The 57,671-nt window shown below is 70.7% G+C and carries 47 protein-coding genes, 3 tRNA genes and 1 pseudogene (2 of these 51 cut by a window edge); 22 read left to right on the top strand and 29 right to left on the bottom strand.

Annotation, left to right across the window (positions count from 1 at the left end):
- The 3 genes from BCF44_RS27225 to BCF44_RS27235 all read left to right on the top strand — a co-directional run.
- A protein-coding gene (locus tag BCF44_RS27225) for an IclR family transcriptional regulator (RefSeq protein WP_170217774.1) crosses the window boundary here: on the top strand, positions 1-339 show its 3' portion. Its footprint begins 279 nt before the window's first position; only the last 339 of its 618 coding nucleotides appear in the window; its start codon lies off the left edge, out of view; it ends in the stop codon at positions 337-339.
- 55 nt (positions 340-394) lie between these two features.
- Entirely contained in the window at positions 395-1,960 is a 1,566-nt protein-coding gene (locus tag BCF44_RS27230; RefSeq protein ID WP_116177223.1) for a phytoene desaturase family protein, read from the top strand.
- An 87-nt stretch (positions 1,961-2,047) separates the two neighbouring features.
- Positions 2,048-3,370: a ferredoxin reductase family protein gene (locus tag BCF44_RS27235; RefSeq protein ID WP_246015590.1), complete on the top strand. Its 1,323-nt coding sequence runs from the start codon at positions 2,048-2,050 to the stop codon at positions 3,368-3,370.
- Here BCF44_RS27235 and BCF44_RS27240 read toward each other — a convergent pair.
- Both BCF44_RS27240 and BCF44_RS27245 read right to left on the bottom strand, forming a co-directional pair.
- Positions 3,354-3,968: a DJ-1/PfpI family protein gene (locus BCF44_RS27240; protein ID WP_116177224.1), complete on the bottom strand. Its 615-nt coding sequence runs from the start codon at positions 3,966-3,968 to the stop codon at positions 3,354-3,356. The genes BCF44_RS27235 and BCF44_RS27240 overlap by 17 nt on opposite strands.
- A gap of 100 nt (positions 3,969-4,068) precedes the next feature.
- Positions 4,069-5,709 carry a glutamate--tRNA ligase gene (locus BCF44_RS27245; protein ID WP_116177225.1) on the bottom strand — a complete coding sequence of 547 codons (1,641 nt, stop codon included), beginning with the start codon at positions 5,707-5,709 and terminating at the stop codon, positions 4,069-4,071.
- Positions 5,710-5,798: 89 nt separating this feature from the next.
- Between BCF44_RS27245 and BCF44_RS27250 the strand changes: the two genes are divergently transcribed.
- Positions 5,799-6,230 carry a protein-tyrosine phosphatase family protein gene (locus BCF44_RS27250; RefSeq protein ID WP_116177226.1) on the top strand — a complete coding sequence of 144 codons (432 nt, stop codon included), beginning with the start codon at positions 5,799-5,801 and terminating at the stop codon, positions 6,228-6,230.
- On the opposite strand, the gene BCF44_RS27255 is transcribed toward BCF44_RS27250, so the two are convergent.
- The 4 genes from BCF44_RS27255 to BCF44_RS27270 all read right to left on the bottom strand — a co-directional run bounded on the left by BCF44_RS27255 (position 6,227) and on the right by BCF44_RS27270 (position 9,493).
- Complete coding sequence (locus tag BCF44_RS27255; protein WP_116177227.1) at positions 6,227-6,781, bottom strand: hypothetical protein; 555 nt, start codon at positions 6,779-6,781, stop codon at positions 6,227-6,229. The two genes, BCF44_RS27250 and BCF44_RS27255, sit on opposite strands and share 4 nt — an antisense overlap.
- Positions 6,782-6,814: 33 nt before the next feature.
- Positions 6,815-7,678, bottom strand: coding sequence for an oxidoreductase (locus BCF44_RS27260; protein ID WP_116177228.1), 864 nt, complete (start codon positions 7,676-7,678; stop codon positions 6,815-6,817).
- A 112-nt stretch (positions 7,679-7,790) separates the two neighbouring features.
- On the bottom strand, positions 7,791-8,441 hold the full coding sequence (locus tag BCF44_RS27265) for an ABC transporter ATP-binding protein (protein WP_116177229.1): 651 nt from the start codon (positions 8,439-8,441) through the stop codon (positions 7,791-7,793).
- Positions 8,442-8,443: 2 nt separating this feature from the next.
- Positions 8,444-9,493, bottom strand: a complete 1,050-nt coding sequence (locus tag BCF44_RS27270; protein WP_116177230.1) for an ABC transporter permease — start codon at positions 9,491-9,493, stop codon at positions 8,444-8,446.
- Positions 9,494-9,600: 107 nt separating this feature from the next.
- On the opposite strand from BCF44_RS27270, the gene BCF44_RS27275 reads away from it, so the two are divergent.
- The 4 genes from BCF44_RS27275 to BCF44_RS27290 all read left to right on the top strand — a co-directional run bounded on the left by BCF44_RS27275 (position 9,601) and on the right by BCF44_RS27290 (position 17,086).
- Complete coding sequence (locus tag BCF44_RS27275) at positions 9,601-10,176, top strand: TetR/AcrR family transcriptional regulator (RefSeq protein ID WP_211353249.1); 576 nt, start codon at positions 9,601-9,603, stop codon at positions 10,174-10,176.
- A gap of 78 nt (positions 10,177-10,254) precedes the next feature.
- Entirely contained in the window at positions 10,255-15,432 is a 5,178-nt protein-coding gene (locus BCF44_RS27280) for an NACHT domain-containing protein (protein WP_116177231.1), read from the top strand.
- Positions 15,433-15,509: 77 nt separating this feature from the next.
- The gene (locus tag BCF44_RS56825) at positions 15,510-16,043 is read left to right on the top strand and encodes a hypothetical protein (RefSeq protein ID WP_116177232.1); all 534 of its coding nucleotides are present in this window, start codon (positions 15,510-15,512) and stop codon (positions 16,041-16,043) included.
- Between the two features lie 113 nt (positions 16,044-16,156).
- A complete protein-coding gene (locus BCF44_RS27290) occupies positions 16,157-17,086 on the top strand; it encodes a phosphotriesterase family protein (protein ID WP_116177337.1) in 930 nt (309 codons plus the stop codon).
- On the opposite strand, the gene BCF44_RS27295 is transcribed toward BCF44_RS27290, so the two are convergent.
- From BCF44_RS27295 to BCF44_RS27310, 4 genes are all read right to left on the bottom strand, one after another.
- A complete protein-coding gene (locus tag BCF44_RS27295) occupies positions 17,083-17,652 on the bottom strand; it encodes a TetR/AcrR family transcriptional regulator (RefSeq protein ID WP_211353250.1) in 570 nt (189 codons plus the stop codon). The genes BCF44_RS27290 and BCF44_RS27295 overlap by 4 nt on opposite strands.
- A 33-nt stretch (positions 17,653-17,685) precedes the next feature.
- Complete coding sequence (locus tag BCF44_RS27300; protein ID WP_116177233.1) at positions 17,686-18,933, bottom strand: MFS transporter; 1,248 nt, start codon at positions 18,931-18,933, stop codon at positions 17,686-17,688.
- Between the two features lie 89 nt (positions 18,934-19,022).
- Positions 19,023-19,961, bottom strand: coding sequence for a helix-turn-helix transcriptional regulator (locus BCF44_RS27305; protein WP_116177234.1), 939 nt, complete (start codon positions 19,959-19,961; stop codon positions 19,023-19,025).
- Positions 19,958-20,848 (bottom strand): DMT family transporter, encoded by an 891-nt coding sequence (locus BCF44_RS27310; protein ID WP_116177235.1) that lies wholly within the window; start codon positions 20,846-20,848, stop codon positions 19,958-19,960. Before BCF44_RS27310 ends, BCF44_RS27305 begins: the two co-directional genes overlap by 4 nt.
- 40 nt (positions 20,849-20,888) lie before the next feature.
- On the opposite strand from BCF44_RS27310, the gene BCF44_RS27315 reads away from it, so the two are divergent.
- Positions 20,889-21,374, top strand: coding sequence for a MarR family winged helix-turn-helix transcriptional regulator (locus BCF44_RS27315; RefSeq protein WP_116177236.1), 486 nt, complete (start codon positions 20,889-20,891; stop codon positions 21,372-21,374).
- Here the strand turns inward: BCF44_RS27315 and BCF44_RS27320 are convergent.
- The 5 genes from BCF44_RS27320 to BCF44_RS27340 all read right to left on the bottom strand — a co-directional run bounded on the left by BCF44_RS27320 (position 21,371) and on the right by BCF44_RS27340 (position 26,875).
- Positions 21,371-22,063 (bottom strand): GNAT family N-acetyltransferase, encoded by a 693-nt coding sequence (locus BCF44_RS27320; protein ID WP_116177237.1) that lies wholly within the window; start codon positions 22,061-22,063, stop codon positions 21,371-21,373. The two genes, BCF44_RS27315 and BCF44_RS27320, sit on opposite strands and share 4 nt — an antisense overlap.
- A gap of 80 nt (positions 22,064-22,143) precedes the next feature.
- Complete coding sequence (locus BCF44_RS27325) at positions 22,144-23,103, bottom strand: ABC transporter permease (RefSeq protein WP_246015593.1); 960 nt, start codon at positions 23,101-23,103, stop codon at positions 22,144-22,146.
- 217 nt (positions 23,104-23,320) lie between these two features.
- A complete protein-coding gene (locus BCF44_RS27330; protein WP_170217776.1) occupies positions 23,321-24,283 on the bottom strand; it encodes an ABC transporter permease in 963 nt (320 codons plus the stop codon).
- Positions 24,283-25,806 carry a sugar ABC transporter ATP-binding protein gene (locus tag BCF44_RS27335; protein ID WP_116177239.1) on the bottom strand — a complete coding sequence of 508 codons (1,524 nt, stop codon included), beginning with the start codon at positions 25,804-25,806 and terminating at the stop codon, positions 24,283-24,285. The genes BCF44_RS27330 and BCF44_RS27335 overlap by 1 nt, the downstream gene beginning before the upstream one ends.
- Entirely contained in the window at positions 25,796-26,875 is a 1,080-nt protein-coding gene (locus BCF44_RS27340) for an ABC transporter substrate-binding protein (RefSeq protein ID WP_116177240.1), read from the bottom strand. Before BCF44_RS27340 ends, BCF44_RS27335 begins: the two co-directional genes overlap by 11 nt.
- Before the next feature lie 198 nt (positions 26,876-27,073).
- On the opposite strand from BCF44_RS27340, the gene BCF44_RS27345 reads away from it, so the two are divergent.
- From BCF44_RS27345 to BCF44_RS27360, 4 genes are all read left to right on the top strand, one after another.
- Positions 27,074-28,084 (top strand): LacI family DNA-binding transcriptional regulator, encoded by a 1,011-nt coding sequence (locus tag BCF44_RS27345; RefSeq protein ID WP_116177241.1) that lies wholly within the window; start codon positions 27,074-27,076, stop codon positions 28,082-28,084.
- A 124-nt stretch (positions 28,085-28,208) separates the two neighbouring features.
- Entirely contained in the window at positions 28,209-30,320 is a 2,112-nt protein-coding gene (locus BCF44_RS27350; RefSeq protein ID WP_116177242.1) for a glutaminase family protein, read from the top strand.
- A 1-nt stretch (position 30,321) separates the two neighbouring features.
- Entirely contained in the window at positions 30,322-32,787 is a 2,466-nt protein-coding gene (locus tag BCF44_RS57775) for an MGH1-like glycoside hydrolase domain-containing protein (protein WP_116177243.1), read from the top strand.
- Between the two features lie 18 nt (positions 32,788-32,805).
- Entirely contained in the window at positions 32,806-34,323 is a 1,518-nt protein-coding gene (locus BCF44_RS27360) for an alpha-L-arabinofuranosidase B (protein WP_116177244.1), read from the top strand.
- Positions 34,324-34,373: 50 nt separating this feature from the next.
- On the opposite strand, the gene BCF44_RS27365 is transcribed toward BCF44_RS27360, so the two are convergent.
- The 4 genes from BCF44_RS27365 to BCF44_RS27380 all read right to left on the bottom strand — a co-directional run bounded on the left by BCF44_RS27365 (position 34,374) and on the right by BCF44_RS27380 (position 35,931).
- Positions 34,374-34,460: transfer RNA gene (locus tag BCF44_RS27365), tRNA-Ser, on the bottom strand.
- Between the two features lie 18 nt (positions 34,461-34,478).
- Positions 34,479-34,567: transfer RNA gene (locus BCF44_RS27370), tRNA-Ser, on the bottom strand.
- 11 nt (positions 34,568-34,578) lie between these two features.
- Positions 34,579-34,650: transfer RNA gene (locus tag BCF44_RS27375), tRNA-Gln, on the bottom strand.
- Positions 34,651-34,941: 291 nt separating this feature from the next.
- The gene (locus BCF44_RS27380) at positions 34,942-35,931 is read right to left on the bottom strand and encodes a quinone oxidoreductase family protein (protein ID WP_116177245.1); all 990 of its coding nucleotides are present in this window, start codon (positions 35,929-35,931) and stop codon (positions 34,942-34,944) included.
- 113 nt (positions 35,932-36,044) lie between these two features.
- Between BCF44_RS27380 and BCF44_RS27385 the strand changes: the two genes are divergently transcribed.
- From BCF44_RS27385 to BCF44_RS27395, 3 genes are read left to right on the top strand one after another with little or no spacing between them, the layout of a single operon-like run.
- A complete protein-coding gene (locus BCF44_RS27385) occupies positions 36,045-37,391 on the top strand; it encodes an FAD-dependent monooxygenase (RefSeq protein WP_116177340.1) in 1,347 nt (448 codons plus the stop codon).
- Between the two features lie 39 nt (positions 37,392-37,430).
- Entirely contained in the window at positions 37,431-38,054 is a 624-nt protein-coding gene (locus tag BCF44_RS27390) for a TetR/AcrR family transcriptional regulator (protein WP_211353251.1), read from the top strand.
- A gap of 3 nt (positions 38,055-38,057) precedes the next feature.
- On the top strand, positions 38,058-39,308 hold the full coding sequence (locus tag BCF44_RS27395; protein WP_116177247.1) for a glycosyltransferase: 1,251 nt from the start codon (positions 38,058-38,060) through the stop codon (positions 39,306-39,308).
- Here the strand turns inward: BCF44_RS27395 and BCF44_RS27400 are convergent.
- The 4 genes from BCF44_RS27400 to BCF44_RS27415 are packed head-to-tail and all read right to left on the bottom strand — an operon-like array spanning position 39,292 to position 48,125.
- Entirely contained in the window at positions 39,292-39,753 is a 462-nt protein-coding gene (locus BCF44_RS27400; protein WP_116177248.1) for a DUF7691 family protein, read from the bottom strand. The genes BCF44_RS27395 and BCF44_RS27400 overlap by 17 nt on opposite strands.
- A 23-nt stretch (positions 39,754-39,776) precedes the next feature.
- Complete coding sequence (locus BCF44_RS27405) at positions 39,777-43,916, bottom strand: RHS repeat-associated core domain-containing protein (RefSeq protein WP_116177249.1); 4,140 nt, start codon at positions 43,914-43,916, stop codon at positions 39,777-39,779.
- Between the two features lie 56 nt (positions 43,917-43,972).
- Positions 43,973-45,151, bottom strand: coding sequence for an NAD(P)/FAD-dependent oxidoreductase (locus tag BCF44_RS27410; RefSeq protein WP_116177250.1), 1,179 nt, complete (start codon positions 45,149-45,151; stop codon positions 43,973-43,975).
- Entirely contained in the window at positions 45,144-48,125 is a 2,982-nt protein-coding gene (locus BCF44_RS27415; RefSeq protein ID WP_116177251.1) for an AMP-binding protein, read from the bottom strand. Before BCF44_RS27415 ends, BCF44_RS27410 begins: the two co-directional genes overlap by 8 nt.
- Before the next feature lie 157 nt (positions 48,126-48,282).
- On the opposite strand from BCF44_RS27415, the gene BCF44_RS27420 reads away from it, so the two are divergent.
- Genes BCF44_RS27420 through BCF44_RS27435 form a run of 4 tightly spaced genes read left to right on the top strand, consistent with a single transcriptional unit; the run spans position 48,283 to position 51,672 of the window.
- Positions 48,283-49,179, top strand: a complete 897-nt coding sequence (locus BCF44_RS27420) for an ABC transporter ATP-binding protein (RefSeq protein ID WP_211353252.1) — start codon at positions 48,283-48,285, stop codon at positions 49,177-49,179.
- Positions 49,176-49,916, top strand: a complete 741-nt coding sequence (locus tag BCF44_RS27425; protein ID WP_116177253.1) for an ABC transporter permease — start codon at positions 49,176-49,178, stop codon at positions 49,914-49,916. Before BCF44_RS27420 ends, BCF44_RS27425 begins: the two co-directional genes overlap by 4 nt.
- A gap of 20 nt (positions 49,917-49,936) precedes the next feature.
- Positions 49,937-51,061, top strand: coding sequence for a sensor histidine kinase (locus BCF44_RS27430; protein WP_116177254.1), 1,125 nt, complete (start codon positions 49,937-49,939; stop codon positions 51,059-51,061).
- Positions 51,061-51,672 (top strand): response regulator transcription factor, encoded by a 612-nt coding sequence (locus BCF44_RS27435; RefSeq protein WP_116177255.1) that lies wholly within the window; start codon positions 51,061-51,063, stop codon positions 51,670-51,672. The genes BCF44_RS27430 and BCF44_RS27435 overlap by 1 nt, the downstream gene beginning before the upstream one ends.
- 90 nt (positions 51,673-51,762) lie before the next feature.
- On the opposite strand, the gene BCF44_RS57780 is transcribed toward BCF44_RS27435, so the two are convergent.
- The 5 genes and pseudogenes from BCF44_RS57780 to BCF44_RS27455 all read right to left on the bottom strand — a co-directional run bounded on the left by BCF44_RS57780 (position 51,763) and on the right by BCF44_RS27455 (position 56,393).
- Positions 51,763-52,221: a hypothetical protein gene (locus tag BCF44_RS57780; protein WP_246015595.1), complete on the bottom strand. Its 459-nt coding sequence runs from the start codon at positions 52,219-52,221 to the stop codon at positions 51,763-51,765.
- A gap of 427 nt (positions 52,222-52,648) precedes the next feature.
- Positions 52,649-53,506 (bottom strand): annotated as a pseudogene (locus BCF44_RS59295) (hypothetical protein); the annotation flags it as partial.
- Between the two features lie 183 nt (positions 53,507-53,689).
- Positions 53,690-54,598 (bottom strand): DUF3048 domain-containing protein, encoded by a 909-nt coding sequence (locus tag BCF44_RS27445; RefSeq protein ID WP_116177257.1) that lies wholly within the window; start codon positions 54,596-54,598, stop codon positions 53,690-53,692.
- 55 nt (positions 54,599-54,653) lie between these two features.
- Positions 54,654-54,914, bottom strand: coding sequence for a hypothetical protein (locus BCF44_RS27450; protein ID WP_116177258.1), 261 nt, complete (start codon positions 54,912-54,914; stop codon positions 54,654-54,656).
- 162 nt (positions 54,915-55,076) lie between these two features.
- Entirely contained in the window at positions 55,077-56,393 is a 1,317-nt protein-coding gene (locus BCF44_RS27455) for an MFS transporter (RefSeq protein ID WP_116177259.1), read from the bottom strand.
- A gap of 128 nt (positions 56,394-56,521) precedes the next feature.
- On the opposite strand from BCF44_RS27455, the gene BCF44_RS27460 reads away from it, so the two are divergent.
- Entirely contained in the window at positions 56,522-56,839 is a 318-nt protein-coding gene (locus tag BCF44_RS27460) for a hypothetical protein (RefSeq protein WP_147328653.1), read from the top strand.
- A 193-nt stretch (positions 56,840-57,032) separates the two neighbouring features.
- On the opposite strand, the gene BCF44_RS27470 is transcribed toward BCF44_RS27460, so the two are convergent.
- Positions 57,033-57,308 carry a GntR family transcriptional regulator gene (locus BCF44_RS27470; RefSeq protein WP_147328654.1) on the bottom strand — a complete coding sequence of 92 codons (276 nt, stop codon included), beginning with the start codon at positions 57,306-57,308 and terminating at the stop codon, positions 57,033-57,035.
- Positions 57,309-57,496: 188 nt separating this feature from the next.
- On the opposite strand from BCF44_RS27470, the gene BCF44_RS27475 reads away from it, so the two are divergent.
- On the top strand, positions 57,497-57,671 hold the 5' end (the start) of the coding sequence (locus tag BCF44_RS27475) for a phosphate signaling complex PhoU family protein (RefSeq protein ID WP_116177263.1). It continues 410 nt past the right edge of the window; only the first 175 of its 585 coding nucleotides appear in the window; the start codon lies at positions 57,497-57,499; its stop codon lies beyond the right edge, outside the window.

Below are 57,671 nucleotides of genomic sequence, written 5' to 3' on the forward strand. Positions count from 1 at the left end.
ACGGGCGCAGGGGTCACGTTGACGATCAGGATCGGCGGCGACGCCGTGTGCCTGGACATGATCGACGCCCAGCGGCCGCTCGGCGTCAGCGCGGAGCCCGGCGAGTCCCTTCCCGACGGCACCGCGCAGGCCCGGGCGCTGATGCACGGCCGGCCATGTATCGACGCGGGCGGCGTGCTGCGGGGTTTGTCGTGCGTGGCGGTGCCGATCCGACTGAGCGGCGGTGCGACCGCAGCGATCACGACCCTGGTTCACGGCTCCCAGCCGTCGCCCGCACTGGTTGACGCCACCCGGGCCACCGCGGCTCGGATCACCGGGCGGATGGCCGCAGGGCAATAGTCCACTGACCGGAATTCGCCTGGCCGCCCGCCGAACCCGGTCCTAGCCTCCGGTCATGGCGTCATTCGATGTGATTTTCGTGGGGGCCGGGCACAATGCGCTGGTCGCGGCCGCCTACCTGGCCAGGGCCGGGCGCAGCGTGTGCCTGCTGGAGCAGGGCGACCGGCCCGGTGGCGCGGTGCGCAGCGAGGAGCTCACGCTGCCCGGGTTCGTGCACGACACGTACTCCGCGCTGCACCCCATCTTCGCCGGCGGCCCCGCGTTCGCCGAGCTGCGCGACGACCTCGGCCGACACGGTCTTCAGTACGTCCAAAGTGGAGTAAGCAGCGGATCGTCCCTTCCGGACGGTCGAAGCGCGGTCATCGCCACCGATCCGTCGGAGCTTCAGGCCGAGTTGGACCGGCTGGGCGAGGGCCTGGGCTGGTCGGGGCTGCTCGGCGACCTGACGCCGCACCTTGAGTCGCTGATGCCGCTGCTGGGCATGGACCTGACGTCGCCGGCGGCCGCGCCGCTGCTCCAGGGCCTGGACCGCGACCGGACGTCCGCGCTGCCCTTCGCCTCGCTGCTGACCGGCAGCGGCCATGAGCTCGTGCTGGAACGCTTTCGTACGGAGGAAATGCGGACGGCGCTGCTTCCGTGGCTGCTGCACGTCGGCATCGGGCCGCAGGACGCGATCGGCGCGCTGTGGGTGGCGCTGTTCGGGCTCATCCTGCCCGGCGGCAACCCGCAACCCGTCGGCGGCAGCGGCAAACTCGCCGAGACCCTGGCCGCCTTGGTCGCCGAGCACGGCGGCGAGATCCGCACGGGCGTCCGTGTCGACGCCGTTCTCACCGCTGACGGCCGGGCCGTCGGCGTACGGACCGCTGACGGCGAGGTTGTCACCGCCACGACGGCCGTGATCGCCAGTACCACCCCCGGCGACCTCTACGGCAACCTCCTCCGCGACGCGCCCGAGGTCAGCGGCGCCGTCCGCGCGCAGGCCGCCCGCTACCAGTTCCGGCGCGGCTGCTTCCAGCTCAACCTCGCGCTGTCGGCCCGCCCGCGGTTCGCCGATTCGCGCCTTGACCAGGGCGGTTGCCACAACCTCGGCCGCGGTGTCGACGCGCTGCTCCGGTCCGTGCACCAGGCCGAGGCCGGCTACTTGCCCGAGCATCCGACGCTCTCCTGGCATGAGCCCACCGCCGTCGACCCGGGCCGCGCCCCCGCCGGCCATGCCGTCGTACGCATCCAGGTCCTGGATGTCCCCCTGGCACCTCTGGGCGATGCCGCCGACGCCATCACCGCCGACGGCACCTGGACCTCGTCGGTCGCCGAGGCCTTCGCCGACCGTGTCGTCGCCGAGGCCGCCGGGCACCTCAAGGGCCTGGACGACCTCGTGCTGGCGCGGCACATCCTCACCCCCGCCGACCTCGCCCGGCGCAACCCCAACCTCGGCCCCGGCGATCACGCCTCCGGGCACAACGCGCTGTCGCAGGGCTTCACACAGCGACCGATTCCCGCCCACGGCGGCGGCTACGCCACCACCGTGCCGGGCCTCTACCTGATCGGCGCCGCCACCTGGCCCGGCCCCGGCGTCAGCGGCTCCTCCGGCCGCGCGGTCGCGCAGGCCCTGCTGTCCTGACGGCCGTGTCCGAAAAAATCTTGGCGGGGTGGTGAACCACGGGACCGGTGACGCTCGTGTGTGGGGGCGTACCGATTGGAGGATCCCGTGACCACCATCCAGAACCGTACGGTCCAGGCACCGCGGACGACGGACCGGCGCCACATCGCGCGGCTCGCGCTGTTGCTGGGGCTCGGCGTGAACGTGCTCATCGTCGCCGCGCTGGTGGTGGTCACGGGCACGTCGCCAAACCCGCTGATCACGCTGGGAAGGGTCGCGGGTTTGGTGGCGGGCCTGCTGATGGCCTGCCAGTTCCTGCTCATCGCGCGCCTGCCGTGGCTGGACGAGCGGTTGGGCATGGACCGGCTGACCGCCTACCACCGGTGGACCGGCATGAGTCTGATGTGGGCACTGCTGGCGCACGTGGTGCTGATCGTGGCCGGTTACGCCGAACACGACGCCCATGACGTGATCTCCGAGGTTTTCGTGCTCTCGGACAACTTCACCGGCGTGTTCCTGGCGATCATCGCCTTCCTGCTGGTGGTCGTGGTCGGCGCGACGTCGGCGAAGGTGGCGCGCAAGCGGTTGCCGTACGAGACGTGGCACGCGATCCACCTGCTGACGTACGCGATCGTCGGCCTGGCGTTCACGCACCAGTTCATCTCCGGCACGACACTCGCGTCCACCGGCGGCCGCATCTACTGGATCCTGTTGTGGGGCACGGCGATCGGCGTGCTGATCACCGGCCGGCTGATCCGCCCGCTGCTGCGCAACCGCCGCTACCAGCTGCGCGTCGCCGGCGTGGTGGCGGAGTCGCCGAACGTCGCATCCGTCTACATCTCCGGCCGCAACCTGCACGAACTTCCGGCTCGAGCGGGCCAGTTCTTCGTGTGGCGCTTCCTCGCCAAGGGAATGTGGCACCGTGCCAACCCGTTCTCGCTGTCGGCCGCGCCGGACGGCCGGTACCTGCGGCTGACCGCCAAGGCCGTCGGCACCGCCAGCGCCGCGCTGCGCGACCTCAAGCCCGGCACCCGCGTCTACGCCGAGGGCCCGTACGGCGCTTTTACCACCGCCAACCAGGTCCACCCGCACGCCCTGCTCATCGCCGGCGGCGTCGGCGTCACCCCGATCCGCGCCCTGCTGGAGGAGATCCGCGGCCACGTCGTGGTGCTGTACCGGGTCCGTGACGAGCGGGATGCCGTGCTGCTCAACGAGATCCGCAACCTTGCCCCGGTCGTTCGGGTCCTCAGTGGACCTTCCAATGGCCAGTTCAGCCCGGAGGCCCTGCGCTACATGGTGCCCGACGTCTGGGCCCGGGACGTGTTCGTCTGCGGCCCCGCCGCCATGACCAACGCGGTGCTGTCCAGCATGCGGGCCCTGAAGGTGCCGGACCGCCAGGTCCACGCCGAGAAGTTCAGCCTCGGCGGCTGAGTTCCCAGGCGGCGCGCCACACGGTCCCCCGGCGCTCGTGCGCGATCATCCGCTCGGTCTCGAGGGCGACCTCGGGGCCGAGTTCGCGTTCCAGCAGGTACAGCGCGAGGTCGATGCCGCACGTCACGGACGACGAGCTGACGAGATCGCCGTCATCGACGACGCGGGTACCGACCACCTGAACCCCGTTGGCCGCCAACGCATCCAGCCCGAGCCGGTGCGTGGTCGCGTGACGGCCCTCGATCAGGCCGGCCATGCCGAGGATCATCGAACCGCCGCAGACGGTGGCGACAGTGCATTCCGGCCGGGACATGGCCTCGGCCAGCAGCGCGGGCAACGGAGTGCTCAGCGTGGCGGCGAGAATCGTCGGGATGCCGTCGGGCAGCGGCCCCAAAGCCCCTGGCACCACAACGATGTCGGCACTAGTCGGGTCCAACCGGGACACTGCCCGCAGCGACAGCAGACCGTTGCCGCTGGGCACGTCACGAGGCCCTTCGGCGGACACGAGCTCGGCTGTCATGGCAGTGCCGAGAATCTCGTACGGGGCGACGACATCGAGCGGGTCGAAGCCGTCGAACAGCACAACCTGCACCAGCATCGGCGGAGGTCCCTTCAGGCGACGAAAAAGTAGGTGCGGCGAACGCTATTCGCGTCCGCCGCACCCCAGAAGGATCCGCCTCGCCAATACCCGACGGGTTTCAGCCAGCGACGGCGCCCACCCGGCGCAGCACCTCGTCGGCGCCCAGGGTCCGCGCCACCGCGAACAGATCGGGGCTGCGGGTGGAGCCGGTCAGCGCCACCCGGATGATCTGCGACGCCTCGCGGATCGAGCCGGGGTAGGCGTCCGGGTTCTTCTTGTACTCCTTGGCGTTCGGCGCGAAGCCGTGCTTGGTGGCCAGGTCGCGGATCTGCCCGAACCACTCCTGCCCGTCGTCCAGGTGCTGGTAGCCGGCCACGAAGTCGGCGGCGAAGGCGCGGATCAGGGCCGGGTCGACGCCCTGGATGCGCTCGTCGTCGGCGGTGACGAGGGTGAACAGCTCCGGGAAGAAGAAGCCGTAGGCGGTGCGGAAATCCGACCACTTGCGCAGGTCCTTGCGCGGGTTCTCGACGCCCTCGCGCTCCACCGCCAGCGCCGCCAGCGCCAGCTCCGGGTTGGCGTCGATGACCGGCACCAGGTCGGCGTCGTGGTCGGCGGCCCACACCCGCACCGCGGCGAGGATCTCGGGGCCGCTCAGCGTGGCGATGTGGTCGGCGCTGATGTCGTCCAGCTTGACCAGGTCGACCAGCGGGCCGGCGACGCCGAACTCGGCCAGCTCGATCGGCGCCTCCAGCGCCTCGGCCAGCGGCAGCTCGGCCAGCCGCCCGTTGGCCAGGCCGCGCAGGTAGTACAGCATCGCGGCGGCCGGATAGCCCTCGGCGACGTAGAAGTCGACGGAGGCCTCCGGGTCCTTGCGCTTGGACAGCTTGCGCTTGCCGCCGGAGATCTGCTTCATCAGCGGCGCGATGTGCGCGTAGGTCGGCTGCTCGAAGCCGAGCGCCGCGAACAGCTGGAGGTGGGTGGGCACCGAGGAGATCCACTCCTCGGCCCGGATCACCAGGTTGACCCGCATCAGGTGGTCGTCGACCGCGTGCGCGAAGTGGTAGGTGGGCAGCCGCACGGCATTGGCCGACGACTTGACGATGACCACGTCGTTGCGGTTGTCCTCGTGCTCCAGCCGGCCGCGGATGGCGTCGGTGAACACGGCCCGGCCGTTGACCTCGCCCGGCGAGCGGAACCGGATCACGTAGGGCGCGCCCTCGTCCAGCTTGGCCTGCACGTCCGCGTCGTCCCGGTCGCGCCAGATCGCCCAGCCGCCGTAGTAGCCGGGCGGGATCTTGCTGGCGTCCTGCCGGCGGCGGATGTCGGCCAGCTCGTCCTCGGTGGCGAAGCACAGGTACGCCTTGCCCTCGCGCAGCAGCTCCCGCGCGTAGGTCAGGTAGATCGCCTCGCGCTCCGACTGCTTGTACGGCCCGTAGTCGCCGACGCCGTCGAACTCGTCGGCCGGCAGCCCGAAGTAGTCGAAGGCCCGCTGGAACTGGTCGACCGCGCCCGCCAGCTCGCGGGCCTGGTCCGTGTCCTCGATGCGCAGCAGGTAGCGGCCGCCGGTGCGGTGCGCGATGTCCCGGTTGATCATCGCCACGTACAGCGCGCCGATGTGCAGCCAACCCGTCGGCGAGGGCCCGATCCGCGTGACCAGGGCGCCCGCGGGCAGCTGCCGCTCGGGGTAGCGTTGCTCCAGTTCCGCCGGTTCGGGCAGGTCGGCGGGGAACAACGCGTCGATGACGGCACGGTCAAGCATCGGGTCTCGGTCTCCAGCGCACGGGTCGGCAGTTTCCGCCCAGGCTAGCAGCGCCGGTCGCCCGCTTTTCCGCAGATGGGGGGACGGCTGTGACGTGGGAGGAGGGGGTCGGCGGGGTGCTTCGACTGCCGTCCGGACGGCTCGTCCGCGGCCGTGGCCTGCGCAATCCGCTGCCGCCGGGACCGGAGCCCCGGTTCGGCCTCTACCTGCGGGGTTCCGACCCCGGCACGATGCCGTGGGACAGCCGATGGATCCGCTGGCCCGACTTCTGGCTGCCGACCGACCGTTCCGGCTTCCGGCAGGCCGCTGCCGAGGCGTTGGAGCGGGCGTCGCGTGAGCGGGTGGAGATCGCCTGCGGCGGCGGCTTCGGCCGTACCGGCACGGCCCTGGCGTGCCTCGCCGTGCTGGACGGCGTGCCCGGCGACCAGGCCGTCTCGTACGTCCGCGAGGGGTATCACCGTCGGGCGGTGGAGACGCCGTGGCAACGGCGCTTCGTGGTTCGGTTCGCGGCGTCCACTTAGGACGGTTTGGCCTCCTCCTCGTCCGGCAGGCCGCGGGCGAGCATCGTCAGCGAGGAGAGCAGACCGGTGTCGTGCATGTTCACCAGCTGCCAGGACCGGGCGATGCCGATCGCGAACTCGCCGATGATCACGTAGTCCAGGATCGGGAGGGCGTCGGTGTCGCCGGCCAGGAGGCGAACGCCCGCCCAGAACTGGAAGCCGGCCACCCCGAGCAGCACCGCGACCAGGCTCAACGCCGACCAGTGGCCGTTGCCGCGCAGCGCCGCGGTCACCACGACGCGGGCGATCGCCAGCGTGAATATCGCCAGGATGGTGCTCGCGCCGACCGCCCAGCCGCCGACGGACGTGCCCGGCACCAGGAAGGCGAGGGACATCACCAGGGCGTTGGTGAACACGACCAGGGCCGTCGAGGCGCGGGTCTGGTACTCGATGCGCGTCTCCGTCCGCTGGCCGCGCTCGGGGAACACCGACACGGCGACGAACAGCAGGCCGATCAGCGCACCACTGGCGCCGGCCGCGGCGATGGCGAAGTCGTGGAAGTCCTCGGGCACGGTGCGGAAGGATACGGGGAGCGGGTCGGGAGCCTAGCCACCGATCGCGTCGAGCTCGGCGACGACCTCGGCGGGCAGCGACAGCTCGGCCACCGCGAGGTTCTCGTTCAGGTGAGCCACCGACGACGTGCCGGGGATCAAGGCGATCGACGGCGAGCGCTGGAGCAGCCAGGCCAGGGCGACCTGCTGCCGGGAAGCGCCGGCGCGGGTGGCGACGGCAGTCAGGGCGTCCGACTGGATCGGGCTGAACCCGCCCAGCGGGAAGAACGGCACGAAGGCGATGTTCTCGCGCTCGCACTGCGCCAGCACCGCCTCGTGACGACGGTCGGCGATGTTGTACAGGTTCTGCACGGTCACCACCGGGGCGATCGACTGGGCCTCGGCCAGCTGCTTGAGCGACACGCCGCTCAGCCCGAGGTGCCGGATCAGGCCCTGGTCGCGGAGCTCGGCCAGCGCGGCGAACTGGTCCGACAGCGGCTCGTCGTCGGACTCGTCGTGGCCGGCGACCCGCAGGTTCACCACATCCAGCACGTCCAGGCCCAGATTGCGCAGGTTGTCGTACACCTGCGCCTTCACGTCGGCCGGATGCAGCGACGGTACCCACGCGCCGTCGGCCGAACGGCGAGCGCCGACCTTCGTGACGATGTGCAGCTTCTCCGGGTACGGGTGCAGCGCCTCCCGGATCAGCTCGTTCGTGACGGCGGGACCGTAGAAGTCGGCGGTGTCGATGTGCGTGACGCCGGCGGCCACGGCCGCCTGCAACACCGCGACGGCCGCGTCATGGTCCTTCGGCGGCCCGAACACGTGCGGCCCCGCCAGTTGCATCGCGCCGTAGCCGATCCGGGTGAGGGTCGGCCCCTCGACCGGGGTGATGGTTCCGCCGAGATTCGCGGGCATCTCGTACCTCTCGTTCGTGTCGGCCGCACCCTGCGGCCTCCACGTGACAGCCTGCGGCCGCGGCCCGCACGATGGATTCGCCCCGCCTTTCCTGGGAGTGGCAGGGCTAGCCTCAGCCCAACCGGCCGTCCTCGATGCGTAGGACGCGGTCGGCCAGGTCGAGGGCACGTTCGTCATGGGTGCACACCAGAACGGCGGCGTTGCGCTCGTGGGCGTGCCGGGCGAGCAGTTCCATCACCGCGCGGCCTCGATGGCGGTCGAGTGCGGCCGTCGGCTCGTCGGCGAGAATCACCGGCGCCTGCGTGTAGAGCGCCGCCGCGACGGCCGCGCGTTGACGTTCGCCGCCGGAGAGTTGGGACGGATAGCGATCGGCCTTGCTGCGCAGGTCAACGGCGTCGAGAAGGTCGGCGGCTCGTTCTCGGTCGGCATCGGTGGTGCGCCGGCCGGCGGTGATGTCCCGCACCAGCAGGTTGTCGCGCACGGTGAGGAACCCGATCAGGGACGACGCCTGGAGGACGTAGGCGGTGTCGCCGGCGGCCTTTCTGTCGACCTTTCCGTCCACGTAGAGCGGCGCCTCGTTGATGTGCACGGTCCCGCCGGTCGGGGTGAGCAGGCCGCCGGCGATGGCCAGCAGCGTGGTCTTTCCCGAGCCGCTCGGGCCCAGCAGCGCGACGAGTTCGCCGGCCGGCAGGTCGAGGTCGACGCCGTGCAGGACTTCGACGTCGCCGTAGCCGTGGCGGATGTCGTTCAGGGTGGCGGTCATGATCAGGCGGTCCTTCCCAGGCTCAGCAACGGATCCACGGTGAACAGGCGGCGGATCGACGCCGCCGCGCCGACCAGCGCGACCGCCAGCAGCAACGCGCCGGCGGCGGCGACCTCGCCGGGCGGCAGCACGAACACCGTCGGCGGCATCACCACGCCCATCGCCACGCCGGCCACCGCGCCGACGAGCACGCCCGCGAGGGCCGTCGCCAGCACCTGCGCCACGTACGCACCGATCAGCAGCCGCCTTGACGCACCCGTCGCCCGCAACACGGCGAGCGGGCCTTCCTTCTGCAGCGTGAGGATCCAGAACACGACACCGATCAGGAGCGCGGCGCCGGCGTAGAGGAAGGCTCGGATCATGCCGATGGTGCCGGTTTCCGCCTGGTAGCCCGGAACCGCGTTGATCGCGGCCGCCTTGGTGACCGGCTCCGTGTCCGGCACGGCCTGCTCGATCGCCGCCAACGCCGCGTCGCTCCGCGTCGTCACGGCGAAGGCGCTCACGCCCTCGGCGTTGCGCAGCCGCTGCCAGTCCGCCAGCGGCAGGTAGGCCACCGCCGCGTGCTGGATGCTGCCCAGATCCGCGAAGCCGGCGATCTTCAGCGCCACGTTTCCCGGCTGCGCTCGCACCGTGTCGCCGGGGTTCAGGCCCTTGCCACGGGCCTGGTTGTCCAGCACTACGCCGTCGCGCTTCGGCCCGAACGGCGCCGTCGGGTCCATCGCCAGCAGCGCCGCCGACACGCTGTTCTGGCCCTCCGTCAGGTCGGCCATGGTGAATCCGATCGGCTGCACGTCCTCGACGCCGTCGACCTTGGCGATCAGCGCTCGGTCACCGGCCGGCAGGCCGCTCCGGGACAGGTCGCTGGCCGCGCCTTTCGCGTACACGATCCCGTCGACCGGCAGCTTCTCCAGGCCGGAGACGTCCGCCGCGCCGAGGCCGACCGTCAGGCCGGTCAGCACGAACACCAGGAAGGCCGTCAGCGCGACCAGGCCCGCGATCAGGCCGAACCTGACCGGCGAGTGCCGCACCTCCCGCCAGGCGAGAAACCGCATCCCACACCTCTTTCCGACACCTTGTCGGCAACTATTCCAACACACCGTCGGGAACCTTCGGGACGCTTCCCGACGTGACGTTGGCAACAACCGCTAGACTGGGTCCCGTGCCGAAGATCAGCGCGCCCACCGTGGCCGAACACCGCGCCCAGCGCCTGCGCGCGCTGCTGGAGGCCGCGCGGGTGCTCGTCGCCGAGGCGGGGCCCGACGCGCTGACCCTCACCGCGCTCGCCGCCCAGGTCGGCCTGTCCCGGCCCAGCCTCTACGAGTACTTCCGGTCCCGCGACGACCTCGTAGCGGCGATGGTCGAGGACGAGCTCCCGCGCTGGATCGCCGAGCTCGAGGCCGAGGTCGCCCGGCACGCCGACCCCGCCGACCGGATCGCCGCCTTCGTCCGGACCCAGCTGCGCATGCTCACCGACGGCCGCCACTCCGCCGCCGTCGTGCTCGCCGGCCACGCCCTCGGGCCCGCCGCCCAGGAGCGGATCATGGCCGAGCACGCCCGCCTGTTCGCCCCGCTCGTCGACGCCCTCGCCGACCTCGACGTCGACCACCCCGAGCTCCGCGCCCGCCTCATCCAGGGCGTCGTCACCGCCGCCAGCCCCATGCTCGGCGCCGACGAGCTCGCCAACCGCCGCATCCTCGACGCCGCCGTCCACCAGGTCCTGCACGGCCTGCGCTAGTCCCGGATCTGCGGGACACCTTCGTCCATTCGGGTCGAGACGGCCCAGGGTTTCCTTGCCCTGCGGCAGTATCTCCGGGTGGCGCACGACGACGATCAGCCAACCCCGGTCGACTTCACCAACGCCGCCGAGAACCACGGCGTGCAGGCCAACATCATCCACGGCGACGTGCACATCGGAGTCCCCGAACCGAAAAAGCCGATGGACGGCGTGTGGTCGCTGCTCCGCGCCCAGGTGCAGGCCGCTCAGGAGCTGCCCCGGATGCTGCCCGGCGCCCGCCGCCCCGCGCTCGCCGACGTGTACGTGCGCCAGGACCTGGGCAGCGGCGTCGACACGTCACAGGCCGAGCCGACGCGACCGACGCCGATCCTGGACGGCCACGGCCAACTCGTCGAAGTGCTCGGACCGCCCAAGGTGCGGATCGCCGTGCGGCCGCCGGCCCGCACCGTCCGGGAAGCGTTGGACCTCGCCGACCACCTCGTCGTCACCGGCGGAGCCGGTCAGGGCAAGTCCACGCTGTCGCTGCGACTCGCGGCCGAAGCCGCGGCCCGCTGGCTCGACGGCGCCGCCGATCCCCTGTCGGAACCGGTCTTCCCGCTGCGCCTGACGGCACGGGCCCTCGCCGCCCGGCTGCACATGCCGTTCGCCGACGCGCTCGCCGACAGCGTCCGCGCCGACTACGGGGCCCTCCTGCACAAGCCCGTCTCCGCCGGCGTGCTGTCCGACCGTGTCAACGGCTGTCGGTGGCTGCTGCTGGTCGACGGCCTCGACGAGGTCGCGGACGGCGATGACCGCGACCGGCTCGTGCAGGTTCTCGCCGCCGCGCAGTCCCCGTACCGGGTCGTGCTGACGACCCGTCCGATCGAGGGCGCGGTGCTCGCGCCGTTGCACCGGATCGGCGCGGTCCGGTACGAGCTCCAGTCCTTCGACGACGAGGCGCTGCGCCGCTTCGCGACCAACTGGTTCGCCGCCGAAGGCCCCGAGCTGGCCGACCGCCTCCTGCGCCAGATCCGCGCCGCGCACCTGGAGGACATGGTCCGGGTGCCGCTGCTGGCCACCATCGCCGCGATCGTGTTCCAGCAGCGCATCGACCTTCCCCTGCCGGACAACCAGTACGAGCTCTACGAGGCCTACTTCTCCTTCCTCCGCGCCAGCCGGCCCGCCGACAGTCCCTTCGAGCCGCACCGGGTGCGCCTACTCGAGCGTCTCGGCGTCGAGAGGGCCGAGACCGACTCGTCCCTGGTCACCGCCGCCCGACAGTGGATCCGCGACCACGTCGAACCGTCTGACCTGCCGATCGGCTGGCCCGACCGGCTCACCGAGTTCCTCGTCGCCGCCGGCCCGCTGGTGATCCGCGGCGACGACATGGTGTTCCTGCACCACAGCTTCGCCGAGCACCTCGCCGCCACCGCCGCCGCCCGCGAGCTGCCGGCGGTGTTCGACGCCGATCACGAGAAGTTCGCGCGTCTCCTGCACACCGCCCAGGCCGGCGACCGCGGCCGCCACGCCCGGGCCGTCGCCCTGCACTACACCCGCCTGCACCCCGACCAGGCTGACGCACCGCTGCGATCCCTGCACGTCGGCGGCGCCGACCAGCACCTGCTGATGGCCCGCCTGCTGGCCGGGCGAATGCCGGCCAGCACCGATGTCGTCGACGCTTTCCTTGTCACCGTCCGGGATTGGGCCGCCACTGACAACTACCGCGCCAGTGACATCCTCTACTACGCCTGCCGAGCCACCCAGCATCCCGGCTTGGCCGGCTGGCTCACCGGCGTCCTGCGTGACGAGAGCCTGCCGACATCGGCACGGACCACGTCCGCATCGGCGCTGGCTGAGCGGGTACGCGGCGAGCACGAGGCCGAGGCGCTCCAGTTCCTGCTCAAGCTCGTCGAAAACGAGGACGCCGACATCGACGAGCGCCTCACCGCCGCCGAGGCGCTATCGGAAAGCGGAACCGCCGAACGCGGGGCGGCTGAGCGAGGACTCCGTACCATCCTCGACGACCCGAACGGCACCGGTGACAACTACCGCACCGCCGCCGTGCTGCTGGCCACCTTCGACGGCGATGCCCGCGATTTCGCGGTCGCGGCCCTGACGTGCCGGCTCGACGACCCGGCCGCGGCGCCGACGATCACGGTCGAGGCGGCGAACGGCCTGATCGAGATCGGCGCCGAGTTCCACACCCGGGCGATCGAGGCGTTCCGAGTCGTGCTGCACGACCCGGTGCACAACGAGAACTTTCGCGGGGACGCCGCTCTGGGCATCGCTTCCCTGGGCCCCACCTACGTCGAAGAGGCCGCTAGCGCACTCGCCGCGGTGACCGGTGATCTCCGGCGGACCCGGGTCGACCGGATCTCGGCGGCCAAGGTGCTCGGTCGGTTGGGGCCTCAGTATCGACAGGCCGCCGGCGACATCGTGCTGGCGATGTTCGACGAACCCGACTTCGACGTCAGCGACGAAGGCGACACGGCCGCTGCACTCGCCGACTTCGGGCCGACGTTCCGCGACGAGTCGAAGCGACTGTTGCGGGCGCTGATCGCGAACCCCTCGGCATCCGCGGCGCAGGTGATCACGGCGCTGGGCGCGTTGGGCAAGCACGGGCCCGAGCATCTGTCCGAGGTCGCCCAGGGGTTGTGGGCGATCGTCGACGAAACGTCGCCGAACGCGCCCGAGCACATCACCGCACTCGGGCAGCTCGCCGCCTTGCCGGAACCAGACCGCTCGGCGGCAATCCGGCGGTTGCGCGCACTGCTCGTCGATCCCGCCGCGCCGCCGGAGCGGCGCTGCCAGGCGGCGACCCCGCTGATCGACGCCGGGCCCGAGTTCCACGCCGAGGTCGCCGCCCACATGAGAACCATCGCCGACACCGCCACCGAGCCCAACGCGGCCGCCGAGGCCTGGGACCGGCGGTTGGACGTGGAGCCACACTGCCGCGCGGAAGGATGGGCGACCTTCCTGAGGCTGTTCGGCGAACCAGGCGTCCAAGTGCACGTCTGGTTGGTCCACGCACGGTCGTTCGCGGAATCCGATCGCGATCGCGACGTGCTCGCAGGTGCTCTCATCGGGGTGGCCCAGGCGGAGGATCGGTCCCTCCAGGAGCGACAGATGGCGCTGTTCGCGCTGTTCTTGCTGGGAACCCGGTTCTACCGGCGCGCAATGGCAGAGCTGGGCCCCTTGTTCCGGTCTGTCACGGTCATGGATTTCAATTTCGTCTACCTGGCGCTTCAGGCAAGCCTCACCAGCCTCGCGCTCCGTCGGGATCTCGCCGGCGTCTTGTACGAGCTGCTCGGTGATCCACGCGCCGACATCAGTCGACTGTGTTCGATAGTGCAGGGGCTCGAGCAGATCGGCTTCGCCGACGGACCCGAGGTCATCCAGGCGCTGCACACGATCGTCGACCACGCCGACGACATCGCCGACCGCTTGTTCGCCCAACGCATGCTGCTCGCTATCGACCCGGCGGCCGCGCCGGCGGTCGCGAACGACGTGCTCGCCCAGCATGGTTACGTGCCTGAATACAGCTGGACCGCTACTGTGGACCAGTTGGCCCAGTGTGGCGTCGACCTGGTACCGAGGCTGCGGATCGTGCTCACTAGTCCCGACGTTGACGGCCGTGTCCGCCGCTGGAGCGCGCGTTATCTGCACAAGCGCCACCCGGAGCACCGGGCCGAGGCTCTCGCCGAAGTCCACCGGCAGCTCACGGACAGCCACAGCCGACCCACCGCCTACACGTTGTCCCTCCGGAATCTCACTGCCATCGAGCCGGCCGCGGCCGGGCGTGCCCTCGATGAAATGACCGCCTTGCTGACCGACGAGCGCCTGAAGATCGTCGAACGGTGCAACGTCGCCAAAGACCAGACGCAATTGGACCGCTCGTCGATCCCGTCCGTGCTCGCTCTGCTCCAACGCCTGATCGATAACAGTCTGCTCACGCCGGGCGAGCGCCGGCTGATTGTCGACACCTGCCGTCGAATTGACCCGGAACGTTCCGGCCTGCGCTTCTACTTCCTGGCCGCAGCGGCCGAGGAGTCCACCAACCACGCCCACTATCGGTCGCTGCGCGATGCCCTGCCCCGAGGACTGCGCACGCACGTGGAACGCAATCGCCTCGCCGACCGTACGCAGCGGATCACGCGTCGACTACCCCAATCGGATCGGTGGGGCGCGGTGCCGCTGGTCGACGAGGCAACCGCCGAGATCCGCGAGGTCATGACCGCGCCGGAGTTCAGCCCGACCGCGCGCATCGACGCCGCGCTGGCCTTGGCGCGACTGGACATCCGCACGGTGCCGGAGATGACCGCCTACCTGGAAGACATGCGCCGATCCTCCCTCCCGAACCGTGCGACGACGACGCTGATAAAGCTCCGCACCGCACGAGGTCGAGAGGTGCTGGCCGAGACCGAGCGGGTCGCGCTGGACACGTCGCTGCCGCTGCGTACGCGACGAATCGCCGCCGATACGGTGTTGTCGGCACTCCCCAGGACGCCGCCGTCGTTGGTGACGCTTTTGCGCGAGGTAGCCGACGACGCCACTTCGTCATGGCGGGTACGGAGTGAGGCCCTCTCCAAACTCCCGCCGACCGACGGCGTGACGGCACTGCGCGCCTTGCGTGACAACGAAGCCATGACCTCCGTCGTGCGCCGCCGCGCGTCTGGCTACCTACTCGAGTACCGTCATGACGATCGGGCGGCGAACTTCCGGCTACTTCGCGCGATTGCCGCCGACCCTCGGGAACGGCCCGCGTTGCGCTGGCGCGCGGCGGAGGACCTTGCCGCTCGCGGCCGCGAAGGCCGGGAGGCAGCGGTCGACTCGCTGCGGGAAATGGCCCACGACGAGCAACTGCCGGTCAGCGCTCGGGCGCGAGCGGCGGAAGTGCTGGGGGACGTCTCGCCGAACACGCGACGGGAGGTGCTCGCGGTGCTGCGCTCACTGCTGTCGACGGACAAGCCCTTGCTGAGGTTGAGAGTTCTACTATCCCTTGGCGATATCCGCCCCCAGGAAGCCGCCCTCGAGTTGATGGTCATGGCGAAGGACGGGCGCCACGGGCCGGTGGTGCGGGTGCGGTGCGCGGATGCGGCGGTACGGCTGCGGCCGGAGTCGACGGACGGGGCGGCCGCGGTCGTGCGGACGGTGGCGAACGACGACGGGGTGCCGTGGCACGTGCGGCGGAAGGCGGCGTGCTACCTCGCCCGCTGGAGCGAGGTGTGCCGGGAGGAAGCGCGGCAGCTGATCCGACGATTGGATGACCGACACTGACGGGCCGGCAAGCTGGGCAAAGGGCCCGGCGAGTCCGGTGTGGCGGCGGGAAACTCGGGGCGTAAGCTGCCGCGGCGATGGAACCGTTCGAACCATTCGACTCCGTGCCGCCCGGCGGCGACGGGCATCGTGGGGACCGGCTGCTGGTGTGGGCGTCCACGGCCGGCGCCCTGGCGTGCTCGCTGCTGATCTTCCTGGTGACCAACGTGTCCGAGCCGGACCCGGTGGCGGAACCGGTGCCGTCGCCGACCACGGCCCAGCCGCTGGCGCAGTCGACGACGATCACGACGACGATTGCGACGACGACAACGACCACCACCACGACGGTCCAGACGACGACGCAGGCTCCGCCGCCGGTGACTACTACGACCACGACGCGGCGGACGACCACGACCCTTCGGACGACGCCGCCGCCTCAGACCACGGTCCAGACCACGACGACAACGCCGACGCGGCGGTGTGTCGTGTCGACCTGGCAGTGGGACACGGCCTACGACGGCGGCGCGATGGTGTCCTGGAACGGCTCGCTGTGGGTGGCGAAGTGGTGGAACTACAACGCGATCCCCGGCGCGAACCAGGAAGGGGTCTGGGACCGCGCCCGGTCCTGCTGATCACGGCGCGACAATGGCCGACCGGGCCGTGACCGCGCGACCATCAGACGGTGCGAGCAGCCCGCTCAGCTGCGAACCTAGAACTGGTTCTACCTCCGCCGACAGGAGTGACCATGTCTCAGGTGCAGACCGTCCGCGGCCCCGTCGACAGCGACCAGCTCGGGCCGACCCTGATGCACGAGCACATCTTCGTGCTGACCGCCGACGTGCAGGCCAACTTCCCGAGCGAATGGGGCGACGAGGACGAGCGCGTCGCCGACGCCGTCACGAAGCTGAAAGCGCTGTACGACACGGGAATCCGCACGATCGTCGATCCGACGGTGGTCGGCCTGGGCCGCTGCCTGCCGCGAATCCGACGGGTCGCGAAGCAGGTGCCGCTGAACATCGTGGCGGCGACCGGGATCTACACCTACCACGAGCTTCCCACGTACTTCTGGTACCGCGACCCGGATCCCATGGCGGACATGTTCATCGACGACGTCCGCGCCGGCAACGCCGGCATGCTCAAGTGCGCCATCGACGAGCCGGGCCCCACCCCGGGCGTGGAGCGGGTGATGCGGGCGATCGCCAAGGCGCACCGGGAAACCGGCGTGCCGATCACCGTGCACACGCATCCCGGCACGAAGACCGGCTGGCACGTCAAGCGGATCATGTGCGACGAGGAGGGCGTCGATCCGGCGCGAATCGTGTTGGGGCACAGCGGGGACACCACCGACGCCGATCACCTGAGCCAGCTCGCGGACGCCGGTTTCGTGCTGGGTATGGACCGTTTCGGCCTGAACCTGGGCACCACGTTCGAGGCCCGCGCGCAGACGCTGGTGGAGATGGTCCGGCGCGGCTACGCGGAGCGGATGGTGCTGTCACATGACGCTTGCTGCTACATCGACTGGATCCAGCCGGCGGCGCGGGCGGCGGCGCTGCCGCAGTGGCACTACACGCACCTGCACGACGAGGTGATCCCGTGGGTGCTGGCCCACGGGATCACACAGCGGCAGATCGACACGATGCTGGTCGACGTCCCCCGCCGGTTCTTCGAGACTTAGAGCGCGGCGTCCAGCAGCGCGCCGGCCGCAGTTTTGGCAAAGGGAGTGCTGCCCGGGCCGCGGTCGCTACGGGTGGCCATGCCGTTGCCGTCGAAGATCATGTGCAGTTGGGTCGCCAGTGCGGCCGGGTCGGCGGCGCCGGCCCGCACGGCCAGGTCGGTGAACAGCTCCCGCACCCAAGCCCGGTACTCCTTGGTGGCCAGGTCGATCCGGTCGCCGGGGTGGGCCTCGGCGTTGGCCCGGTGGAAGGCGCAGCCCTGGTAGCCGGCCTCGGCGTACATCGCGGTCTGCCCGTCGAACACGGCCAGCACCTTCTCCCGCGGCGTGCCGGCGGCGTCCACCGCGGCCATCACGTGCCGCGCCACCAGGTCCTGCCGGCCCTTGAGGTACGCCCGGATCAGCTCGTCCTTGCTGCCGAACGTGTTGTACAGCGAGGCCTTCGCGACGCCGGCGTGCTCGATCACGCGGTCGATGCCGACCGAGCGCACGCCCTCGTTGTAGAACAGCTCGTCGGCAGCGGCCAGCAGACGCTCACGCGCGGACAGCTTGCCCGTGGTCGTCGCCATTGACATCCACTCCTTCGCACCAGACAGGTCTGTTCAGTTTACCGCGGCGGGGTTGCGGCGCGCCCGGACCAGGGCGGCCAGCGCCAGCAGCGACAGCACCATGACGGCCACACCGTAGACCTGGGCCGCGCCGACGAGGCCGAGGCCGTGCACGGCCAGGAAACCGGCCGCCACCGCGGGAACGCCCAGCCCCACGTACGACACCACGTACAGCAGCGACAGCACGCCGGCCCGCTGGTGCGGCGCGACCTGCGGCACGACGATCCGGATGCCGCCCTGGAAGCCGCCGCCGAAGCCCGCGCCGGCGATCACCGTGCCGACGAAGAACAGCACGACCGAACCGGCGCCGAGGGCGACCAGCGTGACCGCAACCCCGACGAACAGGGCGCTCACGCCGGTCAGCATCACCGCGAACGGCGTCATCTTCTGCAACGTGATCACCAGGGCGGTGGAGACGCCGGCGAAGGCGAACATCAGCACCCCGGCGAGCACGGTGTTGTTGTGGCCCAACAGCTTGCCCAGCAGGGCCGGGCTGAGCGCGCCGTAGAGGCCGGCAAGCGACCACGCCGCCAACAGCACCGGGGCCGCAGCAAGCATGTGCGCACGGACGTTGCGCGGCAGGCTGATCTCCGGCTTGAGGCTGGCCAGCGCGCCGGGGGCGCGCGTCACCGTCTCCGGCATGAAGACGACTCCCAGCGCCTGCAACAGGAACACCGCCAGCAGCACGTAGTAGACAAGTTGGGTGGGCGCCGGCAGGAACGTCACCAGCAGCGCCGAGAGCAGCGCGCCGGTTCCGGTGCCGATGCCGGGCGTGAGGGCGTTGGTCAGCTGGCCGCGCTTGGCGTCGATGTCGAGCATGGCCGCGCCGATCGCCCCGATCGCGGCGCCGGTCGCCACGCCCTGGATCGCCCGGGCGACCAGCAGCGCCGGCACGCCGCCGGCCGTCGCCAGGATGATCATCGTGCCCGCCTGGACCAGCAGCGACACCACCAGCACCGGCTTGCGGCCGACGTGGTCGGACAGCTTGCCCAGGGTCAGCAGCGACACCAGGACGGACACGGCGTAGATGCCGAAGATGATCGTCGTGGTGATCGGCGAGAAGCCCCATTCCGCCTGGTAGATGGCGTAGATGGGGGTCGGTGCGCTGGACGCCGACAGCAGCGACACCACCAGCGAGGCGAGCAGCAGCAGCGCCGCCGTGCCGGGCCGCCGTCTGGTCCCCGACCGCGCGACCTCGGCGACGCGGTGCTGGCCGACGGTCCGGGTGATGGCCTGGGTCATGACGCACACTCCGAAGCTGAGTAGACAGGTCTGTTCAATCCCTGGTCGAGACTAGACAGACCTGTTCACTCGGTCAAGTGGGCTGCCTCTCAGTCCAGCAAGTCGCGCAGGCGCATGCGGAGCACGTCGTTGAGCTCCACCGGTTCCAGTACGCGAAGGGGCGTGCCGAGGCGGATCAGGCGGACCGCCAACTCGTCGAGGTCGACGCCGCCGAGCGTGATCACGGTGGCATCGGCGCCGTCGGGCTCGTGCAGGCCGGCCCCGGGCGGCACCAGCCGGCGGGCCTCGTCCAGGCCGGCGGGGATACGCACCCGGGCGTACACCGGGTAGTCGCTGATCAGCATCTCCGACACGAGACGGCCGGCGTCCGGCGGATCGGTGATCACGGCGGGGCGGCCGGTGCGATGGGCCTCGACGACACGGTCGGCGCGGAAGATCCGCCAGTCCGACCTCGACATGTCGAAAGCGACCAGGTACCAACGGTTTCGGGTGCGCACGAGCCGGTACGGCGACACCTCGCGCACGGACTCCCGGCCGAGGCGGTCCCGATAGGACAGTCGGAGGTTGTCCCCCGCCCGGCACGCGCCGGCCAGGGAAAGCAGCACGGTGGCGGAAACGGGCTCCAAAGCCACGCGAGGGGTGTGCACGACGGCGTCGGTGAAACCCTCCAGCCGCGCGGCGATCCGGTTGGGCAGCAGGCGTTGCAGCTTGGCCAGGGCGGTGAGCGCGGCCTGGTCGCCGCCGAGCACGCCGGTGAGGGCGGCCTCCCGCAGCGCGACGACCACCGCGAGGGTCTCCTCGTCGTCCAGCGGCAGCGGCGGCACCGCGCTGCCTTGGCCCAGCCGGTATCCGCCCCACGGCCCCGGATCGGAGTCGATGCCGTAGCCGAGCTCCCGCAGCTTGGCGACGTCCCGCCGCACGGTCCGCTCGGTCACGCTCAGGTGCTCGGCCAGCTCGCGGTTCGTCCACGACGGGCGGCTGGCCAGCACGGACACCAGCCGCATCAGCCGCGCCGACGGAGAGGTCACGTCGACGAGCGTAACCGCGACCAGGACAGGATCCGTCTTGGTCGCAGCCGCGGCTGCCCCAGCAGCAGCCCGACCAGCACCAACGCGATGCCGAGCAGCTGGCGCACGGTCAGGCTGTCGCCGGCGGCGAGGGTGCCGAGCAGCACGCCGGTGACGGGATTGAGCAGGCCGAGGAGCCCGACGGTGCCGGCGGGCAGGTGCTTGAGGCCGGCGAACCAGGCGGCGAAGGCGACCGCGGTGGCGACGACGGTGACGTAAGCGAAGGCAATAAGACCTTCCGAACCCAGCGCCGGCGGCGGCCCCTCGACCAGCAGCGCCGGCGGCACGAGCAGCAGCCCGCCGAACGTGAGCTGCCAGGACGTGGACGCCAGCACGTCGACCTCGCCGGCCCACCGCTTGGCCAGGATGTACCCGACCGAGGACAGCAGCATCGCCCCGACGGACGCGAACACGCCGAGGAAGTCGATCCGCGCGGCCGCGGTGAGCAGCATCAGGCACGCCCCGCCGATGCCGATCGCCGCTCCGGCAAGGGCACCGGCACCTGGGCGTTCGGCCGTCAGCAGCCACGCCAGCAGCATCAGCACGACCGGCGAGGTGGCCATGATCATCGCCGCCAGGCTGGTCGGCAGCAGCTGCGCGGAGACGTAGATCAGGGTGAAGAAGACGCTGGTGTTCAACGCCCCGAGCAGCAGCGACTTCCACCACCACGACCCGTGCGGCCGCCGGCGGCGCACCGCGAGCAGCAGCAAGCCGGCGGGTAAGGCCCGCAGCACCCCGCCCCACAGCGGGAAGCCGGCGGGCAGGTGCTCGTGGGTGACGAAGTAGTTGGTGCCCCACGCGATCGGCGCGACCGCCGTGACCAGGCTCCACCGCAAATTACCTTCCATGGAAGCTAACGATAGCTTCCATGGAAGGTATCCTCCAACCATGGACCACGTGGCACGGATCCAGGCGGAATGGCGGCGCGAGCGCCCGGACGTCGACGTCGGCCCGCAGGGCGTGATCGGCCGCCTGCACCGGGTCGGTGTGCTGCTGACCGACCAGCTCAACGCCGTCTACCGGCGGTTCGGCCTCAGTGAGGGCGAGTTCGACGTGCTGGCCACGCTCCGCCGCGTCGGCGACCCCTACGAACGCGCCCCCGGCGAGCTGGCCGCCTTCACCATGGTCACGACGGGAGCGATGACCAAGCGCCTGGACCGGCTGGAGAACGCCGGCCTGGTCACCCGCCGCCCCAGCACCATCGACGGCCGCGGCCGGGTGGTGGCGCTGACGCCGGCCGGGCGGGAGCTCATCGACCAGGCCTTCACCGCCCACATGCACAACGAGCGGCGGCTGCTCGAGGCCCTGTCCGCCGACGAGGCCGGCCGGCTGGAGGAGGTGCTGACGATCTGGCTGAACCGGCTCGAAGGCTAGGCCGGCTCCAGGCAGGGCACGCGGGTCGCCACGAAGACCGGCCGCCGGTGCACGCGGAAGCCCAACGACTCGTACAGGCCGACCGCCGGGTTGGTGGCGGTGGCGTGCAGGAACGGGGTGTCGCCGCGCTCCCTGATCACAGCGGCGACCGCCCGCACCAGCCGGCCGCCCAGGCCCTGCCCGCGAAACGCCGGATCGGTGCACACGGCGCTGATCTCGGTCCACCCCGGCGGCCGCATCCGCTCCCCCGCCATCGCGGCCAGCTTGCCGTCCCGGCGAATGCCCAGGTACGTGCCCAGCTCGATGGTCCGCTCCCGGAACGGGCCGGGCTCCGTGCGTTTCACCAGGTCGAGCATCTCCGGCACGTCGTCCGGGCCCAACCGGACGGCCTCGTCGTCGGGCGCGGCGACGACGCCGTCGTCGATCATCTGGACGGCCTGAAACTCCGCCAGGACCTCCCAGTCGGCCGGCGGTGCGACCGTGCCGGCGGTGACGACGACCTCGGCGCCGGGCCCGGCGAACTCCGCCAGGTCCCGCCAGGTGGTCTCGTCGGGCCGGTCCGGCAGCGCGAGGAACGGCCCGATCTCGGCCGGGTACCGCAGCACCTGTCCATGCCGCTCGGCGAACCGGGCGTGCGGTCCCGTCAGCGCGGACAGGACGGGGTTGTCGAGCACCGAGAAGTCAGTCAATGCACCGGCCTTTGCTGTGAGATCCACGGCAATCGTGCGCCGCGACCGGCGACCGCTGCCACCCGGTCCCACGATCCGGACTATCGGCGCTCCCGGTTGCGAGCCAGCACCCGCTGCACGACCACGACCGCCAGCAGGAAGCCGCCGCTGACCACCGCCTGGTAGTTGCTGTCGAGGGTGCCGATCTGGTTGATGATGTTCTGGATCACGTCCCGCAGCAGCACGCCGACCACGGTCCCGAGCACGCTGCCGGCGCCGCCGGTCAGCAGCGTGCCGCCGATCACCACCACGGAGATGGCGTCCAGCTCGGTGCCGACGCCGATCACCGTGACGCCCGATTCCAGGTACGCCGCGGTGAGCGCCCCGGCGAAGCCGGCCAGCACGCCGCTCATCGTGTAGACGGCCATCTTGGTGCGCGCCACCGGCAACCCCATCAGCAGCGCCGAGTTCTCCGCGCCGCCGGTGGCGAACACCGTGTCGCCGAAGGCGGTGCGCCGCAGCACGATGCCGCCGACGACGAACAGGATCGCGGCGATGTAGACGGGATAGCCGATGCCCAGGAACGTGCCGCGACCGAGCGTGAGGAACGCCGAATCCGCCGCGATCTTGTACGTCGTCGAGCCCTCGTGGGAAATCGCCAGCAGCAGGCCGCGGGCGAACAGCAGCGTCGCCAGCGTGACGATGAACGGCGCCATGCCGGTCTTGGCCACCAGGAACCCGTTGATCAACCCGATCAGTCCACAGGCGACCAGCGGCAGCAGCAACGCGCCGAAGAAGCCCCACTGCGAGCCGTAAGCCGCCAGCACGCCGCCCAGCGCGTACACGGATCCGACGGACAGGTCGATGCCGCCGGTGATGATCACGAACGTCATGCCGAGCGCGATCACCGCCAGGAACGAGCTCTGCAAGGCGAGGTCGCGCAGGTTGTCCACAGTACCGAAGTTCGGGAACGTCAGCCAGGACACCGCGACCACGAGCACCAACACCACGGCCGCACCCTGGCGTTGCAGCACCGTGGCGAACAGCTGCTTCGACGCCACGGAACGAGTCCGGGTTGGACGGTCCACAGTAATCATCCGATGCTCCACCTTCGCGAGGCCCCGCCGCTGCCTGGAACGGTTGCTGGATTTCGATCGCCCGCCACCCGAAGCACCCATCCGAAAGCTTGATGCGGACGATCGGAATCCAGCAAGCGAAGGCAGCGGGCCCGAGGGGCCTCGCCCCGCGCGGAACGCGCGGCAAAGGCGCGACGCCGTGTCACCGCCTGCTCCGCTCGCGTGCCGCGTAGACCGCCGCGACGATGATCGCCGCCTGGACCATCTGCGCGGTCGAGTCCGGCAGGTTGTGCTTGATCAGGGTGGCCCGCACGAGCTGCATCAGCAGCGCGCCCATCACGGTGCCGAGCACGCGGATCCGCCCGCCGGTCAACGGAGTTCCGCCGACGACCACGGCGGTGATCGCGGAAAGCTCCATCAGCAGGCCGACATTGGCGGGGTCGCTCGCGCTCAGCCGCGACGTCGCCAGCACGCCGGCTATCGCCGCCAGCACACCACATATCGCATACACGCCGACGAGCACCCGCCGCACAGGCAGGCCGGCGAGCCGGCTCGCGGCGCGGTTGCCGCCGATGGCCACGATCCGGCGGCCGAAAGTCGTGCGCTGCACGAGAAGTCCCGCCGCAACGGCCAGCACCGCGGCGACCACCACGCTGATCGGGATCCCCAGCAGGTCGCCGCTGCCCAGTGACAGGAAGGTCGGGTTGTAGAGCTGCACCAGCTGCCCGTGCGCGATGACCAGCGCCAAGCCGCGGCCGCCGACCAGCAACGCCAGCGTGGCGACGATCGGTTGGATTCCCAGGTAGGCCACCAGGAATCCGTTGAACACGCCACACGCCAGCCCGGCGACGACGGCGACGATCACTGCCGTCAGGGCGTTGTAGCCGAGGTAGAGCGGCACCAGCGCGGCCGACAACGCCATCACCGCGCCGACCGACAGGTCCACGCCCTCGGTGCCGATCACCAGCGCCATGCCCAGCGCGACGATGCACACCGGCGCGGCCTCGACGAGCTGGGTGCGGAAGTTGGCCACCGACAGGAAGTTCGCCGTGAAGGCCACGTTGAACACCAGCAGCACGGCCACCGCGAGATACACGCCGTAGTCCTGCAGCCAACCCGCCACCCGCGTCCGGTCGACGGTCGGCCGAGCCGTCGTCACCGCCATCAACGGCTCCCTTCGGCGGCGATCGCCGCCAGCACGTTGTCCTCGGTCACCTGATCGCCGGCCAGTTCGCCGATGGCGACGCCGTCCCGCAGCACCACCAGCCGGTCCGCGCCGTCGATCAGCTCTTCCATGTCCGACGACACCAGCAGCACCGCGAGCCCCTCCGCGGCGAGTTCGTCGATCAGGGCCTGCACCTCCGCCTTCGCGCCGACGTCGATGCCGCGCGTCGGCTCGTCCAGCAGCAACAGTTTCGGCTGTGTGCAGAGCCATCGGGCCAGCAGCACCTTCTGCTGGTTGCCGCCGGACAGCTCGGCGACCTTCTGGTCCGGGCTGGACGCCTTGATGCGCAGGCGTTCCATGAAGGTCCGCACGATCCGGTCCTGCTTGGCCCGGCTGACCAGCCCGAACCGGGACAACCGGGGCAGCGCGGCCAGCACGATGTTCTCCCGCACGGACAGGTTCGGGATGATGCCGTCGGATTTGCGGTCCTCGGCCAGCATGCTGATGCCGGCGCGCATCGCCGCCGGCACGCTCCCGGACGGCACCACCGTGCCGGCGACGGTGATCGTCCCGCCGTCCAGCGGCAGGTCGCCCAGGATCGCCCGCACGGTCTCGGTGCGGCCGGAGCCGAGCAGTCCGGCGAGTCCCACCACCTCGCCGGGCCGGACGTCCAGGCTCACCCCGGCGAGCCGACGTCCGCTGACGAGGTTCTCCGCGCGCAGCAAGGGTTCCTTGGAGGCGTGATGCTCCGCGCCGAAGCCGGTCGCGCCGTGCGCGCGGATGTCCCCGACCTCCCGACCCAGCATCATCGACACCAGCTCGATGCGGGGCAGGTCGGCCAGCGGGCCGGTGTGCACCAGGCGGCCGTCGCGCAGCACGGTCACGCGGTCGCAGATCCGGTACAGCTCGTCCATCCGGTGGCTGACGTAGACGATGGCGATCCCCTTGCGGTGCAAGGTCTCGATCACCCCGAACAGCGTCTCCACCTCGCGCGGCTCCAGCGAGGACGTGGGCTCGTCCATGATCACCACGTCCGCGTCGGCGGACACCGCGCGGGCCAGCGCCACCATCTGCTGCGCGCCGACGGCCAGCTCGCCCAGCGGCCGCCGGACGTCCTCCTCGATGCCGTACTCGGCGAGCACCTCCGCCGCCATGGCGTTCATGCGGTTGGTGTCGACCAGGCCGAGCCGGTTGCGCGGCTGCCGCCCGAGGAACACGTTGGCCGCCACGCTCATCAGCGGGACGAGGTTGACCTCCTGGTAGATGGTGGAGATGCCGGCCTGCTGCGCCTGCACCGGCCGGTGGAACACCACCGGCTTGCCGCGATGGGTGAGCGCGCCCTCGTCCGGCTGGTACACGCCGGTCAGCACCTTGATCAGCGTGGACTTGCCGGCGCCGTTCTCGCCGACCAACGCGTGCACCTCGCCGGCGTGCAGGGAGAAGGTGACGAAGTCGAGGGCCTTGACGCCGGCGAAGTGCAAGCTGGCGCCGAAGGCCTCGAGCACGACGGCGTCAGTACGCATCCGCGACCTTCTGCGCCGCGTTGGTCTCGTCGTACTGGCTGTCGGAGATCACCACGTTCTGCGCCACCGGCTTGCCGCCCTCGAAGTCGGTCAGCACCTGGAAGGCCAGCGGCCCGAAGCGCGGGTTGGACTCGATCACGGCGTTGTAGCCGCCGTTGGCGATCAGCTGCACGGCGTTGCGCGTGCCGTCCACCGAGACGATCTTGACGTCCTTGCCGGGCTGCTTGCCGGCGGCCTTGAGCGCGTTGGCCGCGCCGATGCCCATCTCGTCGTTCTCGGCGTAGACGGCGGTGATGTCCGGGTTGCTCTGGATCAGCTGCTCCATCACGGTCTGGCCCTTGGACCGGTCGAAGTCGCCGGTCTGCTCGGCGACCACCGACAGCCCCTTGGCCGAGGCGATGCCGTCCTTGAAGCCCTGCGTGCGGTCGGTCGTGACGTTGTTGCCGGAGGAACCGAGCAGGATCGCGACCTTGCCGGTGCCGCCGGTCACCCGCACCATCTCCGCGGCGGCCCGCTGGCCCTGCTGCACGAAGTTGGAGCCGATGAAGGTCAGGTAGTCGGTGCACGGGGTCGAGGTGACCTTGCGGTCGATGGTCACCACCGGCACCTTCTTGGCCTTGGCCGCGTCGAACGCCGGCTGGAGGCCGTCGGAGTTGAGCGGGGCCACGATCAGCAGCTGCGCGCCCCGGTCCAGCAGCGACTTGATGTCGCTGATCTGCTTGTTCAGGTCGCTCTGGGCGTTGGTGGTGAGCAGGTGGTCGCTCGCGATGCCCAGCTTGGCCGCCTGGTCCTTGATGGACTGGGTCTCGGCGATGCGGAACGGGTTGTCCTCCTTCTCCGACTGGGAGAAGCCGATCACCGCCGACCTGGGGTCGATCTTGGGGTAGCCGGCCTGGTCGATCGAGCAGGTCGGGCCCGCGGCCTGGGACGCGGCGGCCGAGGCGGCCGGCCCGCCGCCGGCGGGCGCGGAGTTCTGCGACTCGGAGCGTGCGCAGCCGGTCAGGGCGAGCGACACGGCGGCGGTGGTGGACACGGCCAACACGGCCGTACGGCGGGCGGTCGAAGCCATGGAACGCTCCTGGGTTCGCGGGACGTCGTTACCGGGTCCTGGCGGTGATCCGGGTCACGCTCTCTCGACCGCCGGATTTTTACATCGTTGGCACAACGATGTAAACAGGTCTCGGCGAAGTGGCGCGTGGCTCGCCCGAACGGCCCGCCCCGCCGCGTATCGTCGTCGGCGCACAGGTCGGATGACAGGGGCATGTGAATGGCCGTGACGCTCAGAGACGTGGCCCGGTTGGCCGGCGTGTCGATCAAGACCGCGTCCAACGTCGTCAACGGATACGAGTTCGTCAAACCGGAGAATCGGCGCCGCGTCGAGGAGGCCCTGGCCGCCACCGGCTACCGGCCAAACATCGGAGCGCGCAACCTGCGCCGGGGCCGCACCGGCTTCATCGCCCTGGTCGTCCCCGAGCTGGGCATTCCGTACTTCGGCGAGCTGGCCAGCCTGGTCATCACCGCCGGCCGCGAGCAGGGCTGGAACGTGCTCATCGAGCAGACCATGGCCACGCGGGAGGCGGAGCGGGCGGTGCTCACCGCGCTCGGGCCGCACATGATCGACGCCGCGGTGATCAGCCCGGAGGCCCTGCACGCCGAGGACTTCGCCGAACTGGACCCCGGCGTGCCGCTGGTGATGATCGGCGAGCACTCGGTCGACGTGCGTATCGACCACGTCGCCATCGACAACGTGCTGGCCGCGCGGACCGCTGTCGGACACCTGGTGGCGATCGGCCGCCGACGCATCGCGGCGATCGGCGCGCACCCGCACCGGGGCACGGCGGCGCTGCGACTCGCCGGCTACCACGAGGCCCTGGCCGCGGCCGGGCTGCCGCAGCGGCCCGAGCTCGTGCGGGAGGCGCTGCGCTACCACCGGCAGAACGGCGCCGAGGCCATGGCGCAGCTCCTCGCCCTGCCGGAACCCCCGGACGCGGTGTTCTGCTTCAACGACCTGCTCGCCGTCGGCGCGCTGCGGTCCATCGCCGAGCGGGGCCTGCGCGTGCCGGAGGACATCGCCGTGGTGGGCTTCGACAACACCGAGGAGGGCGCGTACAGCCGGCCCTCGCTGACCAGCGTCGCCCCGGACAAGCTGGCGATCGCCCGGACGGCGGTCGACCTGGTGCGGCGGCGGACCGGTGGGACGGACGCGGAGTTCGTGCCGGAGGAGATCCAGACGCCGTTCACGCTGGAGATCCGCGAGAGCAGCCTGCCCCGGTTCTGAGCGCCACTTGCGAGTGGCCCTGTCCGGTTCCGGACACCTGGGGTTTACAACGTTGTGCCAACGATGTAAAACCAGATCGCCACGTGGTGTCCCCTTTCCCCTCCAGCGACTTCGGGAGACCCTTGTGCCCGACACCCCCTTCCTCGGCGACCCCGTTCTCGGCCGCCGCGACCTGTTCCGGTTCGGCGGCGCCGCCGGCCTCACCGTCGCCGCGTCCTCCCTGCTGACACCGGATGCCTCGGCGGAGGTCGCAACGGCGACTTCGCCCTCGGCCGCGCACCCGGTCCGGCCGCCGGCGACGCCGCTCGCGGTCCGGTCGCCGTACCTGAGCACCTGGCTCGCCGGCGACTACCTGGCCGGGGAATGGGCCGGCTTCTGGACCGGGCGCACCACCGCCATGACCGGCCTCGCGCGGATCGACGGCGTGTCCTACGTCTTCATGGGCCAGCCGGGGCTGCCCGACGGCGGGGTCGAGCTGCGCGGGATGATCCAGACCGACGTCACCGTGACGCCGACGAAGTCTCGATTCACCCTGCACGCGGGGGGAATCGAGCTGGCGGTGACGTTCCTGTCCCCCATCGAGCCCGGTGACCTGCGCCGGCAGTCGGCGCCGCTCTCCTATGTGTCGGCCCAGGTCCGGAGCCTGGACGGGGCGGCCCACAAGGTCTCGCTCTACCTGGAGATCAGCGCCGAGTGGGCGCACGGCGACTCGAACACGCTGGTCGGCTGGAATTCGGCGTCCACCCTGGGGGTGCGGACGCTGTCGGTCAGCCCGACCAATCCCGGCGTGCTCGCGGAGAACGGCGACATGGCCTCGTGGGGCACCGTCGCCTGGAGCACTCCCGAGCGGGCCGGTCTGACCTGGCAGATCGGCCAGGACACGGTCGTACGGCAGGCCGCGGCCGGCAACGGAGCACTGAGCGGCGCGTCGGATTCGGCTCAACCGCGCCGGATCAGCGACAGATGGCCGGTGTTCGGGCTCAACCTGGACCTCGGCTCCGTGCGCGGTCCGTCGGAACCGTTCGTGGTGTCGGTGGGGCACATCCGCACGCCGGCGGTGAGCTACCTCGGCACGCCTCTGAGTCCACTGTGGACCTCCTACTGGCCTTCCTCCCAACAGATGATCGCCGACTTCCACACCGACTTCCCGGCGGCCACGCAGCGGTCGGACCGGTTGGACGACCGCGTGACCGGCGACGCGCGGCGGGCCGGCGGCGACAAGTACGCCGCCCTGTGCGCGCTGGCGCTGCGTCAGGCCTACGCCGGCACGGAACTCGTGGTGCGCGACGGCAAGCCGTGGGCGTTCCTCAAGGAGATCTCCAGCGACGGCAACGTGTCCACGATCGACGTGCTGTACCCGGCGATGCCGGTCTTCGCCTACCTGGACCCGCAGTACCTGCGCCTGCTGCTGGAGCCGGTGCTGGACTACGCCGAGACCGGCGGCTGGCCCAAGGCCTTCGCCGAGCACGACCTCGGCTCCAGCTACCCGAACGCCAGCGGCCACAACGACGGCAACGAGGAGGACATGCCGGTCGAGGAGTCGGCCAACGCGCTCATCATGGCCGCCGCCTCAGGCGTGACCGGGCACTACGCGATCCTCAAGCAGTGGGCCGACTACCTCGTCGACAACGCGCTGGATCCCGGCTACCAGAACCAGACCGACGACTTCACCGGCTTCATCGCGCACAGCTCCAACCTCGCGCTCAAGGGCATCGTCGCGATCGGCGCGATGAGCAAACTCGCCACCGCCGCCGGTAATTCCGCCGATGCCGCCCGCTATCTCGCCGTCGCCCGTGACTACATCGCGCAGTGGCAGACGAAGGCGACCGACACCACCGGCCAGCTCAAGCTCGCCTACGACCGTCCCGGCACGTGGAGCCTGAAGTACAACGGTTTCGCCGACGCGCTGCTCGGTCTGAACCTGGTGCCCGCCGCCGTGACGGCCGAGGAGGGCGCCTGGTATCTGGCCCACCGCAACCAGTTCGGCGTGCCGTTGGACCCGCGGCACTCCTACACCAAGGCTGACTGGGTGCTGTGGACCGCCGCCTGGCAGCACGACCATCCGCAGGTGCGGGACGCGTTGATCGAAGGCGTGTACAACTTCGTCACGACCAGCGCCAGCCGCGTGCCGTTCACCGACTGGTACGACACCATTTCCGCACGGCAGGCAGGATTCCAGGCGCGTCCGGTCGTCGGCGGCATCTTCTCGCTGCTGGCGCTGCCCGGAAAGCACTGACGTGTCCCGCTGGGTTGTTGCCGCGCTGGCGGCAGCGCTCGTCGCCGGGTCGGCTGCCTCCGCCGTCGGCAGCCAGGCCCCGGCGACGGGCGGGACATCCTTCCTCAACCACGCCGCGCTGCTGGGCTCGGCCGACGATCCCGGTTGGTACGAGGCCAACATCCCGTTCCTGGAGGTGCCGGACCGGCAGATCCAGGACGTCTACTACTACCGCTGGCAGACGTACAAGGAACACCTCGTCTACACCGGCCCGGAGTACGGCTGGCTGTCCAACGAGTTCCTCCAGCCGGTGAGCTACGGCGCCCCGTACGGCGGTGTGGTGGCGGCGGCCGGACACCAGATCACCGAGGGCCGCTGGCTGCGGGACCAGCAGTACACCCGTGACGACATCGACTACTGGCTCAACGGTCCCGGGCAGTTCGCCAAGCCCCGCACGGACGCCGTCAACCCGGACACCGGCGACTGGGCGCACGAGTACAGCTTCTGGGCCGCGAGCGCGGTCTGGCAGCAGTTTCTGGCCGCCGGCGACCTGGGGTTCACCGGCGCCGAGAAACAGGCGCTGATCCGCCAGTACGACGGTTGGGCCAACCATTTCGACGCCGGTTTGGGTCTGTACTGGCAGGTGCCGGTGTGGGACGCCACCGAGTTCTCGCCCTCGTCCTACGAGTCCAGCGACCCCTACCACGGCGGCGCGGGATTCCGGCCGACCATCAACGCCTACCAGTACGGCGACGCGACCGCCATCGCCCGGATCGCCGCCCTGACCGGGGATTCCGCCACCGCGACGGACTTCGCCGGCCGGGCCGCCGGGCTTCGCAGCGCCGTGCAGGCCCACCTCTGGGACCCCTCGCGGCAGTTCTTCTACGACCTGCCCCGCGGCAGCAGCACGTTGCTGGACACCCGCGAGGAGATGGGGTTCGTGCCCTGGATGTTCGACATGCCGGCGGCTTCGGACACCAGCGCCTTCGCGCAGTTGAAGGATCCCAACGGTTTCGCCGCCGCGTACGGGCCGACCACCACCGAGCGGCGCAGCCAGTGGTTCATGCATGACGCCGGCCAGTGCTGCCGCTGGGACGGGCCGTCCTGGCCGTACGAGACGTCGCAAACGCTTACGGGGCTGGCGAACCTGCTCGACGACTATCCGCCGCAGCCGGTGATCTCCAACGGCGACTACGTGTCCGTGCTGCACACCTACGCCGCCACCCAGTACCGCAACGGGCAGCCGTACGTCGCCGAGGCGCACGACCCCGACCAGCCGAGCTGGATCTACGACTCGTACGACCACAGCGAGGACTACAACCACTCCACCTTCAACGACAACGTCATCTCCGGCCTCATCGGGCTGCGGGGACAAGCCGGCAACTCGCTGGTGGTCAAGCCGCTGGCCCCGGCGAGCTGGGACTACTTCGCGCTGGAGAACACGCCGTATCACGGGCACAACGTCACCGTGCTGTGGGACCGCACCGGGTCTCGCTACGGCCAGGGCGCCGGTCTGCACGTCTACATCGACGGCGCCCAGGTCGCCTCCCGGCCGACGCTCGAGTCTCTCACCGTCCCGGTCGGGCCGGCGATCACCCGGCCTGCCAACGGTTCCGTCGACATCGCCGCCAACGGGCAGCGCTTCGGCTATGGCCCGCAACCGTTTGCGTCCTACACCTCGCCGTATGACAACCCGTGGAACGCGATCGACGGCATCGTCTACCGGGAGGGCATCCCGGAGAACAGCCGCTGGACCAGCTACGCCTCCCCCAACGCCAGCGACTCCTACGGCGTCGACTTCCAGCGCAAGGTGTCGGTGAGCGACGTCCAGCTCTGGTTCTACGACGACGGCGGCGGCGTTCGCGTCCCCACCTCCTACGACCTCCAGTACGACACCGGCGACGGATGGGCCAGCGTGCCGGGGCAAAGCCACTCGACGCCGGCGGCCAACGCCCGCACCGAGATCACCTTCCCCGCGCTGACCACGTCCAGACTGCGGGTGGTCGCGCCGAACCGGGGCGGCGGCACCGGCTGGGGACTGTCGGAGCTGGAGGTGTGGAGCCCGCCCGTCCTCCAGATCCAGAACGTCAACAGCGGCCTGCTGATGGGCGTGTCGAACATGTCCACTCAGGACAGCGCGCCGGTGGTTCAGTTCCACGACAACGGCACCGCCGATCACCTCTGGCAGCTGGTGTCGGCCGGCGGCGGCCAGTACAAGATCCGGAACGTCAACAGCGGGCTGCTGCTCGGTGTCGCGAACATGTCCACACAGGACAGCGCCCAGGTGGTCCAGTTCCACGACAACGGGACCCCCGACCACCTGTGGAGTCTGATCGACACCGGCGGCGGCCAGTTCCAGATCCGCGACGCCAACAGCGGGCTGCTGCTCGGCGTGGCCGGCATGTCGGCCCAGGACAGCGCGTCAGTCGTTCAGTTCCACGACAACGGCACGGCCGATCACCTCTGGCGGCTGATGCCGGCAAGCTGAACAGGAGAAACCCCTGCCATGAAACGCCTGTTGTCCCTCGCCGGGTTGATCGGCCTGGCGCTGAGCTTCCTGGTCGCCGCGCCGGCCCAGGCCGCCGGTTCGCTCCCCTGCGACATCTACGGCGCGGCCGGCACCCCCTGCGTCGCCGCGCACAGCACCGTCCGCGCCCTCTACTCCTCCTACAACGGCCCCCTCTACCAGGTGAAACGGTCCGACGGGGCGCTGGCCGACATCGGCCTGCTCTCCCCCGGCGGCGTGGCCAACGCCGCCGCGCAGGATTCCTTCTGCCTCAACGCCACGTGCATCATCAACCAGATCTACGACCAGTCGCCGCGCCACAACGACCTCACCATCGAGGCCGCCGGCGGCGCGGGCGCGGCGGATGTCGGCGCGCCGGCCAACGCCCTGCCGGTCAGCGTCGGCGGGCACACGGCGTACGGGCTGGAGATCTCCTCCGGCATGGGCTACCGGAACAACCACACCTCCGGTGTCGCGGTGAACGGCCAGCCCGAGGGCATGTACATGGTCGCCTCGCCCACGCACGTCAACGGCGGCTGTTGCTTCGACTACGGCAACGCGGAAACCAACAACCAGGACACCGGCAACGGGCACATGGACGCCGTCTACCTGGGCCTGCGCTGCGAGTTCGGCGGCTGCAACGGCGGCGGCCCGTGGGTGGCGGCCGACCTCGAGAACGGGCTGTACCAGTCGAACACCGGCACCCAGGCCTCCGATCCCGGTCCGGGCGCGATCCCGTACGTCACCGCGATGTTGAACAACAACGGCCAGAACCACTTCGCGTTGAAGCGCGGCAACTCCCAGACCGGCAGCCTCACCACCACATACTCCGGCTCCGAGCCGACGGTCAAGAGCGGCTACTCCCCCATGCACCAGGAGGGCGCGATCGTCCTCGGCACCGGCGGCGACAACAGCAACGCCGACGTCGGCTCGTTCTTCGAGGGCGTCATGACGGCCGGCGTGCCGAGCGATGCTGCCGACAACGCCGTGCAGGCGAACATCGTGTCCGTCGGCTACGGCGGCTCCAACGGCGTTCCCGGCGGCACGCTCAACCCCGGATCGTCGATCTCGCTGCGGGCCACCACCGCCTGTTGCACCACGCGGTACATCCGACACGCCAACGGCGACGCCGTCACGTCGGTGATCTCCGGGTCGAGCTCCACTTTGGACAAGAACGACGCCACCTGGATAATCCGTCCCGGCCTGGCCAACAGCTCCTGCGTCTCGTTCGAGTCCAAGAACTACCCGGGCGACTACCTGCGCCATTCCAACTACCAGCTGCACCGGCAGCCCTTCGACGGCAGCGCGTTGATGGCCAACGACGCCACCTTCTGCCCGGCTGCCGGCAACTCCGGCTCGTACACGTCTTTCCAGTCCTACAACTACCCCGGCTACTACATCCGCCACTACAACGCGACCGTCTACATCGCGCGTGACGGCGGCGGCACCAATCCCTGGGACACCCCGAACCTGTGGGCGGACGACACCACCTGGGAGGTCACCGGCCCCTGGGCGTGACCGGACCGTGGTGGGCGGGAAACCTCGCCCACCACGTCGGTGTCAACGGGCGGAGGATGTAGGGATCGAACCCACGCGACGCTCTCGCGCCGACCACCGTTTTCGAGACGGCTGCCTTACCACTCGGCCAATCCTCCATTGTGGAACGCAAGAAGCGGAGAGCGCGCGGATCGAACGCGCGCCGGGATGTGAGTCCCGGACCACGGATTAGCAATCCGGTGCCTTGCCACTCGGCCAGCCCTCCAGGAACTTCCGCTGCCCGTGGAGGATTCGAACCTCGGCTTCCGGAATCAGAGTCCGGCGTCCTGCCGACTGGACCAACGGGCATCGCTTGGACGGGTCCGGCCCGCCCCACACAGCAGGGGGCGGCCGGACCCACTGCTCGCGTCGGCCGCGACTGAGAGGCGGCGGAGACGAGCGTCGCGACAATGGCGTGAGAACACGAAAGCCGCCCCGACGGGGGGCTCCCGGGAGAAGTCCGGGTCAGGAGCCGCTGGATGAGCACGACACAACGCTGGCGGACTGAGTCCCGCGCTGTCGCATGCTGGTCATCACTGGCTCCCTCGGTTCGTGGTGTGGCGCAATCCTGTCCCACGCCACGACACTGCGTCAAAGCAATTACACGGCGAGCAGGACCCGCCCGAAGGGACCGCCCTCGATGAGGTGGCGCTGCGCGGCGGCGGCCTCGGCGAGCGGGAAAACCCGGTCGACGACGGGGGTGATCTCCTTGTGGGCCAACAGGTCCAGCAGTCTGGCGTCGATGGCGGCGACCTCTTCCGGGGTGAACAGGCCGAAGCTGAAGCCGCGCACGTGGGCCCGCTTCCAGATGAAGTCGGTCACATCGACGGTGGCGGTCGTGCCGGCGGCATAGCCGACGCTGACCAGCGTTCCGTTGAGGGCAAGGGAACCGATCGCCTCGCCGGTGATCGCGCCGCCGACGCCGTCCAGCACGGCGTCGACGCCCTTGCCGTCGGTCAGCCGCGCGACGCCGTCCCGCAACGATTCCTGGGACAGGTCGATGACCTCGTAGCCGGCCTCACGGCCGCGCAAGGCCTTGGCGCTCGACGTGGCGGTGGTGATCGCCAGCGACGCGCCCAGCACGCGGGCGACCTCGACGCCGCCCTGCCCGACCGCGCCGCCCACGCCCGGCGCGAGAACCGTTTGCCCGGCCCGGAAATCGGCCAGCTCGGTCAACGCCAGCAGCGCCGTCGAGTACCCGGCGCCGGTGATCAGGGCGGCGGCCGCGGTGTCGTCGACGCCGTCCGGGATCGGCACGAGGTGCTGCGGGTCGACGGCCACCAGCTCTGCCCACGTGCCGTCGACGCCGAGCCCGTACCGGCCGCCGCTCAGCGCCACCCGGGCGCCGGCGGCCATCGGCGAGTCGCCGGGCGACACGAGGACGCCGACGCCGCCGAAGCCGGGGATCACCGGGAAGGGCTTGACCGCGCCGGCCGGCAGCTTGCCCTGGCGGGCGGTGTTCTCCAGCGGGCTGACGCCGGCCAGGGTCACCCGGACCAGGGCCCAGCCGGCCGGCGGCGTCGGGTCGGGCACGGTGGCCAGGTCGAGGACGTCGTAGTCGCCGAAGCGCTCGTACCGAACGGCACGCATGTGATCATCTCCCGGTTCGCAGGTCTGAAATAACCGTAGCACGTTTACCTCTTACGGGCGGTCTGCCCGATCGTACGTTGCGGCCGACCGGCCGGTGCGCGACCGTGCTGGTCATGACCGACGAGGTGGACGTCCTGATCGCCGGCGGCGGGCCGGTCGGGCTCACCGCCCGGGCCCTGCTCGCCCGCTGGGGCGTCCGCACGCTGCTGGTCGAGAAGCACCGGGAGCTGTCGCCGTTCCCCCGCTCCCGGCTGGTCAACGTGCGCTCGATGGAGATCTTCCGGCAGTTGGGCATCGCCGCCACCGTCCGCGACCGGGCGTTCCCGCCGGAGTTCGGCCGGGTCCGCTTCCGGGACCGGCTGTTCGACCCGGACCTCGGCTCAGCGGCGATGATCGGCGTGCACGCCCCGATCCCCGACAGCCCCGAGTACGGCGTGGTGACCTCGCAGGACCGCCTGGAGCCGACGCTGCTCGCGGCGGCCGACACTCCCGTGGGGTTCGGGGTGGAGCTGGTCGCACTGTCCGAAGAGGACGACGGCGTGGTCGCGCACCTCAGCACCGGCGAGGTCCGCGCCCGCTACGTGATCGCCGCCGACGGCGCGAATTCCACCGTGCGCCAACTGCTCGGCATCGACATCGACGGCCCGGGCGCGATGGCCCGCATGACCACCGTCGTGTTCGACGCCGACCTCCGGCAGTGGGCGGCCGAGCAGCCCGCCGGCGTGTACTTCACCGCCACCGGCATGTTCGCGCCGATCTACCCCGAGGGCGGCTGGGCCTGGTTCGTGCCCACGCCGGCGGAGCCAGGCGACTGGAAGAGCCTCGTCACCGACGCCATCGGGGTCGATGTGGCGGTGAAGGTCCTGCGGGTGCAGCAGTTCGTGTCGACCGGGTTCGTCGCCTCACATCTTCGCCGGGGCCGGGTCTTCCTGGCCGGCGACGCCGCGCACACGGTCCCCGGACTCGGCGGCCTCGGCATGAACACCGGCCTCGCCGCCGTGCACAACCTGTGCTGGAAGCTCGCCGGGGTGCTCCACGGCTGGGCCGAACCGAGCCTGCTCGACACGTACGAGTCGGAGCGCAAGCCCGTCGCCCACCTGACGCTCCGGCAGGCGGTCGCCAACGCCCACCAGCTGCGGCGGGCCCAGCAGCGACAGGACGGCGAGCTCCCCTGGTCGGAGCGGTATTTCGCGCAGATGGGCCTGGTCCTGGGCGTCGATTACGTGACCACCGAGGACCCCGGCGCCGAGTACACCCCCACGACCGAGCCGGGCCACCGCATGCCGCACCTGCCGCTCGCCGACGGCCGCTCCACGCTCGATGCCGTCGGTGAATGGTTCACGCTGTTCACCCCGACGCCCACGGTCTTCCATCACGGCGAGTGGCCGGTCCGCGTCGAACTCCTCGCCGACCAGCGCCAGGGCGCGCTGTTGGTCCGTCCGGATGGCTACGTCTCGTAGCCGTTGACGCTGTTCGATCGATCGATCTAATCTTAGATCGTGCGATCGAACGACGGCAGGACGTTCACCGAGACCGCCCGGCGGACCCAGATCACGCAGGCCGCGATCGACGTCATCGCCGAGATCGGATACGCCAAGGCCTCCATCCGCAAGATCGCGGAGCGGGTGGGCGTGGCGATGAGCGTCGTGCTGTACCACTTCGCCAGCAAGGACGAACTGGTGCAGGCGATCATCAACCACGCGTACCGGGAGGCGATCGACGCGATCGTGCCCGAGTTGGAGCTGGAGCGGACCGCCGCCGGCAAGCTGCGGACCTACATCCTGGCCAACGCGTTCTTCCTGCGCACGCACCGCACCCAGTACGCCGCGGTGATGGACATCGGCATGAGCTATCGGACCGCCGACGGCGACCTGGTCAACAGCCTGTCGATCGATCCGGAGCTGATGGCGGGCTTCACGAAACTCGACGTGGCCACGATTCTGCGGCAGGGGCAGGAATCCGGGGAGTTCTGCGACTTCGACGTGGAGCGGACCGCGACGGCGATCCGCGGCGCCGTGATCAACGGCCCGATCATGGAAGTGATGCTCAATCCGGAGTTCGACCTCGACGGCTACGCGGAGGAGTTGGTCGCTCTGTTCGACAGAGCAACAAGAAGGGGGTAGATCATGGCCAAGGTGGTGATCACAGCGGTCGGCTCGCGGGGCGACACCGCGCCGCTGATCGCGATCGGCACCCGACTGCAAGACGCCGGACACGACGTGACGCTGTCCGCGATGACCATCTTCGAAGACCTCATCACCGGCTGCGGGCTGCGTTTCGTGCCGCACGAGGTCGGCACGACCACGGCGGACCTGTCCGCGTTCGAAGAGATCGAGAATCCGGCCAAGCAGCTGATGGAGTTCATGTCCCCCAAGGGCATGCGCCTGGCCGGCGAGAATCTTCTCATCGCACTGAAGGACGAGCCGGCGGACGTCCTGCTGCTGTCGCCGTTCGCCGAACTGGCCGGGCATCCGCTGGCCGAGGCGCGGGGCATTCCCAGCATCGGGATCCGGCTCCAGCCGATGTCCACCACGGGGGCGTTCCCGCCCGCGCTGATGGGCACGTGGTCGGGCGGCCCGGCGATCAACCGCATGGCCGGCCGATTCGGGGCCGGCGTCATCGATCGCGTCTACAACAACACGGTGGCGCATTTCCGTGCACAGCTCGGTTTGCCCAAGGTCTCGGCGAGGACGTTGCGCCGCAGGCGAACCGAGGCCGGATGGCCCATTCTGCACGGGTTCTCGCCGACGGTCGTGCCGCGGCCCGACGACTGGCGGCCCGGGATCGACGTGACCGGCTACTGGTGGCCGCCGCGGCCGCTGAACTGGGAGCCGCCGGCCGAACTGGCACGCTTCCTGGACGCCGGTCCCCCGCCGATGTACATCGGCTTCGGCAGCCTGCCGATGCCGAAGGCGGAGGCCGAACGGGTGTCCGCGCTGGTCGCGCTGGCCCTGCACAAGGCCGGCGTGCGCGGCATCGTGCAGGCCGGCTGGGCCAACCTGGACGTCGCCACCGACGACGTCATCACGATCGGCGAGGTCCCGCACGACTGGCTGTTCGACCGCGTCGGCGCGGTCGCGCACGCCTGCGGCGCCGGCACCACCGGGGCCGGCCTGCGCGCCGGGGTTCCGGCGGTCGCCATCCCGTACGCCGGCGACCAGGCGTTCTGGGCCCGCCGCCTGGACATGCTCGGCGCCAGCGCGGCCACCGTGCCGTTCAAGAAGCTGACCGTCGACGGTCTCGCGGCCGCCATCACGACCGCGATGACCGACGCCGACCTCCGGGCCAACGCCAAGGCGGTGGCGGCGAAACTCGCCGAGGAGGACGGCCCCGGTCAGGTGCTGCGGGTCGTCGACCGGGTCACGAGTACACGGTGACGACGTCCTGGCCGGTTTCCGCGGCCATGTGCAGGATGTCGTTCACCAGCTCCAGCATCTCCTCCGATTCCGGGTCGTCCGCGTCGGCCAGCGGCTCGTCGCCGGCCTCGTCCAGCGCGGCGACGGCGGCGGCCACCTCGTCCCGGGTCAGCCAGCCCATCGACGGGTAGCCGGACCACTGGGTGCCGGCCAGCGGCCGTTCCACCAGGTGGGCGGCGGTGTCCCGGCCGATCAGGCCGCCGAGCACCTCGTCCACGAAGTGGTCGCGGAACCACTCGCCGCCGGCGGAGCTGTGGTCCACGGCGTCGACCGGAGCGCCGAGCTCGCGGAGGAACTCCACCGCGCGCTTGGCGACGACCTCGGTGTCACCCTTGTCGCCCTGCTCCTCGAGCCGCGCGGTCAGCTCGTCGAGCGGGGCCGTGTAGAACGCCAGCGTGTAGCTCATCGGATCCGTCCAGTGCGTCGGGTTCAGTGCTGTTCACCGTAGCCGTGCTTGACCTTGACCACAGCGTGGTCCTGCGGGTTGATCGCGGTGCCCACCGGCGTGTACTTGACGGTGCCGTTCGCCTGGGCGTCGAGGATGGTCTGGCCGATGTGGTTGCGGCCGTCGGGGATCTTGGAGTGGGTCATGGAGTGCGCGACGTCGGTCAGGTAGCGCTGGCTGCCCTGGTCCATGCGCATGGGGTTGTCCACCCGGTCCTTGTACGGCCGCAGCTCGCCGGTGGTGTGGTCGTACTTCTGCACCCGGCCGTCGACGTCGCCGCCGGTCAGCTCGGAGGTGCCGCCCTTGGCCTCCACCACGTGCAGGTTCTTGCCGTCCCAGTGCACGACGTCGGACACGTTGGCGCCGTTGAACGCCACCGCGTCCGGCCACGGCTTGCCCGCCTCCATCTTGTACTTCTCCGGATCCAGCGGATTGGTCCGGCTGGCGGTGGTCATGCCGATGTCGTCGTTGCCCGTCGTCTTCTTGAGGTAGTCGACCGCGCCGGCCTCGCCCATCGCCTCGGAGGAGTTCTTCTTGTCCTTGGAGGTGGCCTCCGGGTCGGCGAGGTTCTCCTTGTGCTTGGTGACGGCATCGTGCTGGAGGTCGTCGTTGACGATGTCGCCGGCCTTGTACGTCTTGGGTTTCTTGTTGGATCCGGTGGCGGCGGCGTTGTCCGCGTCGTCGGCCGGCCGCGGGCGCTTCTTGCCGGTCTGGGCGGCGTCGCCGGTGCCGCAGCCCTCGTCGGGGGTGAGGCCCAGCGGATCCGTTGCCGCCAGCGGGTTCGCGACGTACGCGGCCGGGTTGGGGGCGGGTTCCAGGCCGAGCGGGTCCTGGCTGAGGTAACGGCCGGTGGTCGGGTCGTAGTACCGGAAGACGTTGTAGTGCAGGCCGGTCTCGTCGTCGCGGTACTGGCCGGGGAAACGCAGCGGTGTGGGGCCTTGCGGGCCGGCGCCCCAGAGCGTGGTGGTGGCCTGCCAGGCCAGGCCGTTCTCGTCGACGAGGCGGGTCGGCGATCCGATGTGATCGGCGACGATCGTGTAGGACCGATCCTGTTCCTGCTGGATCACCGGTCGGTCGTCGTCGGGGTGGTGGTGCCACGTGGTGACCCGCCGGCCAGTCGCGTCGATTCGGGTCTGCTCGACCAGAACCGTGCCGTCCCAGACGAATTCGACTCGTTCGTCGGGCCCTTCCTTGGCGATGCGCCGGCCCAGTGGGTCGTAGCGGTAGGTCCAGGTTGTGCCGGCGGGGGTGGTCACGCCGGTCATGCGGTCCAGCGCGTCCCAGGTGTAGCGCCAGGTGTCGGCGCCCCGGCGGCGCGTCACCAGCCGGCCCTGGGCGTCGTGCTCGAACTGCTCATCACCGGCACTGACCAGCGTGTTTCCGTTGTACCGCAGGGTGACGCCGTTGGCGTCGATCAGGTCGCCGGCGATGTCGTAGCGGTAGCGCTCGACGTGGTCGGGCGCGGCGACCTCGGTGACGCGGCCGGCGGCGTCCAGGTCGTACCGCGTCGGGCCGGCGGCATCGCGGGTTCCGACGAGCTTGCCGTCGGCTCGGTAGTCGTAGGCCCGTGCGTGCACCGGTCGGTTGGCGACCTCGACGGCTTGGCCGGTCAGCCGATGGTCGGCATCGTAGGACTGCCGGACCGTGACGGTGTCGTCGACGATTCGGGTGGTTTCGCGGCCCGAATCGTAGGCGAATGCAGTGGTGTGTTCGCTGGTGGTCAGCGTTGTGGGGTTGCCGTCGGCGTCGAAGGTCCACTCGCTGGCCACGCCGGCCGGGGTTTGCCGCCGGATCCAGCGGTCCTCCGGGTCGTAGGCGAAGGAGACCGTGCGGTCGTTGACGGTGTGCGCGACGACGCGGCCCTGGTCGTCGCGCTCCACCCGCACGACGGCGTCGTCGCTGGCGGCCTCGACAAGCCGGCCGACCGGGTCGTAGCGGTAGCGGGTGGTCTCGGTCGGGGTGCGCCGCTCGACGACGGCCCCCAGCGCGTCGTAGCCGTACTCGACGACCTCGTCGGCGCCGTTGACCGACCGGATCAGCTGGCCGGCGGCGTCGTAGTCGTACTGGAAGCGGCGGCCGTCGAAGTCGGTCTCGTGCAGCAGCCGGCCGGCGGCGTCGTGGTGGTAGCGCCAGGTCCGGCCGTGCGGGCCGGTGACCTCGCTCAGGCGCAACTCGTTGTCGTACTTGAAGGTGGTGCGGGCGCCGGTCTCGTCCACCTCGGCGGTGAGCTGGTCGAACGGCCCGTACTCGCGCCTGGTGACCCGCCCGAGCACGTCGACGTGCTCCAACTCGTTGCCCTCGCCGTCGTACGACCAGCGTTCGCCGCCGGCGGGTCCGGCGCGCCACGCCGGCTTGCCCTCGACGGTCCAGCCGAACCGGGTCCGCCGGTCGCTGGTGAACATCGGCCGCCCGAACAGGTCCACAGTGGACCGATTCGGCGGGCCGGCGGCGGGCGTCGCCGCAAGCTCCTTGACGCCGCCGACGCCGATCGGGTCGGTCAGCGGATCCGGTGCGGCGCCGGGCTCGTAGGTGCGCCGCCAGCCGTCGACCTCGATGGTCAGCCCGCCGTCGGCCTCGCGGGTCAGCGTCACCCGGCTGCCGTCCGGGCGGATCACGGCGGTCGGGTCGTCGTCGTTGCCGTACTCGAACCGGGTGGTGCGGCCGAGCGGGTCGGTGCGCGACAGCAGGCGGTGGTGCCGGTCCCAGTCGAACGTCGTGGTCCGGCCGAGCTGATCCGTCTCGCGGGCGACCTGCCCGGCATCGGTGAACTCGTAGGTCGTGCTGTGGCCCAGCGCATCGGTGAAGGTGGTGCTGCGCTCGCCGTACTGGAAGCGCGAGTCGAGGAACCCGCCCGAGCCGACGGTCTGCGCGCAGCGGCCGTCGGCGTCGTAGACGTACCGGTACCAGGTGCCGTTGCGGTCGTCCCAACCGCTGAGCCTGCCGTCGGCGTAGGCGAACCGCGTCGACTGGCCGGAGGAGTTGGTGAGCGTCGTGAGCCGGCCGCGGTCATCGTAGCCGTAGCGCATCACCAGGACGTCCATGTCGTCGCCGAGCACATGCAGCTCGGTGACGCGGCTCTCCTCGACGCGCAGGCCGATCCGGTAGCCGGCCGAGTGCCGGATGCCGACCGGAACGCCGTCGAAATAGTCGAAATCGATGCGGTTGCCGTCGTTGTCGGTGACGGCGCCGATCCGCACCACACCGGCGTCCATCGGGCCGGTGAAGTGCAGCTGGCGGCCGGTCTCCGGCACGGTGATCCGGTAGTCGCCCTCGCCGGTGTCGGTGGCCAGCGGCCAGCGCGGGCCGGAGATCGGCACCACGTCCGCGCCGGGCGCGGGATGCGGGTAGCACAGGATCATGCCGTCCGGCGCGAAGTAGCAGACACCGTCCCGGTCCACCTCCACCCGCTGGTCCACCGTGGACGGCCACGACGGGCCGAACCAGCCGCCGGCGGTGTAGGAGGAGAGATAGGTGCGCTCGAACACCAGGTCCGGCAGGGTCACGTCGCGTTGCCGGATGATCACAGTTCCGGTCGCCGCGTCCACCGGGTCGGTCAGGCACTTCTTCTTGCCGCCGGGCAGCGAGTTGTCGGTCGGCTGCCGCGGGCGGTTCTTGCCGGTGGGCGGAATGTTCGGCGGCGCCTTGTCCTTGCCTCCGCCGCCCGCGCCCACCGTCTTCGGCGTTGCATCGCCGCCGGCGCCCGGCAGCTTCGCCGGCTCCTTGTCCTTGCCACCCTTGCCGCCCGCGCCGACCGACTTCGGCGCCTCCTCGCCGCCGGAGCCGGGGAGCTTCTTCGTCCTGTCCTCGGGATGATGCCTGAGCAGGCCGTCGCGGCCCTTGAGGTCGGCCTCCTCGTGCAGGTCACCGGTCTTGCCGAGGTTCTCCCCCGCCTTGCCGGCGACCCGGCCGCCCTCCTTGAACACCTTGCCGGTGATCTCCACGCCGCGGCCCATCGCCTTGGCCACCACCGCGCCGACGCCGGACCGGTCGCCGCTGGCGTGCTGCACCAGGTCCTGCCCGGCGGTCTCCAGCTTCTGACCACCCTGGGCGATCTTCTCGCCGAACTCGGACAGCTTGCCGCCCGAGCGCCGTAAGTGGTCAGGATTCGTGTCGATCTTGCTCAACGCCGGCCTCCCCGAAGTCCCGCACCACTTCTACCAGGTGCGGCCGGGCCGGGCCGTCAGACCGCGAGCACCTCTGCCAGTTCGGGCATGGTGTAGAAGTCGTCGATCTCGCACGCGCCGGCGACGGTGGCGAAGTAGCCGTCGACGAGTTGCTGTCGCGTCGAGATCGCCCGCAGCAGCGCGAGCCGGTCCGGCGCGATCGACAGGCCGGCGGCGAGCAGCGTGCTGTGGTAGATGCCGAGCAGCTTGGCGTCGCGCTCCGCGCCGAAGCGTTCGAGCGCCTGGTGGTCGCCGAGCCTGCTGCCGATGACGGAGACCAACAGCTCCGCCTGGAGAAACGCGTCGGAGATGCCGCGGGCGGTGATGGAGTCCTTGTGGTGGCCGGCATCGCCGACCAGGGCCCAGCCGGGGCCGGCCGCGCGGCGGAAGTAGTTCTGCTGGTCGCCGGTGCCGTAGAGGCGCTCGGCCTGCCGGCCGCCGAGCATCCGCTCGTACAGCTCCGGCGTGGTCGCGCGGATGTTGGCCAGGTAGGCGGTCTGCGCGTCGGCCCTGACCCGGTCGAATGCGGACTGTGGGAAATAGGTGCTGATCAGCGTGAGACCGTCGTTGGTGGGCAGCGCGCCGACCCAGCGGTCGTTGCCCTCGAACAGTTCGAAACAGGAGGGCACGCCCTCCCAGTAGCTGTAGTACGTGCAGGACATCAGCGGGTGGCTGATGGTGAACGGGGCGGCGACCTTGGTGGCGACCAGGGATCTCATGCCGTCCGCGCCGACCACGAGCGTGGCGCGTTCCTCGGCGACGGTCCCGGACCTGGTGCGGCAGCGGACGCCGACCACCCGGTTGTCCTCGAACAGCAGGTCTTCCACCGTGCAGTTCTCACGGAACTCGACCCCGGCGGCGACCGCGCCGGCGGCGAGGATCGGGTCGAGCACGAATCTTCGCGGCGCGTAGGCGGATCTGTGCCCGTCGACCGGGAGCGAGCAGCCCTCCAGCACGACATCGGCGACCTTGTGCCGGGCCAGGTCGATGGGCGGGCAATTCGACGCGGTGACGGCGTCCAGCAGGCCCCAACTCGCCAGCCGGGCGACGGCCGGCTGGTGCAGGTAGTGCGTGGACAGCGTGTCCCTCGGGAAACGGGCCTTGTCCAGCAGCAGGACGCGGTATCCGGCGCGGGCGAACAACATCGCGGTGGGCGAGCCGGCGCAGCGGGCGCCGACGACGATCACGTCATACATTTCGCGGCTCCGCTCTCAGCAGCGCGCTGATACCCGCCGACCAGGCTTCGGCGATCCCGCGCGCTTCCTCGTCTCGCACACAGTCGGTTCGGTAGGCGAGCACGCCGTGCGGCTCGCCGGCCAGGAACAGCTCCATTCGCAGCTTCATGGTCGACGCGCGGGGTGGGATGCGCCTGTGCTCGACCGCGGCCGGCGGCAGGGCGAGCGCCGCCGGCGAGTTCTCCTGCACCACGAAGTTGACCTGGTAGAACGTGTTCCAGGACTCGGACTTGGGCACCAGGCCGTCCAGCACCTCGTCGAAGTCCAGCAGCTGGCTGTCCAGCACGGCCCGCATCTGCTCGGCGGCGGCCGCCGCGACCGCCTCGGGACCTTGGCCCAGGTTCCGCAGGCCCATCACCACGTTGTTGGAGAACGGGCCCAGCACCGACTCCGACTCCGGCGAGGTGCGGCCGACGACCGGGAGATTCACCGGCACGGCGTCGATGCCGAACACGGTGTGCAGGGCGCAGGCGTATGCGGCGAGGTAGCCGGTGAACGGGGTGCGGTCGGTGCGCGCCGCCCAGTCGGCCATGTCCTTCTGCGCAGGCAGATCCAGCGGCACTTCGCATACCGGTCCGGGTCGGATCACGCCCAGTCGGCGGCCGATCGCCGGCGCCGGGATGCCGTCGAGGCGCTCCCGCCACTCGGCGACGTCGGTCGGGGCCGACTGCTGGGCGGCGAAGACCTGCGCGTAGCTGGTGGATTCCTCCGACCCGGCAACGCCTTGGTAGCGGTCGCCGATCGCGCGGGCCAGGCGTTCCAGCGACCAGCCGTCCACGGCGACGTGATGGGTCGCGATGCCGAACACGTAGTCGTTGGCACCACAGGGTTGCAGGATCGCCTTGAGCGGCACCTCGCGGTCGAGCCTCGGGAGCCGCCGGGTGAACTTCGTGACGACGTCGATCGCGTCCACCTCGGACTCGACCGGTTCGGCGACTGTCAGCAGGTCCGGGAGTTCCTTGGCCGGCACGACCGTGGCGGAGACCTTGCCGGTGCGCAGATCCATGGACAGCTTGGTGCGCAAGGCATCGTGCTCGGCGACGACGGCGTGGACCGCTTGCCGCAAACGATTGGCGTCGACGTCACCACGGATGCGGTAGACGACCGGGATCAGGAGATCGTCGCTGCCGGGAGTGGCTTGTTCGAGGAAACGGAAGGCGCTCTGGATGCGGGTGGGGCCGTCGTCGCGCTCGACCGTGGGGACGGGAGCGGCGGTGCGGGGCCGTTCGGCGATGATCGCCAGGAGCTTGGTGATGGTGCGGGCGGCGAGGACGTCCGCCCCGGTCAGTTCGCAGGCCAGGTCACGCTTGACTCTGTTGGCCAATCGGACCGCTGTCAGCGAGGACGCGCCTTGCGCGAACAGGTCCTCGTCCGGCTGCGGGGTGAAGCCGAGGAGATCGGTCGCGGCTCTCAGGACCGTCCCCAATGGACCGTCGGCTTCGAACTGGGAGCTCGGTAACAGCGCGCACAACGCGTCGAGGTCGGCCTTTCCGTTGCCGGTCAACGGCATCGGGTCCACCGGCAGCAGGATGTCCGGAATATAGGCCGCGGGTAACACCTCCGCCAGCGCGGCACGCACCTGGTCGGCGTTCGGGCCCTGGTAGAAGGCCGCGAGCGAGGTGGTGACCGGTCCGGATCTGGGGAGGCCCACCACCACGGCCGTTCCGACGCCGGGTAACGCGTCCAGGGCGCGCTCGACCTCGTTCAGCTCGATCCGTGCCCCGCGCAGCTTGACCTGACGGTCGGCGCGACCCACGAACCGCAGCACGCCGTTGTCGTCGGCTTCCGCGAGGTCACCGGTCAGGTAGACCCGGACGTTCTCGCCGTTGAGGTTCAGCGACGGGAACTTTTCGGCTGTGGCGGCTTCGTCGCCGAGGTAGCCGAGGGCCACGCTGTCGCCGGCGACGGCGATCTCGCCCCGCTCCCCCAGCGCGACCGGTCGGCGGTTCTCGTCCAGCAGGTAGATCGTGGTGTTCGGGGCGGCGGTGCCGATCGGGATCTCGCCGCCTTCGTCGCCGACCAGGTGACCGGTGACGTACGCGCAGCCCTCGACCGGGCCGTATCCGTTGACCAGCCGCAGGTCGGGGTGCGCCTTGACGCACTTCACGGCGTGCTCGGCGGCCATGCGCTCACCGCCGACCAGCAGCGTCCGCACGCCGGCCAGGCTGTCCACGCCGTCCTCGACGATCGCCCCGAACAGCGAGGTCGGCAGGAAGAAGTAGTTCACGCCCTGCGCGACGAGGCTCCGAACGTCCTCAGTGGAGAGTGCGCCCGCCTCTCCCAGCAGGCAGGTTCCGCCGAGCAGCAGCGGCAGCCAGAGTTCAACCGCGAACCCGTCCCACGCGATCGGCGCCCGCACCAGGCTCACGGTTTCGGCCGACAGCGCCAGCAGATCGTCGTACGCGAGGCGCATGATGCCCCGATGCGGCGAGGCGACCGCCTTCGGCGTGCCGGTGCTGCCCGAGGTCATGAACACGCAGAACGGGGCATCGCCGCCGACCGGCTCGATTCCGTTGCCGCGCATGGGAAGCACGACCGGAACGCCGGCGATCTGCGTGCCGGCGGCTGGCAGATCGCTGACGATCACCCGCGAGTCGCAGGCCCGCACGCACTCCACGACCCGACCCATCGGCCAGTCGGCCGGCAGTCCGGAGTAGACACCGCCGGCCATCAGCACCCCGAGCAGCGTCGCCACCAGGTCCGGATCCAGCCGCCGCCACACCGTGACCACGTCGCCGGGTTCGACGCCGGCCTCGACCAGACCGGCCGCCACCTGCGACGCCCGGTCGACCAGTTGCCGGTACGTGACCACCTGGCCGTGCCAGCGCAGCGCCGGGGCCTCCGGCCGGCTCGCCGCGTGACCGACGAGGACTTGCTCGATCCGATCGCCGTGGGCATAGTCGATGACGGGGCCGGTGAGGACCGCTGGTGGCATGGCCGCCTCCCGAGGATCGTTAGCGGGCACGCAGATCCTGGGCCGGCGCGGTGGTCGTCCGCTCGCAGGCCGCTGGTGCCGGGATGACAATCGTCATGAGCAGGTCCGGAACGTTGACACTCGTGGGCCGACCGGTCCCGCTCCTAGGGTTTTCGCCGTGACCGCAGATGCCATCGTCTTCCGGGACGTCGTCAAGCGGTTCGGCGACGTCACCGCGCTGAACCGCACGGACTTCGCCGTCGCCAAGGGCGAGGTGCTCGCCATGCTCGGGCCCAACGGCGCGGGCAAGTCCACGGCCGTCGACCTGCTGCTCGGGCTGCGCAAGCCCGACGAGGGCACGATCTCCGTGCTGGGCACGGATCCGGCGAAGGCGGTGTCGCAGGGCCGGGTCAGCGCGATGCTGCAACGCGGCTCGCTGCCGGCCGGGGCGCGCGTCGCGGAGATCGTCGACCTGTCCCGCCGCCTCTACGGCAGCGTCCGCAGCCTCGACGAGGTGCTGGGGCTGGCCGGGTTGGACGGCATCGCCAAGCGCCGCGCGGACGCGCTGTCCGGCGGGCAGGCGCAGCGCGTGCGGTTCGGCATGGCGCTGGCCGGCAAGCCGGAGCTGCTGTTCCTGGACGAGCCGACGGTGGCGCTGGACGTCGAGGCGCGGCAACACTTCTGGCGGTCCGTGCAGAAGGTCGCCGCCGAGGGCACGACGGTCGTCTTCGCCACGCACTACCTCGACGAGGCCGACGAGAACGCCGACCGGATCGTGGTGCTCAACAGCGGCGTCGTCGTCGCCGACGGGCCGCCGTCCACGATCAAGGCCGTCGCCACCGTGCGGGTGGTCCGCTGCGTCCTCGACGAGCCGGATCTGAACGATCTCCAGGGGCTGCCGGGTGTGGTGTCCGTCGAGGTGCACGGCCAGGAGGTCGCGCTGCGGTGCGACGACGCCGACTCGACCGTGGCCGAGATGTACGCCCGCTACGGCAAGCTCCGCGACATCCAGGTCTCCGGCGCCGGCCTCGAAGACGCCCTGCTCGCCCTCACCTCGTCCGGAGACGCCCGATGATCACCTTCGCCCGCTTCGAGATCGTGCGCACGCTGCGCAACGCCAAGTTCCTCGGCTTCCTGCTGGCGATGCCGGTCGGCCTGTACCTGGTGCTGGCCGGCGTGGAGGCCGGCGACCCGTCCAGCGGGGACCCGCAGGCCGTCTACCTGCTGCTGATGATCATGATGGCGGTGTACGCCGCGATCGGCTCCGCCATGTACGCCACCGGCCCCGAGCTGGCGCAGGAGCGGGCCAGCGGCTGGATCCGGCAGCTGCTGGTGACGCCGCTGTCGTTCCCGTCGTGGATGATCGCCAAGGTGGTGCAGAGCCTGGTGCTCACCCTGCCCGGCACCGTCGCGGTGTGCGTGGTGGCCGCGGTGGTCCACGGCGTGACCATGCCGTTCTCGCACTGGGCGCTGCTGGTGGTGGCCGTGGTGCTGGGCTCCATCCCGTTCGGACTGCTCGGGCAGATCATCGGCCAGTTCTTCAACAACCAGGCCGCCTCCGCGGCGCAGCTCTTCGTCCTGTTCGGACTGAGCTTCCTCGGCGGCGTGCTGCTGCCCACGCAGGCGCTGCCGGCGACCGTGCAGCAGATCGGCAGGTTCACGCCCACGTACCACCTGGTCCAGCTGGCCGAGGAGGTGGTGCTCGGGCAGCCGGTGCACTGGATCCACGCGCTGGCCATCGCCGTGTCGGCCGTGGTGATCGGCGGAGTCGTGCTGACGCTGTGGCGGCGCGACGGTGCGACCGGTAACTGAGCCAATACGATGAGGTCGTGATGATGGAGACCCAGGACACCGATCGGCCGATGCGGCTGGTGGTCCGCAGCCTGGCCGTGGTCGTGGGCGGCGTCGTCACCGCGGTGCTGTACCTGGACACCGGGCCCGCCGCGTGGGAGGCCGTGGTGACGCTGCTGTGCGCGGCGATCACCATCGGCCTGTTCACGTGGCTCGCTTTGTACCCCGGTTCGCAGGCCCCCCAGATGGTGCCGACCCGGCTGTGGTGGATCTTCGCCGCAGTCATGTCGGCCACCGCCATCGCGGCGCGGCTGGTCGGCGGGCAGGTGTGGGTGGTCGCGATCCTCGCCGCCGCTGTCGCCTTCGGTGCCGGGGCCTCGCACCGTGGCGGCGTGGTGAAGGTGGCAGTCGTGGCCGTCGCCGCCGCTGCCGTCGCGGCCCTGGCCGACGCCGACCAGACCTCGATTCTCGTCGAAGGGGCCGCCGCCGGGGCGGCCGCCATGTTCGGCGCGCAGGCCTGGCGGCGCGTGGCCGTGATGGACGACCTGCGGGAGACCCGCCGGGAGCTGGCGCGGATGGCCGTCGCCGACGAGCGCACCCGGATCGCCCGCGACCTGCACGACCTCCTCGGGCACACGCTGGCCCTGGCGTCGGTGAAGCTGGAACTGGTCGACCGTTGTCTGAATGTCGACATGGACCGGGCGCGGGCCGAGCTCACCGACGCCCGCGCGGTGGTCCGTGACTCGCTGGTCGAGGTGCGGGAGGCCGTGACCGGCTACCGGCAGCCGTCGCTGGGCTCCGAGCTCGCCGCCGCCCGTCGGCTGCTGGTGGCGTCCCGGATCGACCCCCGTTTCGACGTGCCCGAGCGGTGGGAGCTGCCCCGCGACATCGACGCCGCGCTGGCGTGGGTGGTGCGCGAGGCCGTGACCAATGTGATCAAGCACAGCCATGCGCGGACGTGCCGGATCAGCGCTTCCATCGGCGCGGACGAGGTCGTGGTGGAGGTCTGCGACGACGGCGTCGGGCGACAGTCCGACCGGCGCGGGGGCGGGACCACCGGCATGGCCGAGCGGCTCGCCGTCGTGGGTGGCACCCTGGCCGCCGACAGCTCCCCGACGTCCGGTTTCCTGGTGCGGGCCGAGGTGCCGCTGAAGGTGGAGGCGTGATGAGCGAGATCCGGATCCTGCTCGCCGAGGACCAGACCATGTTCCGCAGCGCGGTGATCAGCCTGCTGTCGCTGGAGGAGGACCTGGTCGTGGTCGGCGAGACCGGCCGCGGCGACGAGGTCGAGGGCCTGGTCCGGAAGCTGCGCCCCGACGTCGTGCTGCTCGACATCGAGATGCCCGGCCTGGACGGGCTGTCCGTCGCACGGCAGTTGCAGAACCTCGAGTTCCCGGTGCGGACGATCATCGTCACCACCTTCGGGCGGCCCGGCTATCTGCGTGCGGCGCTGGAGGCCGGGGTGTCCGGGCTGGTGCTCAAGGACAAGCCGATCGCGTCGTTGGCCGAGGCCATCCGCAAGGTCGTCGCCGGCGAGCAGGCCATCGACTCCGAGGTGGCGCTGGCCGCGCTGCGCGAGGGCTCGTCGCCGCTGACCGACCGCGAGCGCGAGGTCCTCTCCGCCGCCCGCAACCGCGGCACCATCCAGGAGCTGTCCAAGCAGCTCACCCTCTCGGCCGGCACCGTCCGCAACTACCTGTCCTCGGCCATCCAGAAGCTCAACGCCCAGAACCGCGCCGAAGCCATAGACATAGCCGACTCCAAAGGCTGGCTCTGACCCCGGCGAGTCGCGCCCACAGACACACCGAATGTACGTCTGAGGCAGAACCCCCGCGAGTCCCGCCCGGCGTCACACCGAAATTCGGTTTCAGGCACATTCCTCGATGGCCGCCAGGGCGTTCGCCGCCGCCTGGCGGATCCGGTCGTCGAGGCGGATCGTCCACATGCCACCGCGCAGGTCGGTGAACCGCTGGTCCCGAGCCAGCAACACCTCGATCCGCGGCCGCAGCGGCGCGGCGGCGGGCCCGAGCGCGGCGGCGGCGTTGAGCGTGTCCACCAGGACCGGCTCGCGCTGGAGCAGCCCCCGGTCGAGCACCTGAAGGGCGAGATCGGGGTCGCACGCGACGGCGATCTGGGCGGTGCCCGTCAGGCCCCAGCGCCGCTGGTTGGCCCGCAACCACTTCTCGGCGCGGGCGAGCACCGGCGCGCGGTCGACGGGATCGAGCAGCGCGGCGGCCAGCACGAGCTGATAGGCGAGCGTCCAGTCCTCCGGCTCGCCGACGGTCTCCAGCACCTCGCTCAGCACCGTCCGGTCGCCGGTCACCACGCAATGGACCCCGCGCGGCGTGCAACGCGAGCGTCGGATCCTCGGCGATCCGAGACGAGGCCTCGATCCACGGCCCGAGGTGCGCCGCCTCGGCGCCGACAGCTTCGAAAACCAGGAGCGCGCGCTGCGGTTTCTTCGACGCCAGCGCCGACATCAGCGCGTCCTCCGCGCCGTACCCGGCGGGGCCGCACCACACGAGGGCCCGCCACAGCACCTTTTGGTGCTCGGTGGGGTCCGGACCGCTGCGCTCGAGCGCGGCGTGCAGGGCGGGCGCGATCCGCTCGGGATAGCGCGCGGCGCATTCCCTCAGCATGTCGGCGAGTTCGGGGCCGAAGCGGAAGAAGTGCCGGGACCTGAACTTGCCGCCGTTCTGGACGGCCTCGATCACCGCCGGCACGGCCCGCTCGTCGCCCTGCCGGGCCAGGGCCCACGCGCCGGCCTCGGCGACCTGCGGATCCTCGTCGTCGAGCAACCGGGCCAGGCGGTCCGAGTACAGGTCCGCCGCCTCGCCGTAGGAGGCCATCAGGTCGGCCGCCGCGGCCCGTACCTTGGGATCGGCGTCGGTGATCACCTGGCCGAGCAACGGCAGCAGAGCCTTGGCGGCGGACCGCCGTTCGGTCATCGCGTCGGCGGCGGCCTCCAGTGCCCCGGCCCGCACCTCGTGCGGGCCGAGGGCGAGCAGCCCCTTGATGATCTCCAGCTGGGCAACGGAATCCTCGCCGCACGCGGCGGTTAGCGTCCCGACCAGCCGCGCCCCGTCGTCGTTCCACGCTCGATAGGCCTCCCGGGGAAGCCTGGGCGCAAGTGCGGCGGCGACCAGGTCCTCCGGGGTGACGGATTCGGGCCGCAGGATCCGGGTCGCCAGCGCGTTGGCCAGGCGCATCGACTCGACCGGCACGGCTGCAAGCCGTAGCACCGCCTCCCGGCCGGCCTGCGCACCCGCCAGCCGCGACATCACCCGCACCTTGAGCTCTCGCTCCCGGACGTCCCGTGCGAGCAGGGCCGCCTCGACCTCGTGGGAACGAGGTGTGCACGCGGCGTACTCCCACAGCAGCGTCATGGCTTCGTTGCGTACGGCGACACTGCGATCCCGGAGCAGCGTGAGGAGCCGGTCGTGCTCGGCGATCAGCGCCTCTCGGCAGGCGAGCGCGTTCGGGTTGCACTGCTCGTTCACGCGCATCACCAGCCGCCCCATCATCTCCACGATGTCGGCCCGGATCCGGATCTTGGGTGTGGTGGCCAGCTCGACCAGGAACGGCACCATCGCGGCGTTGGCCGAGGGCATCTCCTCGTCGTACGGGAACAGCGCGCCCTCGATCCCGTCGAGCTGGTCCTGTATCCGCCAGTTGAGGGCCAGGCCGCGCAGCTTGTCCGGGATGTCGGTCGCCTTGCCGTACGCGTGCCGCAGCTCCGCCCACGGGATGTCGTCGAGACCGTGCAGGGGTGCGTGCTGCTCTCTGGCCACAGGTCACGCCACCGGTTCCAGCAGGATCCACAGTGGACCTTCGGCCGCCGGCACCGCTCGCCCCGCCGAGTCGGCGAAGATCGTCGCGTCCGTGGCGGCCGACCGGGACCAGGTCGCCTGGAACGACTGCCCGTCTCGCAACACCGTCGCCTGTCCGCTGCCGACCGTGACCGCGACCGGCGACGGATTTCCCGCCACGTCACCGGGAACCGTGCCGGCGCGCGTCGTCACCCGCTCGACGATGACCGTCGCCGCCGCTACCTGGCCGCCGTCGGTCGTGGTCAGCGGCTTGTTGTCCATGGAGATCGACCACTTCTGGTCTGACCACTCGAAGTCGAAGCCGACGTTCGCCACCTGCTCGTGTCGCTTGGTCGTCGGCGTCCCGCCGGGCGGCGCGGTGCCGGTCGGCTCCGGCGTCACCGTGCCGCTCCCCTTCGGCAGCTTGTCCGGGTGCACGTACAGATCGTGGGGCGCCTGCCGGCTGCTGTCACGGAAGTAGGCGTCCGGCACGGCGCTCTGGCAGCCGGTGTCCAGGCCGGCCTTGTGCAGCAACGGCACCAGCTGCGGGGCCGAGCCGGAGCACGCCAGCGTCGGCCGGCCGTACTGGCCGAGCAGGTCGATGTCGGTCTCACGGGCGCTGCGCACCGGCCCCACCACCGACGGCAGCTTTCCCAGGTACACGGCGGCGATCCGGGTCAGGCCGCCCTCGACCGGCTCCACGTAGACGACGTCAGCCCCGCCCAGGCCGGTCTGCGGCCGAGCCGCCGCGACGTTGTCGATCTTCACGACCAGCGCCGCCCCGGACGGCCCGGTCGGCGTGGTGGACGGCGGCGGCGCGGGCGCCGGTCCGCCGGCACAGGACGAGACCAGCAGGAGCGCCGCCGCGGCGGGCAGGAGCCAGATTCGCGGCATTCCCCCATGATGCGCCATCCCGGCCCGCCGCGGCCGTGTCGATCACACGATCAGGTCACCCGTGGTGGCCGCCGCCACCACCGAAGCCACCACCCCCATGGTGACCACCGCCGCCGAAGCCGCCCCCGTGGTGACCGCCGTGGTGGTGGCCGCCGAATCCGCCGTGGTGATGGTGGTGCTGGCCGCCGTCGTCCGTACCGGACATGAACACGCCGCCGCCGAGGTGCGACCGGCGCGACGCGCCGCCCCGCGCCAGCCGCGCGATGCCGGCCACGAGCAGCGCGATCCCCACCAGGATGAGCAGGCTGAACCCCATGACGCCCCCTCCCGCGGCCCCGTCCGCGGTGTCCCCTGACGCCGGGTCCGTGGCCTGTGTCACAGGAGTGTTCTCCCGGATCGGGCCGGAATCCATGGGACTTGAGCAAGGTTTGACCCAGCGGCTTGTTTTCGGTCGTCACTGAAGTCACAGTGCAGTGCGTTACCTGGACACCGTGCACCACGTCGTCACGGCCGCAGCCGCGAACACCAAAGCCCCCAGCACCACGCTGGTGTGGAAGCCAGCGACGAAGTCGACCGCCGTCAGCGAGCCGAAGATCGCCACACCGAGCGCGCTGCCGATCTGCCGGCTGGCGTTGAAGGTGCCCGACGCCGTGCCGGCCAGGTCCGACGGCGACGCCTCGATCGTCGCGGCGGTGCCCGCGGGCATGGTGTACGCCGTGCCGAAACCTATTGCCACCATGGGAATCACCATCATCCAGTACGGCGTCGCGGCGCCCACGAACGTCATCGCCAGCATGCCGAGCACCCCGGCCGGCAGGCCGATGAGCATCACCCGACGCGGTCCGTAGCGGGCGGTGTGCCGGCCGCCGAGCCAGGACGCCAGCGACAGGCCGCCCGGCTGCGGCAGCAGCGCCAGCCCGGCCAGCAGCGGCGAGAGGTGACGCACGTGCTGGAAGTACAGTGCCAGCAGGAACAACTCGCCGTAGAAGCCGAAGTTGATCGCCGCGCCGACGGCCACCGAACCGGGAAACTGCTTGCCCCGGAACAGGTTCAACGGCAGCATCGGATGCCGTACGGTCGCCTCGGTGATCACGAACGCCACGGCGCCCACGCCCGCCACCACGAACGCGATCACCGATCCCTGGATCAGGCCGAACACCAGGCCGGCAACGGCGATCGTGCTCAGCGCCAGGCCGGCGAAGTCCGGGCCGATCCGTCCGCCCGGCCGCGGCGCGATCACGTGCCGGCGCGTGGCGAAGATCGTGAACACGCCGATCGGGATGTTGACGTAGAAGATGAGCGGCCACCCAACCCCGCTGGTCAGCACGCCGCCGAGCACCGGCCCGAGGCCGGCGGCGACGCCGCCCAGGCCACCCCAGACGCCGATCGCCCGCACCCGGTCCACCCGGTCCGGGTAGCTCGCGTTGATCAGCGCCAGGGACGTCGGCAGCGTCAGCGCCGCGCCGACGCCCTGCACGACGCGGGCCACAATCAGCACCGGCAGCGTCGGAGCGAGGCCACAGACCGCCGATGCCGCCGTGAACAGGCCGAGCCCGAGCAGGAACACGCGGCGTGCCCCCAGGCGGTCACCGACGGCACCCGCCGGCAGCAGCAGGCAGGCCAGCGGCACCGTGTAGGCGTCGAGCACCCATTGGCTGCCACTCGCCGACGCGCCCACGTCCTTGGCGATGTTCGGCAGCGCCGTGGTGACGACCGTGGCGTCGATCATGATCACGAAGAAGCCCAGGCACACCGCCAGCAGCGGCCACCGGTCGGTTCTCGTCGCGGTAACCATGCTTCGACGCTAGCCGCCGAAAAGTTCGGGCACGGCCGAAGCGTGAACCCCTCGGCTCTCCCCCGCGTACCGGACAGTGGCAGTACACAACAGTGTGATCATGCAACGATCTGGTGTGGAGCGTGACCATGAAGGCACGAGCGATTCCGGGCGCGTGCGGCGCGGCCGTCGCGCTGTACACGGCCGCCTGCGGCAGCACCCAGGTCGGGCTGGCCGCCGCGCCGGCGACGCCGGCGCCAGCGCTGACCAACACCCGCTACGGGCCGCTCAGCGCGGCCGACATCAAGCTCATGACGCTGGTCCGGGAGACCAGCCTGCGCGAGATCCCAGTGGGCCTGCAGCGGTCGAGGAACCCGCAGGTCAGGTCGGCCGCACAGATGATCATCACGCAGCATGTCACGTTGCAGCAGGAGGACCTGACGGCCGCCGCAACACCACGTTCGTGATCAGGCCGATCAGCTTGAGCAGGACGAACGCCGCCACCGCCGCCCCGCCGACGGCGAGCGCGACGGCCGTGATCAACAGGACCCGCGGCCGGACGTGGAAGTCCCCGAGATGGGCGGCAGAATGTTGCATGTAGTAACAGTTGCTTAGCGCAACGGTCACCGTCAATTCCGGGTGGTCGAACTCGTGGACGGCTCAGAGGTCGACCCAGGCGTCGGGTTGCCAGAGGCGGTCGACGAGGGCGTGGCCGGTGGCGGTGAGAGCGAAGCACGCGTCGGCGGCGGGGCGGGTGTCCCAGCTGCCGCCGTCGTGCCGGGAGACGAGACCCTCGACGGCGAGGGTGTGAAGAGTGTTTCGGACGGTTCGGCGGCCGGCGTGCACGAGGCGGACGAGGGCTGGGACGGTGAGCGGGCCGGCACCGAGGGCGTCGAGGACCTCCAGGGTGTACGGGCGTGAGAGCAGGTCGGCCATGCGGGTCCCTTCGCGGTTGACGGTCAAGGTAGGCAGACCCGTGTCGACACGGCGTGACGCCAATGCGACCCATACACTCGGACGGGTGATCCTTACGCGGTCTTGACGGCGTCAGGGAATGCCGACCGGGCGCTATGCCTGCGTAAAACAGCGGCCGCTGAGGGCGGGGTCGCTTCTACCGTGGGAGGATGCGGCAGGTTTCCGGCGTCGAGCTGACCGAGGTGTGCGAGTCCGTCGCCGACGTCATCGACCTGGCGACGAGCGCCCTCGTGGAGGCCGATCTCGTTGCGGCGCAGCAGGTTCTGACAGCCACGACGCCGGCGGCCCGGCTGGCGGAGACCACCGCGGTGTTGGTCGGCCGGT

It is taken from the genome of Kutzneria buriramensis, from assembly GCF_003387475.1.
In the GTDB taxonomy this organism is placed as follows: Bacteria; Actinomycetota; Actinomycetes; order Mycobacteriales; family Pseudonocardiaceae; genus Kutzneria; species Kutzneria buriramensis.

Excerpts from the sequence above, each read along its gene's own strand:
- BCF44_RS27230 (WP_116177223.1), top strand. The coding sequence starts at position 395 with ATGGCGTCATTCGATGTGATTTTCGTGGGGGCCGGGCACAATGCGCTG.
- BCF44_RS27240 (WP_116177224.1), bottom strand. The coding sequence starts at position 3,968 with ATGCTGGTGCAGGTTGTGCTGTTCGACGGCTTCGACCCGCTCGATGTC.
- BCF44_RS27245 (WP_116177225.1), bottom strand. The coding sequence starts at position 5,709 with ATGCTTGACCGTGCCGTCATCGACGCGTTGTTCCCCGCCGACCTGCCC.
- BCF44_RS27260 (WP_116177228.1), bottom strand. The coding sequence starts at position 7,678 with ATGCCCGCGAATCTCGGCGGAACCATCACCCCGGTCGAGGGGCCGACC.
- BCF44_RS27265 (WP_116177229.1), bottom strand. The coding sequence starts at position 8,441 with ATGACCGCCACCCTGAACGACATCCGCCACGGCTACGGCGACGTCGAA.
- BCF44_RS27270 (WP_116177230.1), bottom strand. The coding sequence starts at position 9,493 with ATGCGGTTTCTCGCCTGGCGGGAGGTGCGGCACTCGCCGGTCAGGTTC.
- BCF44_RS56825 (WP_116177232.1), top strand. The coding sequence starts at position 15,510 with ATGGAACCGTTCGAACCATTCGACTCCGTGCCGCCCGGCGGCGACGGG.
- BCF44_RS27290 (WP_116177337.1), top strand. The coding sequence starts at position 16,157 with ATGTCTCAGGTGCAGACCGTCCGCGGCCCCGTCGACAGCGACCAGCTC.
- BCF44_RS27295 (WP_211353250.1), bottom strand. The coding sequence starts at position 17,652 with ATGGCGACGACCACGGGCAAGCTGTCCGCGCGTGAGCGTCTGCTGGCC.
- BCF44_RS27300 (WP_116177233.1), bottom strand. The coding sequence starts at position 18,933 with ATGACCCAGGCCATCACCCGGACCGTCGGCCAGCACCGCGTCGCCGAG.
- BCF44_RS27310 (WP_116177235.1), bottom strand. The coding sequence starts at position 20,848 with ATGGAAGGTAATTTGCGGTGGAGCCTGGTCACGGCGGTCGCGCCGATC.
- BCF44_RS27315 (WP_116177236.1), top strand. The coding sequence starts at position 20,889 with ATGGACCACGTGGCACGGATCCAGGCGGAATGGCGGCGCGAGCGCCCG.
- BCF44_RS27330 (WP_170217776.1), bottom strand. The coding sequence starts at position 24,283 with ATGGCGGTGACGACGGCTCGGCCGACCGTCGACCGGACGCGGGTGGCG.
- BCF44_RS27335 (WP_116177239.1), bottom strand. The coding sequence starts at position 25,806 with ATGCGTACTGACGCCGTCGTGCTCGAGGCCTTCGGCGCCAGCTTGCAC.
- BCF44_RS27340 (WP_116177240.1), bottom strand. The coding sequence starts at position 26,875 with ATGGCTTCGACCGCCCGCCGTACGGCCGTGTTGGCCGTGTCCACCACC.
- BCF44_RS27345 (WP_116177241.1), top strand. The coding sequence starts at position 27,074 with ATGGCCGTGACGCTCAGAGACGTGGCCCGGTTGGCCGGCGTGTCGATC.
- BCF44_RS27360 (WP_116177244.1), top strand. The coding sequence starts at position 32,806 with ATGAAACGCCTGTTGTCCCTCGCCGGGTTGATCGGCCTGGCGCTGAGC.
- BCF44_RS27380 (WP_116177245.1), bottom strand. The coding sequence starts at position 35,931 with ATGCGTGCCGTTCGGTACGAGCGCTTCGGCGACTACGACGTCCTCGAC.
- BCF44_RS27385 (WP_116177340.1), top strand. The coding sequence starts at position 36,045 with ATGACCGACGAGGTGGACGTCCTGATCGCCGGCGGCGGGCCGGTCGGG.
- BCF44_RS27395 (WP_116177247.1), top strand. The coding sequence starts at position 38,058 with ATGGCCAAGGTGGTGATCACAGCGGTCGGCTCGCGGGGCGACACCGCG.
- BCF44_RS27400 (WP_116177248.1), bottom strand. The coding sequence starts at position 39,753 with ATGAGCTACACGCTGGCGTTCTACACGGCCCCGCTCGACGAGCTGACC.
- BCF44_RS27410 (WP_116177250.1), bottom strand. The coding sequence starts at position 45,151 with ATGTATGACGTGATCGTCGTCGGCGCCCGCTGCGCCGGCTCGCCCACC.
- BCF44_RS27415 (WP_116177251.1), bottom strand. The coding sequence starts at position 48,125 with ATGCCACCAGCGGTCCTCACCGGCCCCGTCATCGACTATGCCCACGGC.
- BCF44_RS27425 (WP_116177253.1), top strand. The coding sequence starts at position 49,176 with ATGATCACCTTCGCCCGCTTCGAGATCGTGCGCACGCTGCGCAACGCC.
- BCF44_RS27430 (WP_116177254.1), top strand. The coding sequence starts at position 49,937 with ATGATGGAGACCCAGGACACCGATCGGCCGATGCGGCTGGTGGTCCGC.
- BCF44_RS27435 (WP_116177255.1), top strand. The coding sequence starts at position 51,061 with ATGAGCGAGATCCGGATCCTGCTCGCCGAGGACCAGACCATGTTCCGC.
- BCF44_RS27445 (WP_116177257.1), bottom strand. The coding sequence starts at position 54,598 with ATGCCGCGAATCTGGCTCCTGCCCGCCGCGGCGGCGCTCCTGCTGGTC.
- BCF44_RS27450 (WP_116177258.1), bottom strand. The coding sequence starts at position 54,914 with ATGGGGTTCAGCCTGCTCATCCTGGTGGGGATCGCGCTGCTCGTGGCC.
- BCF44_RS27455 (WP_116177259.1), bottom strand. The coding sequence starts at position 56,393 with ATGGTTACCGCGACGAGAACCGACCGGTGGCCGCTGCTGGCGGTGTGC.
- BCF44_RS27460 (WP_147328653.1), top strand. The coding sequence starts at position 56,522 with ATGAAGGCACGAGCGATTCCGGGCGCGTGCGGCGCGGCCGTCGCGCTG.
- BCF44_RS27470 (WP_147328654.1), bottom strand. The coding sequence starts at position 57,308 with ATGGCCGACCTGCTCTCACGCCCGTACACCCTGGAGGTCCTCGACGCC.